Source organism: Kitasatospora sp. NPDC088742 (assembly GCF_055584905.1).
In genome coordinates, this window is the sequence record NZ_JBVJLD010000036.1 from 36,322 (window position 1) to 88,471 (window position 52,150).

The 52,150-nt window shown below is 74.1% G+C and carries 25 protein-coding genes and 1 pseudogene; 18 read left to right on the forward strand and 8 right to left on the reverse strand.

Annotated features, from left to right (window positions below; genetic code table 11):
• Positions 1 to 45: 45 nt before the first annotated feature.
• The 8 genes from ACZ6ZR_RS25595 to ACZ6ZR_RS25630 all read left to right on the forward strand — a co-directional run bounded on the left by ACZ6ZR_RS25595 (position 46) and on the right by ACZ6ZR_RS25630 (position 28,028).
• Complete coding sequence (locus tag ACZ6ZR_RS25595) at positions 46 to 1,035, forward strand: ABC transporter substrate-binding protein (RefSeq protein WP_465646010.1); 990 nt, start codon at positions 46 to 48, stop codon at positions 1,033 to 1,035.
• Between the two features lie 95 nt (positions 1,036 to 1,130).
• Positions 1,131 to 12,416 (forward strand): amino acid adenylation domain-containing protein, encoded by an 11,286-nt coding sequence (locus ACZ6ZR_RS25600; RefSeq protein WP_465646012.1) that lies wholly within the window; start codon positions 1,131 to 1,133, stop codon positions 12,414 to 12,416.
• Positions 12,413 to 22,108 (forward strand): non-ribosomal peptide synthetase, encoded by a 9,696-nt coding sequence (locus ACZ6ZR_RS25605; protein WP_465646014.1) that lies wholly within the window; start codon positions 12,413 to 12,415, stop codon positions 22,106 to 22,108. Before ACZ6ZR_RS25600 ends, ACZ6ZR_RS25605 begins: the two co-directional genes overlap by 4 nt.
• Positions 22,109 to 22,146: 38 nt before the next feature.
• Complete coding sequence (locus ACZ6ZR_RS25610) at positions 22,147 to 22,371, forward strand: MbtH family protein (protein WP_465646016.1); 225 nt, start codon at positions 22,147 to 22,149, stop codon at positions 22,369 to 22,371.
• An 80-nt stretch (positions 22,372 to 22,451) separates the two neighbouring features.
• The gene (locus ACZ6ZR_RS25615; RefSeq protein WP_465646018.1) at positions 22,452 to 24,221 is read left to right on the forward strand and encodes an ABC transporter ATP-binding protein; all 1,770 of its coding nucleotides are present in this window, start codon (positions 22,452 to 22,454) and stop codon (positions 24,219 to 24,221) included.
• Entirely contained in the window at positions 24,214 to 25,929 is a 1,716-nt protein-coding gene (locus tag ACZ6ZR_RS25620; protein WP_465646020.1) for an ABC transporter ATP-binding protein, read from the forward strand. Before ACZ6ZR_RS25615 ends, ACZ6ZR_RS25620 begins: the two co-directional genes overlap by 8 nt.
• A 22-nt stretch (positions 25,930 to 25,951) precedes the next feature.
• Positions 25,952 to 26,839, forward strand: a complete 888-nt coding sequence (locus tag ACZ6ZR_RS25625) for a siderophore-interacting protein (RefSeq protein ID WP_465646022.1) — start codon at positions 25,952 to 25,954, stop codon at positions 26,837 to 26,839.
• A 124-nt stretch (positions 26,840 to 26,963) separates the two neighbouring features.
• Positions 26,964 to 28,028, forward strand: coding sequence for a FecCD family ABC transporter permease (locus tag ACZ6ZR_RS25630; RefSeq protein ID WP_465646024.1), 1,065 nt, complete (start codon positions 26,964 to 26,966; stop codon positions 28,026 to 28,028).
• Here ACZ6ZR_RS25630 and ACZ6ZR_RS25635 read toward each other — a convergent pair.
• Positions 27,988 to 28,749, reverse strand: a complete 762-nt coding sequence (locus ACZ6ZR_RS25635) for a transposase (RefSeq protein ID WP_465646026.1) — start codon at positions 28,747 to 28,749, stop codon at positions 27,988 to 27,990. The genes ACZ6ZR_RS25630 and ACZ6ZR_RS25635 overlap by 41 nt on opposite strands.
• A 149-nt stretch (positions 28,750 to 28,898) precedes the next feature.
• Between ACZ6ZR_RS25635 and ACZ6ZR_RS25640 the strand changes: the two genes are divergently transcribed.
• From ACZ6ZR_RS25640 to ACZ6ZR_RS25650, 3 genes and pseudogenes are all read left to right on the forward strand, one after another.
• On the forward strand, positions 28,899 to 29,954 hold the full coding sequence (locus tag ACZ6ZR_RS25640) for a FecCD family ABC transporter permease (protein WP_465646028.1): 1,056 nt from the start codon (positions 28,899 to 28,901) through the stop codon (positions 29,952 to 29,954).
• Between the two features lie 101 nt (positions 29,955 to 30,055).
• A pseudogene (locus ACZ6ZR_RS25645) lies at positions 30,056 to 30,265 on the forward strand (hypothetical protein); the annotation flags it as partial.
• A gap of 142 nt (positions 30,266 to 30,407) precedes the next feature.
• On the forward strand, positions 30,408 to 30,683 hold the full coding sequence (locus tag ACZ6ZR_RS25650) for a hypothetical protein (protein WP_465646030.1): 276 nt from the start codon (positions 30,408 to 30,410) through the stop codon (positions 30,681 to 30,683).
• 16 nt (positions 30,684 to 30,699) lie between these two features.
• Here ACZ6ZR_RS25650 and ACZ6ZR_RS25655 read toward each other — a convergent pair whose 3' ends face one another.
• On the reverse strand, positions 30,700 to 31,656 hold the full coding sequence (locus tag ACZ6ZR_RS25655; protein ID WP_465646032.1) for a protein kinase family protein: 957 nt from the start codon (positions 31,654 to 31,656) through the stop codon (positions 30,700 to 30,702).
• A 50-nt stretch (positions 31,657 to 31,706) separates the two neighbouring features.
• A complete protein-coding gene (locus ACZ6ZR_RS25660) occupies positions 31,707 to 32,174 on the reverse strand; it encodes a hypothetical protein (protein WP_465646034.1) in 468 nt (155 codons plus the stop codon).
• A 191-nt stretch (positions 32,175 to 32,365) separates the two neighbouring features.
• On the opposite strand from ACZ6ZR_RS25660, the gene ACZ6ZR_RS25665 reads away from it, so the two are divergent.
• The 5 genes from ACZ6ZR_RS25665 (at position 32,366) to ACZ6ZR_RS25685 (ending at position 35,945) form a co-directional block, all read left to right on the forward strand.
• Positions 32,366 to 32,965 carry a hypothetical protein gene (locus ACZ6ZR_RS25665; RefSeq protein WP_465646036.1) on the forward strand — a complete coding sequence of 200 codons (600 nt, stop codon included), beginning with the start codon at positions 32,366 to 32,368 and terminating at the stop codon, positions 32,963 to 32,965.
• 87 nt (positions 32,966 to 33,052) lie between these two features.
• Entirely contained in the window at positions 33,053 to 33,751 is a 699-nt protein-coding gene (locus ACZ6ZR_RS25670; protein ID WP_465646038.1) for a response regulator transcription factor, read from the forward strand.
• Positions 33,748 to 35,202 (forward strand): sensor histidine kinase, encoded by a 1,455-nt coding sequence (locus ACZ6ZR_RS25675; RefSeq protein WP_465646040.1) that lies wholly within the window; start codon positions 33,748 to 33,750, stop codon positions 35,200 to 35,202. The genes ACZ6ZR_RS25670 and ACZ6ZR_RS25675 overlap by 4 nt, the downstream gene beginning before the upstream one ends.
• 120 nt (positions 35,203 to 35,322) lie before the next feature.
• Positions 35,323 to 35,730 carry a hypothetical protein gene (locus ACZ6ZR_RS25680; RefSeq protein WP_465646041.1) on the forward strand — a complete coding sequence of 136 codons (408 nt, stop codon included), beginning with the start codon at positions 35,323 to 35,325 and terminating at the stop codon, positions 35,728 to 35,730.
• Positions 35,727 to 35,945, forward strand: a complete 219-nt coding sequence (locus ACZ6ZR_RS25685; protein WP_465646043.1) for a hypothetical protein — start codon at positions 35,727 to 35,729, stop codon at positions 35,943 to 35,945. The genes ACZ6ZR_RS25680 and ACZ6ZR_RS25685 overlap by 4 nt, the downstream gene beginning before the upstream one ends.
• Before the next feature lie 54 nt (positions 35,946 to 35,999).
• Here the strand turns inward: ACZ6ZR_RS25685 and ACZ6ZR_RS25690 are convergent, their stop codons facing one another.
• The 4 genes from ACZ6ZR_RS25690 to ACZ6ZR_RS25705 form a co-directional block, all read right to left on the reverse strand.
• The gene (locus ACZ6ZR_RS25690; protein ID WP_465646045.1) at positions 36,000 to 45,074 is read right to left on the reverse strand and encodes a WXG100-like domain-containing protein; all 9,075 of its coding nucleotides are present in this window, start codon (positions 45,072 to 45,074) and stop codon (positions 36,000 to 36,002) included.
• Positions 45,075 to 45,078: 4 nt separating this feature from the next.
• Positions 45,079 to 45,603, reverse strand: coding sequence for a hypothetical protein (locus tag ACZ6ZR_RS25695; RefSeq protein ID WP_465646047.1), 525 nt, complete (start codon positions 45,601 to 45,603; stop codon positions 45,079 to 45,081).
• 146 nt (positions 45,604 to 45,749) lie between these two features.
• Positions 45,750 to 46,775, reverse strand: a complete 1,026-nt coding sequence (locus ACZ6ZR_RS25700; protein WP_465646049.1) for a hypothetical protein — start codon at positions 46,773 to 46,775, stop codon at positions 45,750 to 45,752.
• 105 nt (positions 46,776 to 46,880) lie between these two features.
• Complete coding sequence (locus tag ACZ6ZR_RS25705) at positions 46,881 to 47,459, reverse strand: hypothetical protein (protein WP_465646051.1); 579 nt, start codon at positions 47,457 to 47,459, stop codon at positions 46,881 to 46,883.
• On the opposite strand from ACZ6ZR_RS25705, the gene ACZ6ZR_RS25710 reads away from it, so the two are divergent.
• A complete protein-coding gene (locus tag ACZ6ZR_RS25710; protein WP_465646053.1) occupies positions 47,443 to 47,838 on the forward strand; it encodes a hypothetical protein in 396 nt (131 codons plus the stop codon). The genes ACZ6ZR_RS25705 and ACZ6ZR_RS25710 overlap by 17 nt on opposite strands.
• 216 nt (positions 47,839 to 48,054) lie before the next feature.
• Here the strand turns inward: ACZ6ZR_RS25710 and ACZ6ZR_RS25715 are convergent, their stop codons facing one another.
• On the reverse strand, positions 48,055 to 50,409 hold the full coding sequence (locus tag ACZ6ZR_RS25715; RefSeq protein ID WP_465646055.1) for a carbohydrate-binding protein: 2,355 nt from the start codon (positions 50,407 to 50,409) through the stop codon (positions 48,055 to 48,057).
• Between the two features lie 202 nt (positions 50,410 to 50,611).
• On the opposite strand from ACZ6ZR_RS25715, the gene ACZ6ZR_RS25720 reads away from it, so the two are divergent.
• A complete protein-coding gene (locus tag ACZ6ZR_RS25720; RefSeq protein ID WP_465646057.1) occupies positions 50,612 to 51,964 on the forward strand; it encodes an ABC transporter substrate-binding protein in 1,353 nt (450 codons plus the stop codon).
• Positions 51,965 to 52,150 lie beyond the last annotated feature (186 nt).

The following is a 52,150-nucleotide window of genomic DNA, read 5'->3' on the forward strand; positions in this document are numbered from 1 at the left end:
CCTCGCGGCCTGACCCGCCGTCAGCACCACCCCTCTAGGAGAACCATGAACACCCGTGTCCTGACCAGCCGCAGGATCGCCGCCGCCGCCACGGCCGCCGCGGTGCTCTCGCTGGCCGCCTGCGGCTCCGACGCCGCCGAGGACGCGAGCACCTCCGGCGACGGCAAGGCCTCCGCCGCTGCTCCGAAGACGGTCCAGGCCAGCAACGGCACCGTGACCGTCCCGGCGAAGGTCGAACGGATCGTCAGCGTCTCGTACGCCACCGGCGTGCTGCTCGACCTCGGCGTCCAGCCGGTCGGCACCTCCACGCTGGACGAGAACAACCCGGTGGAGCTGCTGCCCGCGCAGAAGGCGGCGGCGGCCAGGATCGAGCCGATCGGCTCCGGCGTCGAGCTCAACATCGAGAAGATCGCCTCGCTCCGCCCCGACCTGATCGTGGTGGAGGGTGCCAGCGCCTTCGACTGGGGCATCAAGAAGCTCGAGGGCCTCGGCGTCCCGGTGCTCCACTTCGCCGTCGACAAGCCGGTCGACCTGCTGAACGCGCAGGAGAAGATCGCCACCGCCGTGGGCAGGGAGGCCGAGTTCAAGAAGCTGAAGTCGGACTACGAGGCCAAGGCCGCCAAGCTCAAGGCCGACTACGCCGGCAAGCTCAACTCGGTGAAGTGGACCATCGCCTCCTCCTACGGCGGCGGCGAGTTCCTGGTGGACACCAGGACCAGCTGGGTCGGCCGGGTGCTGGCCGACGCGGGCGCGCAGTTCTCCGCCGCCTCGGCCGAGGACAAGGAGCACGAGGTCACCTACTCGACCGAGAAGCTCGACGTGCTCGGCGACGCCGACGTCATCCTGGTGCCCAGGACGGTGGCCACCGGCGAGGTGCCGCAGGACACCAAGGACCTGGAGAAGCAGCCCTCCTGGCAGAACCTCAAGGCCGTCAAGGCGGGGAAGGTCGTGCCGGTCGGCTACGCCACCACCGACCGCTACGGCACCTCGATCGACGTGCTGAACCAGATCGAGACCGTCCTCAAGGGCCTCTGAGCCCTGGTCAGACCCCGGGCGGCCGCCGAGCAGCGGCGGCCGCCCGGCCCCTGCACCCCCAGCACTTCCGCACCGCACCCCCGGAGAGACCGACCATGGCAGAGGCGATCGCCCAGCCGACGGAGACCACCGCGCAGCCCGCCCTACCGCTCACCGCCGCCGAGGCGGGAGTGCTGGCCGCCCAGCGGATCGATCCGGAGAACCCCTGCTACAACGTCGGCCAGTACGTGACGCTCGACGGCCCGCTGGACGCCGCCCTGCTGGAGCGGGCGCTGCGGCAGGTGCTCGCCGAGGCCGGGGTGCTGGACTTCCGCCTCGCCGAGCGGGACGGCGCCGCCTTCCGGCTGCCCCCGGTCGCCGATGCGGGCGCCTGGAGGCTGGAGCGCCTCGACACCCGCGGCGCCGACGACCCGGACGCCGCAGCCGTCGCCGTGGTGCGCGAGCTCCTGGCGGTGCCGGTCGAGTTGACCGGAGAGGGCCCGAAGCCGGGCGCGCTGCTGGCCCGGACCGGCGAGCACCGGCACCTGCTCTTCCAGTGGTTCCACCACCTGGTGGTGGACGGCTACGCGGTGGCGATGCTCACCCGCCGGGTGGCCGAGGTGTACACGGAGCTGGCCGCCGGGCGGGAGCCCGGGCCCTCGCCGCTGCGGCCGCCGGCCGTGCTCGCCGAGGCCGAGGCCGAGTACCTCGCCTCCCCGAGGGCCGCCGAGGACCGCGCCTTCTGGACCGCCCGCTTCGCCGACCTGCCCGCCGCCCCCGGCCTGACCGAGCTCACCGCCCCGGCCTCCGCCACCGTGCTGCGCCACCGGCTGGAGCTGACGGCGGCTCAGTCGGCCGCGGTGCTGGCCGCCGCCCGCGCCGCCAAGACCACCTGGGCGGAGGCCGCCGCCGCCGGGTACGCCGCCTACCTGCACCGGATGACCGGCAGCGCGGAGCCGGTGATCGGCACCCACTTCATGGCCCGCACCGCCCCCGGCACCCTGCGGGTGGCCGGCACCGCCGTCAACATCCTCCCGCTGCGGCTGCCGGTGGACGGCACCGAGGACTTCACCGCGCTGCTGCGCCGGGCCGCCGCCGCGCTCAAGGAGGCCCGCCGCCACCAGCACCGCCGGGGCGAGGAGCTGCGCCGCGACCTGGGCCTGATCGGGGCCGAACAGCGGCTGTACGGACCGCTGTTGAACATCAAGCCGTTCGACCTCGCGCTGGACTTCGCCGGGGTGGCCGGGCACACCGTCAACCTCGCGGCCGGCCCGGTGGACGACCTCCAGCTGGCCGTCACCAAGAGCCCGGACGACGTGATCGCCCTGGAGTTCGACGCCAACCCCGCGCTCTACACCGCCGGGGAGCTGACCGCCCACGCCGAGCGCTGCGCCGCCCTGCTGGTGGCGCTGGCCGAGGCCCCGGGCCGGGCGCTGCGCGACCTGCCGCTGCTGACCGCCGCCGAGCAGGAGGCGCTGGCGGCCTGGAACGCGACCGGGGACCCGGCGGACGACCGGTCGGTGGTCGAGCTGTTCGCCGAGCGGGCCGCCGCGCTGCCGGGGGAGAGCGCCGTCAGGGCAGTCGACGGGACCCTGACGTACGGTCAGCTGGACGAGCGGGTGGCCCGCCTGGCCGCGCTGCTCGCCGCGCGCGGCGCGGCGGGGCGGTTCGTGGCGCTGGCACTGCCCCGGACCACCGCGCTGCCGGTGGCCGCCCTGGCCGTGCTCCGGGCCGGCGGCGCCTACCTGCCGATGGACCTGGACTACCCCGCCGACCGCCTCGCCTACATGGCCGAGGACGCCCGCCCGGTCTGCGCCGTCACCACCTCGGCGGTGGCCCACCTGGTGCCGGCCGGCCTCCCGGTCCTCGTCCTGGACGACCCGGCGGTGACCGCCGAACTGGCCGCCGCCACCCCGGCCCCCGTCACCGCCCCGGACCCGGCCGCGCCCGCCTACGTCATCCACACCTCCGGCTCCACCGGCCGGCCCAAGGGCGTGGTGGTGGAGCACGGGGCGCTGGCCGCCTTCCTGGCCGCGATCCGCCCACAGCTCGAACTCGGGCCGGGGGACTCACTGGTGGCCGTCACCACGGTGTCCTTCGACATCGCCGGCCTGGAGCTGCACGGCCCGCTGACCACCGGCGCCACCCTGGTCCTCGCCGACCGCGACACCGTGCTCGACCCGGCCGCCCTCGGCGCCCTGATCGACGAGCACCGCCCGAAGGCCGTCCAGGCGACGCCGACCTTGTGGCACCTGCTGCTGACCGAGGCGGCGGCCGGCGGCACGCTCGAAGGCCCGGGGGCCGCAGGCGAGTCCGCCGCTGGCACCGGGCTCGGCACCGCTGCGCGGGCCGCTGCCGCGAGCACCGGCACCGCTGCGCGGGCCGAGGGCCGTGGCGCGGTCACGTCGCCGGGTGCCGGCGCCGTCGAAGGGGCGCGTGCCGCCGGCCCGTTCGCCGCGCTCGGCGGGGTGCACGCGCTGGTCGGGGGTGAGGCGCTGCCCGCCGAGCTCGCCGAGCGGCTGGCTCGGGCCACCCGGCGGGTGAGCAACGTGTACGGGCCGACCGAGGTGACCGTCTGGGCCACCTCCGCCGAGCTGACGCCCGGTCACACCGGGGTCCCCGGCATCGGCACGCCCTTCGCCGGGACCCGCGCCCACGTCCTGGACGGCGCGCTGCGGCCCGTCCCGCCGGGCGTCCCCGGTGAGCTCTACCTCGCGGGCGGCCAGCTGGCCCGCGGCTACCTCGGCCGCCCCGGTCTGACGGCGGGCCGCTTCGTCGCCGACCCCTTCGACCACGGCGCCCGGATGTACCGCACCGGCGACCTGGTGCGCCGCACCCCGGAGGGGACGCTGCACTTCCTCTCCCGGGTGGACGACCAGGTCAAGCTGCGCGGCTTCCGGATCGAACTCGGCGAGGTGGAGGCCGCCCTGACGGCGCGTCCGACCGTCTCCCGCGCCGTCGCCGCCGTCCGCGAGAGCGCCCCCGGCCGTCCGCAGCTGATCGGCTACGTCACCGGCCCCGACGCCGACCCGGCCGCGCTGCGCGCCGAACTGGCCGCCGCGCTGCCCGAGTACATGGTGCCCGCCGCGATCCTGGTGCTGGACGCCTTCCCGCTCACCGCCAACGGCAAGATCGACCGCCGCGCCCTGCCGGCCCCGGAGCCGACCGCCACCACCGGCCGGGCTCCCCGGACCGAGACCGAGCGGGTGATCGCCGACCTGGTCAAGGAGGTGCTCGGCCTCGCCGAGCTCGGCGTGGAGGAGAACTTCTTCGCCCTCGGCGGCGACTCCATCTCCGCCATCCAGCTCGGCAGCCGGGCCCGCCGCGCCGGGTACGCGATCACACCCCGGGTGGTCTTCGAGCGCCGCACCGTGGCCGGCATCGCCGCCGCCGTCGAGGCCACGACCGCGAGCACGCCCGCCGAGACCGGGCACGGAACCCTCCTGGACCCCGAGCAGCGCGAGCGGCTGCTCGCCGCCCACCCCGGGGCCGAGGACGTGCTGCCGCTCTCGCCGCTCCAGGAGGGCCTGCTGTTCCACGCCGAGCAGCAGCGCGCCGAGGACGCCGACGACCTCTACACCTCGCTCACCTCCCTTCAGCTGCGCGGCCCGCTGGACCGCGAGCGCCTGGCCGCCGCCGTGGACGGCGTGGTCAACCGGCACACCGCGCTGCGCGCCTCCTTCACCACCGACCCGCTCGGCCGCCCCGTCCAGCTGATCGCCCGTCAGGTCACCGTCCCGTGGACCCACCGCGACCTGACCGCCCTGCCCGCCGAGCGGCAGGTCTCCGCGCTGGCCGAGATCGAACAGCAGGAAGCCGCCCGCCGCTTCGACCTGGCCGCTCAGCCCCTGATCCGCTGTGCCCTGGTGGCACTCGGTGCCGGCCACCACCACCTGGTGCTGACCCGTCACCACACCGTCGTGGACGGCTGGTCGATGCCGATCGTGCTGCGCGAGCTGCTGGCCGTCTACGGCGGTACCGAGCTCGCCGCGCTGCCCGCCACCACCCCCTACGCCCGCCACCTGGAGCGTCTGGCCGCCCGGGACGAGGCCGCCGACGCCGCCGCCTGGCGCGAGGCGCTGGCCGGGCTGCCCGGACCGACCCTGCTGGCCGACGCCCTCGGTGCCCCGGCGGGCGGCTCGGCCCGGGGCCGGGAACTGGAGCTGCCGATCGGCCCGGAGCTGGCTGCCGCCCTCACCAGCACCGCCCGTACCCACGGACTGACCCTCAACACCCTGGTCCAGGGCGCCTGGGCGATCCTGCTGACCCGCCTCACCGGCCGCGCCGACGTGGTCTTCGGCGCCACCGTCTCCGGCCGCCCCGCCGACCTGCCGGGCGTGGAGTCGATGGTCGGCCTGTTCTCCAACACCGTGCCGGTCCGCTTCGCGCCGCGCGAGGAGGAGCCCGTCGCCGAGGCGCTGGCCCGGCTCCAGGCCGCGCAGTCCGCCCTGCTCGACCACCAGCTGCTCGGCCTCGCCGAGATCCAGGCCCTCGCCGGGCAGGGTACGCTCTTCGACACCCTGCTGGTGGTGGAGAACTACCCCGTCGACCCGGACGCCCTGACGGCCCGTGACCTCCGCGTCGCCGGTATCACCCACCGGGGCGCCACCCACTACCCGCTGACCGTGCTCACCCTCCCCGGCGAGCACCCGCAGTTGACCGTCGAGTACCACCCCGACGTCTTCACCGACGCCCAGGCCGCCGCCGTCGGTGCCCGTCTGCTGCGCCTGCTCACCGCCGTGGCCGAGGCCCCGCAGACCCCCGTCGGCGCCCTGGAGATCCTCGACGCCGCCGAGCGCGCCCAGCTGCTGGACGGGTGGAACGCCACCGCCCGCCCGCTGCCCGGCGGCACCGTGCTGGACGTCTTCGAGGCCACCGCCGCCGCCACCCCCGAGTCCGTCGCGGTGGTCGACGGCGAGCAGCGCCTCACCTTCGCCGAGCTGGCCGCCCGGGCCGAGCTGACCGCCCGTCACCTGGCCGCCCTGGGCGCCCGCCCCGGCACCGTGGTCGCCCTCGCGCTGCCCCGTTCCGCCGGTCTGGTCGCGGCCCTGCTCGGTGTGCTGAAGTCCGGCGCCGCCTACCTGCCGGTGGACCTGGACCACCCGGCCGAGCGGGTCGCGCTGATGCTGGAGGACGCCGAGCCGCTGCTCACCCTGACCACCGCCGAGGTGGCCGAGCGCCTCCCGGTGCTGGACGCGCACGGCCTCGGGCCGGTGCTGACGGAGCGTCTGGGCGAGCTGTCCGCCGAGCCGGTGGCCCCGCACCCCGACGACCTGGCGTACGTCATCCACACCTCCGGATCCACCGGCCGCCCCAAGGGCGTCCAGGTGCCGCACCGGGGCCTGGCCAACATGCTGGAGCATCACGGGAACACCGTGTTCGCCCGCGCCGTCGAGGCGGCCGGCGGCCGCCGCCTGCGCGCCGCGCACACCGCCTCGTTCTCCTTCGACTCCTCCTGGGAGCAGCTGCTCTGGCTGCTGCTCGGCCACGAGCTGCACGTCTACGGCGAGGAGCTGCGCCGCGACCCGGAGGCGCTGACGGCCCGTCTGCTGGCCGACCGGATCGACACCCTGGACGTGACGCCCTCCTTCGGCCGTCAGCTGGTCGAGTGCGGCCTGCTGGACGACCCGGCGCACCGGCCGCTGCTCTTCCTGGTCGGCGGCGAGGCCGTGGACGAGGCGCTCTGGACCCGGCTGCGGGAGACCGAGGGCGTGATCGGCCACAACTTCTACGGCCCGACCGAGTACACCGTCGACACCCTCGGCGCGGACCTCGCCGACAGCCCGACCCCGTCCGTCGGCCGCCCGATCGGCAACACCCGGGCGTACGTGCTGGATTCGCGCCTGCGGCCCGCCCCCGCCGGGGTCGTCGGCGAGCTCTACATCGCCGGCCCCGGCCTGGCCCGCGGCTACGGCAACCGCCCTGCCCTGACCGCCGCCCGCTTCGTCGCCGATCCCTTCGACCGGGGCGCCCGGATGTACCGCACCGGCGACCTGGTCCGGCACCGCCCCGACGGCTCGCTGGACTACCTCGGGCGCGGCGACGACCAGGTGAAGATCCGCGGCTTCCGGGTCGAGCCCGGCGAGGCCGAGGCCGCGCTGGCCGCGCTGCCCGGTGTCACCCAGGCCGCGGTGCTGGTGCTGCCCGCCCCCGGCGGGGCCAAGCGGCTGGTCGGCTACGCCGCCCCCGCGCACCTGGACACCGCCGTGCTGCGCAAGGCACTTGCCGCCACCCTGCCCGAGTACCTGGTGCCCGCCGCGGTCGTCGCGCTGGACCGGCTGCCGCTGAACGTCAACGGCAAGCTGGACCGCCAGGCGCTGCCCGCGCCGGACGCCGCCGCGTACGCCGTGCCGAGCGGCCGCCCGGCCCGGGACGAGCGCGAGGCGCTGGTCTGCTCGGTCTTCGCCGAGGTGCTCGGCCTGCCCGCCGTCGGCCCGGACGAGGACTTCTTCACCCTCGGCGGCCACTCGCTGCTGGCCACCCGGGTCACCGGGCGGCTGCGCGCCGGGCTCGGCGTGGAGACCGCCGTCCGGGACCTGTTCGAGACCCGTACCCCGGCCGCGCTCGCCGCCCGGCTGGCCGCCGCTGCCGCCGGCCGCCCCGGGCCCACCGCCCGCCCCCGCCCGGACCTCCTGCCGCTCTCCGCCGCGCAGGCCCGGCTCTGGTTCCAGTACCGCCTGGACGGCGCCACCGCCGCGTACACCATCCCGTGCGCGGTGCGGATCGACGGCGCCGTGGACACCGAGGCCCTGCGCGCCGCCTTCGGCGATGTGCTCGCCCGGCACGAGGCGCTGCGCACCGTCTTCCCGGACCGCGACGGCCGCCCGTACCAGCGGATCCTGACGCCCGCTCAGGCCGGGGTGCCGTTCGTGGTCGAGGAGACCACCGTCCACCGGCTCTCCCGCGCCGTGGCCGCCGCCGGGGCGTACGCCTTCGAGCTGGCCACGGAGATCCCGGTCCGGGCCACCCTGCTCACCACCGGGCCCGAGCGGCACGTGCTGAGCATCGCCGTGCACCACATCGCCGGTGACGAGTGGTCGGAGCGCGTGCTGCTGCGCGACCTGGACCAGGCGTACGTGGCCCGGCTGGCCGGCACCGAGCCCGGCTTCGCCCCGCTGCCGCTGCAGTACGCCGACCACGCGCTCTGGCAGGCCGAGCTACTGGCCGCCACCGAGGGCCCGGCCGCCGCGCAGACCGCCTACTGGCACGGACAACTGGCTGATGTTGCCGCCGAGTTGGCCCTGCCTGCCGACCGTCCGCGCCCGGCCGAGCCGAGCGGACGCGGCGGCGCCGTCCGGCTGGCGCTGCCAGAGGCGCTCCACACCGAGCTGCTCGGCTACGCCCGTCGACGGGGCGTGACCCCCTTCGTGGTCACCCAGGCCGCCGCCGCGCTGCTGCTCGGCACGCTGGCCGGGACGCGGGACGTCGCGCTCGGCACACCGGTCGCCGGACGTACCGACGAGGCGGTGGAGTCGGTGGTCGGCTTCTTCGTCAACACCCTGGTGCTCCGTCACGACCTCAGCGGCGCCCCGAGCTTCGACGCCCTGGTGGAGCGCAGCCGCGACGTGGTGTTCGGCGCGCTGGCCCACCAGGACCTGCCGTTCGACCGGCTGGTGGAGATCGTCAACCCGGAGCGATCGCTCGGCCGCCACCCGCTGTTCCAGGTGATGGTCCAGCACCGCAAGGCCACCGACGGCCACACGAGCCTGTTCGGCGCCCGCACCGAACTGCTGCCCGACCCGGTGCACGCGGCCCGCTTCGACCTGGCCTTCACCTTCGCCGAGTCCGCCGATGGCACCCGCACCGAGCTGACCGTCATCCACGCCGAGGACCTCTTCGACCGCTCCACCGCCCGCCTGTTCGGCGAGCGCCTGCTCGCGGTGCTGACCGCCGCACTGGCCGCCCCGGGACGGGAGGCCGGGTTGATCGAGCCGCTCTCCGAGCAGGAGCGCCGGGGCCTGGCGGGGGAGTGGAACGCCACCGGCCGCGAGGTCCGGGACGGCACCCTGCTGACCCGGATCGCCGAGCGGGTGGCCGCCACCCCCGAGGCCGTCGCGGTGGACTTCGAGGGGGAGACGCTGACCTACCGTCAGCTGGACCAGCGGGCCGGGAGGCTGGCCCGGGTGCTGGCCGCCCGGGGCGCCGGACCGGACCGGCTCGTGGCCGTCGCGGTGCCGCGGTCGGCCGAGCTGATGGTGGCCCTGCTGGGCGTGCTCAAGTCGGGTGCGGCGTACCTGCCGCTGGACACCGAGTACCCGGCCGAGCGGCTGGCCGCGATGGTCGAGGACGCCGCGCCCGTCGCCGTGCTCACCGTGCCCGGGGTGGAACTCCCGGCCCTGCCCGGGGCGCCGGTGCTCGCGGTGGACGCCGACGGCCCGCAGGCCGACCCCGTCGCCCCCGGCCCCGGCCACGCCGCCTACGTCATCTTCACCTCCGGCTCCACCGGCCGCCCCAAGGGCGTACTGGTCACCCACCGGGCCATCGTCAACCGCCTGGACTGGATGGCCGAGGTCCACCGGATCACCGCCGAGGACCGGATCCTGCAGAAGACCCCGGCCGGTTTCGACGTCTCGGTCTGGGAGTTCTTCCTCCCGCTGGTCACCGGCGCCCGGGTGGTGCTCGCCCGCCCCGGCGGTCACCGCGACCCCGGCTACCTGGCCGCGCTCGCCGCCTCCGCCGGGGTGACGGCCTGTCACTTCGTGCCCTCGATGCTGACCGCCTTCACCACCGCCGCCGAGCAGGACCCGGCGCAGCGGGAGGGCTTCGCCGGCGTGCGGCGGGTGTTCTGCTCCGGCGAGGCGCTGCCCGCTTCGGCCGTGGACCGGTTCGCCGCGCTCTGGCCGCAGATCGAGCTGCACAACCTCTACGGCCCCACCGAGGCCGCCGTGGACGTCACCTACCACCGTGCCTGGTCCGGGGCGGGGACCGTCCCGATCGGCCGGCCGGTCTGGAACACCCGGCTGCACGTGCTGGACGCCCGCCTGCGGCCCGTCCCGGTCGGCGTGCCCGGCGAGCTCTACCTCGCCGGGGTCCAGCTGGCCCGCGGCTACCTCGGCCGCCCCGGTCCGACCGCAGGGCGCTTCGTCGCCGACCCCTTCGACCACGGGGCCCGGATGTACCGCACCGGCGACCTGGTGCGCCGCCGGATCGACGGCGAGGTGGAGTACCTCGGCCGCACCGACGACCAGGTGAAGATCCGCGGCTTCCGGATCGAACTCGGCGAGGTGGAGGCCGCGTTGGCCGCCGTCCCCGGAGTCGGCCAGGCCGCCGTCACCGCCCGCGCGCTCACCGAGGGCGGGGCGCGGCAGCTGCTCGGCTACGTCACCGGCGCCGTCGACCCGGCCGCCGTCCGCTCCGCGCTGGCCGCCACCCTGCCCGAGCACCTGGTGCCCGCCGTGGTCACCGTGCTGGACGCACTGCCGCTGAGCGTCAACGGCAAGCTGGACCGCAAGGCGCTGCCCGACCCCTCGCGCGGCCCGGCCGCCGCCCCGAGCGGGAAGCCGGCCACCGCGATGGCCCGGGTCTTCGCCGAGGTGCTCGGGCTGGACGCGGTCGGCGAGGAGGAGAACTTCTTCGCGCTCGGCGGCGACTCCATCGTCTCGATCCAGCTGGTGAGCCGGGCCCGCAAGGCGGGGCTGGAGATCACCGCCAAGGACGTCTTCACCCACCCCACCCCGGCGGAGCTGGCGGCGGCCGCCACCGGGGTGCCGCTCGGTGAGGCGCCGCCGGCACCGGTCGCGGCGCAGCGGGACGGCGAGCTGCCCGCCCTCCCGGTGGTGCACTGGCTGCGGGAGCGTGGCGGGCCGGTCGACCGCTTCAACCAGTCCGTGCTGCTCACCGTCCCGGCCGGGCTGGACGAGCGGGCGCTGCGCACCGCGCTGGCCGCCCTGGCCGTGAACCACCCCGCGCTGCGGCTCAGGCTGGACCGCGCCGACGGCCTCTGGACCCAGGAGGTGCTGCCCGCCGACCAGGCCCCCGCCGTTACCGACCCCACCACCCTGCGGGTCGTCACCGGCCTCGGCGCCCTCGCGGCCGAGGCGGACCGGGCCGCCGCCGGGCTCGACCCGGACACCGGCCGGGTGCTGCGCGCGGTCTGGTTCGACGCCGGACCGCAGGACGGCCGGCTGCTCCTGACGGTCCACCACCTCGCCGTGGACGGCGTCTCCTGGCGCACCCTGCTGCCCGAACTGGCCGCCGGGTACGCCCGCGCCGCCGCCGGCCTCGCCCCCGCCGCCGAGCCCGAGGCGTACGGCCCGGCCGACTGGGCCCGCGCCCTGCTGGCCGAGGCGCACCGCCGCCCCCGGATGGCCGAGGCCGCGTACTGGCGCACCGCACTGGGCGGCCCCGCCGGGCCGCTCGGCGCACTCGCCGCCGACCCGGAGCGGGACACCGTCGCCACCCTGCGCACCCTTCGCCGCACCCTGCCCGCCGACCGCACCGCCCCGCTGCTGGCCGAACTTCCGCAGGCCTTCAACGTCGGCGTGGACGAGGTGCTGCTGGCCGGGCTGGTGCTCGGCGCCGCGACCGCCCACCCGCAGGCCGCCCCCGTCCTCCAGGTCGACCTGGAGGGCCACGGCCGGGGCACCGTCCTCGACGGCGCCCCGGCGGCCGATCTCGCCCGCACCGTCGGCTGGCTGACCACCGTTCACCCCGTCCGGCTCGACCTGGCCGCCGCGCTTGGACCGACCGGCGATCGGGGGGCGGCGTCGCGACGCCGGGGCACGCACCTCGACACCTTCTCGTCGGTCGCCGATGCTCCGCATGGACTCCCTCCTCGGCACCGCCGAGCCACGCACCCCAACGCCGCTCCTTCGCCCACCCCCCGATCGCCGGTCGGTCTCAGCAGCGGCGAGCAGGCCGGGCAGGTGCTCAAGCAGGTCAAGGAGCAGCTGCGCGCCGCCCCCGACAAGGGACTCGGCTTCGGCCTGCTGCGCCACCTCAACCCGCAGACCGCCGCCCTGCTGGCCGGGCTCCGCCGCTCCGAGGTGCTCTTCAACTACCGCGGCCGGCTGGACGGTGCGGGCGCCCCGCTCGGCGGCTGGCCGTTCGCCCCGGCCGCCGAGCGGGCCGTGGTGACCGCCGCCGCCGGGCCCGACCCGGCCCAGGCCGCCGGGTACCCGCTGGAGATCGACGCCGTGGTCCAGGGCGGCCCGGACGGGCGCCCCGAGCTGGCCGTCGAACTCAGCTGGCCCGAGGCGCTGCTGACCACCGCTCAGGCCGAAGCCCTGGCCGAGGGCTGGTTCACCGCCCTGGACGCGCTGGCCCGGCACGCGGCCACCGACGGGGCCGGTGGGCTCACCCCCTCCGACCTCGGCCTGGTCAGCCTCAAGCAGGCCCAGATCGACCGCCTGGAGGCCCGCCTGCGCGGCGGCGCCCGCCCGAGCCGCAGGCGCCGCCCGTGAACAGCCCGTCCCAGTCCGCCCGTACCGAGAACACCGAGAGCACCGAGAGCACCGTGACGAACTCCGCCGAACCGACCTCCCAGCAGCCGGCCCCGTCCGACCTGGAGGACGTCTACCCGCTGTCCTCGCTCCAGGAGGGCCTGCTCTTCCACGCCCTCTACGACCAGGCCGCCGAGGACGTCTACGTGGTGCAGTCCCACCTCGACCTGGCCGGGGACGTGGACACCGTCCGGCTGGCCGCCGCCGTGGACGCGCTGCTCGTCCGGCACGCCAACCTGCGGGCCGGGTTCTGGTACGAGGATCCGGAGGCGGTGGTCCAGTTCGTCCCCCGCGCCGTCGCCACCCCGCTGCGCGAGCTGGACCTGACGGCTTTCGCCGGCCCGGCCCGGGAGGCCGCCCTCGACGCGGTGATGACCGAGGACCGGCGGCACCGCTTCGACCTCTCCGCCCCGCCGCTGCTCCGGCTCACCCTGGCCCGGCTCTCCGCCGACGCCGTCCGGCTGGTGATCACCTGTCACCACCTGCTGCTGGACGGCTGGTCGATGCCGATCCTGGTCCGCGAGCTGCTGGCCCTGTACGGCTCGCACGGCGCCGCCGCCGTCCTCCCGCCGGTCCGCCCCTACCGGGACCACCTGGCGCTGCTCGCCACCCGCGACACCGCCGCCGCCGAGGCCGCCTGGGGCGAGGCACTGGCCGGGTTCGACCAGCCGCACCCGGTCGGCCCGGCCGAGTCGCAGGCACCCACCGCCACCGTGGAGTTCTCCGCCGGGCCCGAGTTGACCGCCGCCGTCACCGCCGCCGCCCGGGCCCAGGGCCTGACCCTGGGCAACCTCGCCCACACCCTCTGGGCCGTGCTGCTCGGATCCCTCACCGGCACCGCCGACGTGGTCTTCGGCACCACCGTCTCCGGCCGCCCCGACGACCTGCCGGGCGCGGACTCGATGGTCGGCCTGTTCATCAACACCGTGCCGGTCCGGGTCCGGCTCGCCCCGGCCGACACCCTGGCCTCCGCCACCGCACGGGTGCAGCGTGAGCAGGCCGCCCTGATGGCCCATCAGCACCTGGGCCTGGCCGCGATACAGAAGCAGGCCGCCGCCGAGGGGCCGCTCTTCGACACCCTGCTGGTGGTGGAGAACTACCAGGGCGGCGGCGGCGAGGGCCTGGCCGAGTCCTTCGGCGCCCCCGCCGGGCTGACCGTCACCGGCCTCGGCGCCCGCGACGCCACCCACTACCCGCTCGGCCTCACCGTGCTGCCCGGCAGCGAGCTGCGGATCGAACTCGACCACCGCACCGACCTGTTCACCCCCGCCGAGGCCGAGGCCACCGCCCGGCGGTTCCTCGCCCTGCTGGCCGCCTTCGCCGCCGACCCGGCCACCCCGCTGGCCCGGCTCGACCTGCTGGACCTTCTCACCGACACCGACACCGACACCGACACCGACACCGACGCCGAGCGCGCGGCCCTGCCCGCCGTCACCTCCGGCGGCCCGCTGGAGACCCCGGCCGGCACCGGGACCGTCGCCGACCGCCTCGCCGACCGGGCCGCCCGTACCCCGCACGACCGCGCGCTGGTCGCCCCGGCCCTGGCCGGCGGCACGGCCGAGCTCTCCTTCGTCGAACTCGACGGCGCCGCGAGCCGCCTGGCCCACCTGCTGGCCGTCAATGGGACCGCCCCCGAGTGGACCGCAGCCCTCGCCCTGCCCCGCTCCGCCGAGGCCGTCACCGCGATCCTCGCCACGCTCCGGGCCGGCGGCGCCTACCTGCCGCTCGACCTGGACCACCCCGACCACCGCCTGGCCCAGCTGCTGGACGACGTCCGCCCCGCCGTGCTGCTCACCACCACCGCCGTGGCCGGGCGCCTGCCCGCCCTCCCCGGCACGGCCGTCCTGCTGGTGGACGACCCGGCGGTGACCGCCGCCCTGGCCGCCCTGCCCGTCACCGCCCCGGGCGTGACGGTCGATCAGGACAGCCCCGCCTACGTCATCCACACCTCCGGCTCCACCGGCCGCCCCAAGGGCGTGGTCATCACCCACCGGGGCCTGAACAGCCTCGCCGAGGAGCACCTCACCGGCCCGTTCGCCGCCGTCGCCGACGGCCGCCGCCTGCGGGCGCTCGGCACCGCCTCGTTCGCCTTCGACTCCAGCTGGGACCAGCTGCTCTGGCTGCTCGGCGGCCACGAGCTGCACCTGCTCGGCGAGGCCGACCGCCGCGACGCCGAGGCCGTGGTGGCGTACACCCGGGCCGAGCGGATCGACGTGCTCGACAACACCCCCAGCTACACCCGCCGGCTGCTGGACAGCGGCCTGCTGACGGGCAGTCACCGCCCCTCCGTGCTGCTGCTCGGCGGCGAGGCCCTGCCCGAACCGCTCTGGACCGAGCTGCGCGCCGTGCCCGGCCTGACCGCGCTCAACTACTACGGCCCCACCGAGGCCACCGTCGACGCGCTGCTCGCCGACCTGGCCGACAGCACGGAGCCGGTGGTCGGCCGCCCGCTGCGCGGCACCCGCGCGTACGTGCTGGACGGCCTGCTGCGCACCGCCCCGGCCGGCTCGGTCGGCGAACTGTACCTGGCGGGAGCCCAGTTGGCCCGGGGCTACCTGGACCGGCCCGGCCTGACCGCCGAGCGCTTCGTGGCCGACCCGTTCGACCACGGGGCCCGGATGTACCGCACCGGCGACCTGGTGCGCCGCCGGGCTGACGGCGTGATCGAGTACCTCGGCCGCACCGACGAGCAGGTGAAGATCCGCGGCCACCGGATCGAGCCCGCCGAGATCGAGGCAGCCCTCACCGCCCTGCCGGCTGTCGCGCAGGCCGCCGTGCTGGTGCTCCCCGGCGCCGTCCGCCGGATCGCCGCCTACCTGGTGCCCGCCCCCGGTGCCACCGTGCCGACGCCCGACGAGCTGCACGCCACGCTCTCCGCCCGGCTGCCCGAGTACATGGTGCCGTCCGCCTTCGCCGTACTGGACGCGCTGCCGCTGAACATCAGCGGCAAGCTGGACCGGGCCGCCCTCACCGCGCGCGACCTCGACTTCACCGGCGAGAGCGGCACCCGGGCCGCCGAGACCGAGACCGAACAGCTGCTCTGCGAGCTCTTCGCCGAGGTGCTCGGCCTGCCGGAGAGCGGCGCCGAGGCCGACTTCTTCCGCCTCGGCGGCGACTCGATCTCCTCCATCCGCCTGGTGGGCGCCGCCCGCGCCGAAGGCCTGGCGCTCAGCCCGCGCGACGTCTTCGAGCAGCGCACCCCCGCCGCCCTGGCCGCCCTCGCCGACCTGCGCGAGAGCGCCGAGGCCGGGCCCGAGCTGCCCGGACTCCCCACCGCCACCGAGGCGGAGCTGCTGCTCGCGGCCGCCGCCGTGCCCAAGCTGGAGGTGGCCGAGCTCTGGCCCGTCTCCCCGCTCCAGCAGGGCCTGCTCTTCGAGGCCGGGTACGACGACCAGGGCATCGACGTCTACACCTCACGCGACGTCATCTCGCTCACCACCCGGGTCCCGCTCGCGGTCCTGCACGGGGCGCTGGCCGGACTGCTGGAGAGCCACCCCAACCTGCGGGCCGGGTTCCTGGCCGACGCCCTGGACCGCCCGGTCGCCTTCCTGCCGCGCCTGGTCGAGGTGCCGCTCACCGAGGCCGACCTCTCCCAGCTGGACGAGCCCGCCTTCGAGGCCGAACTCGACCGCCTGGTCGACGCCGAGGCCCGCACCCGCTTCGACCTGGCCACCCCGCCGCTGCTGCGGGTGGTCTCGGTGCTCGCCCCCGGCGGCGGCCAGCGCATCCTGCTCACCAACCACGCCCTGCTCTGGGACGGCTGGTCGGCCGGCCTGGTGCTCCAGGAGCTGCTGACCCGCTGTCACCTGGGCCTGACCGGCGCCCCGGACGGCCCCGCGCTGCCCGAACCCGGCCTGCCCTACCGCGACTTCCTGCGCTGGCTGACCGCCCAGGACCAGGAGCAGGGCCGGGCCGCCTGGCGGACCGCCCTGGCCGGCCTGGAGGAGGCCACCCTGCTCGCCCCGCAGGCCCGCGAGCGCGCCGCCGTGCTGCCCGAGGAGGTCGGCGCCGCGCTCTCCCCGGAGCTCTCCGCCCGCCTCGGCGCGTACGCCCGCACCCACGGCCTCACCCTCAACACCGTGGTCTGCGGCGCGTGGGCCCTGCTGCTGGCCGGACTGACCGGCCGTCAGGACGTGGTGTTCGGCGCCACCGTCTCCGGCCGCCCGGCCGAGCTGCCGGGCATCGACGCCACCATCGGCATGTTCCTCAACACCGTGCCGGTCCGGGCGAAGCTGGACGGCGGCGAGCGCGTCGCCGACTTCCTGGCCCGCCTCCAGCGCGAGCAGACCGCCCTGCTGGCGCACCATCAGACCGGCCTCGGCGAGATCCAGCGCGACGCCGGCCTCGGCCGGCTCTTCGACACCCTCCAGGTGGTCCGCAACACCCCCGCCGACGACGAGCTGCGCGACCGCATCCGGGCCGCGCTCGGCGTCGAGCAGATCGCCGACGTGGACGCCACCCACCTCCCGCTGATCTTCATCACCAACCCGGGCGAGGTGCTGGACCTCGAGTTCAAGTACCGCCCCGACGTCTTCGACCGCGCCACCGTCGAGCAGCACGCCGAGCGGATGGTGGTGCTGCTCACCGCGTTGGTGGGCGACCCCGGGCTGTTGGTCCGCGAGGTGGACGTGCTGACGGTGCGTGAGCGCGGGTTGGTGCTGGGGGAGTGGGCGGCGACGGGTCGTGAGCTGCCGGAGGCGACGGTGGCGGATCTGCTGGCGGAGCGGGCGGCGTTGGTGCCCGGTGAGACGGCGCTGGTGTGCGGCTCGCGGTCGTGGAGCTATGCGGAGTTGGACGCTGCGGTGAACCGGTTGGCGCGGCTGTTGGTCGGTCACGGCGCGGGTCCGGAGCGGGTGGTGGCGTTGGGGCTGCCCCGGTCGCTGGAGATGGTGGCGGCGCTGTTCGCGGTGCTGCGGACGGGGGCGGCGTATCTGCCGCTGGAGTTGGACTACCCGAAGGAGCGTTTGGCCTTCATGGTGGAGGACACCGCGCCGGTGGTCCTGGTGACGGACTCGACCGCGCTGGCGCGGATGCCGGAGTACGCGGCGACGGTGCTGCTGGACGACCCGGCGGTGGCCGCCGAGCTGGCCGGTTCGGAGACCGGGCCGCTGGGCGTGACGGTGGATCAGGACAGCCCGGCGTACGTCATCTTCACCTCCGGCTCGACCGGTCGGCCGAAGGGTGTCGTCACCCCGTACCGGGGTCTGACGAACATGCAGCTCAACCACCGCGAGGCGATCTTCGACCCAACGGTGGTCTCGGCGGGCGGCCGACGGCTGCGGATCGCGCACACCGTGTCGTTCTCCTTCGACATGTCGTGGGAGGAGCTGCTCTGGCTGGTCGAGGGCCACGAGGTGCACATCCTGGACGAGGCGCTGCGCCGCGACGCCCAGGAGCTGGCGGACTACTGCGACGCCCACGCGATCGACGTGGTCAACGTGACGCCCTCCTACGCCCAGGCCCTGGTGGACTGCGGGCTCCTGGACGAGGACCGGCACCGTCCGGTGCTGGTGCTGCTGGGCGGCGAGGCGGTGGCGGAGACGCTCTGGTCGAGGCTGCGCGACACGCCGGGGGTGCTCGGCTACAACCTGTACGGGCCGACCGAGTACACCATCAACACCCTGGGCGGCGGCACGCTCGACTCCGCCACCGCCACCGTGGGCCGCCCGATCTGGAACACCCGCGCCCAGGTGCTCGACTCCTTCCTGCGCCCGGTCCCCGTGGGCGTGCCCGGCGAGCTGTACGTGGCGGGCGTGGGCCTTGCCCGGGGCTACCTCAACCGCCCCGGCCTGACGGCGGACCGCTTCGTCGCCGACCCCTTCGGCGAGCCCGGGAGCCGGATGTACCGCACCGGCGACGTGGTGCGGTGGCGTGCCGACGGCCTGCTGGACTTCCTCGGCCGGGCCGACGACCAGGTGAAGATCCGGGGCTACCGGGTCGAGCCGGGCGAGATCGAGGACGCCCTCGCGCTGCACCCGACGGTGGCTCAGGCCGCCGTCCTGGTGCGGGAGGACGCCCCCGGCGTGAAGCGTCTGGCCGCCTACCTGGTGCCGGCCGCCGGTGCCGTCGTGGACGTGGCCGCCGTCCGGGCCGAGCTCGCCGCCCGGCTGCCCGAGTACATGGTGCCCGCCGCCTTCGTGGTGCTGGCGGCGCTCCCGCTGACCGTCAACGGCAAGCTGGACCGCCGGGCGCTGCCCGCCCCCGAGACCGGCGGGTCGGGCACCGGGCGGGCCCCGCGCGACGCCCGGGAGGCGCTGCTCTGCGGCCTCTTCGCCGAGGTGCTCGGCCTGGCCGAGGCCGGACCGGAGCAGAACTTCTTCGAGCTGGGCGGCCACTCGCTGCTGGCCACCCGCCTGGTCGGCAAGGTCAAGGCCGCCCTCGGCACCCACCTGACGGTCCGTGACCTGTTCGAGGCGCCGACCCCCGCCGGGCTGGCCCTGCGCACCGACGTGACCGACCCGCGCCCGGCCCTGGCCCGCCGCGAGCGTCCGGCCGAGCTGCCGCTCTCGCACGCCCAGCGCCGGATGTGGTTCCTGCAGAACCTGGTGTCCGGCGCCACGTACAACGTGCCGCTGGTGGTCCGGGTGAGCGGCGAGCTGGACCTGGACGCGCTGCGGGCCGCCGTCCGCTCCGTCACCGAGCGGCACGAGAGCCTGCGGACGGTCTTCACCGAGCGCGACGGCGGGGTCTTCCAGACCGTGCTGGCCCCGGCCGGCGAGGTGCACGTCCGCCCGTCCACCGAGGAGACGCTGGACGCCGACATCCGGGCCGAGGTCCGGCACGGCTTCGACCTGGCGGCCGAACTCCCGCTCCGGGTCTCGGTGCTGGAGCTGGGTGAAGCCGAGCACGTGGTGGTGCTGCTGTTCCACCACATCGCCGGTGACGAGTGGTCGATGCTCCCGTTCATCGACGACCTGAACCAGGCCTACGCCGCCCACCGGGCCGGGCAGCTGCCCGGCTGGGCGCCGCTGCCGGTGCAGTACGCCGACTACACCCTCTGGCAGCAGGAGCTGCTGGACGGCGCCGCCGGGGTGGCGGAGCGTCAGGCGGGCTACTGGCGCGAGGCGCTGGCCGGGCTCCCCGAGGAGCTGCCGCTGCCGACCGACCACCCGCGGGTGCCGACCGCCCGCCTGGCGGGGGACACCGTGTACGCCCAGGTGCCCCCGGCCGTCTACCGCGGCCTGCGGGCTGCCGCCCAGGCCACCGGCACCACCACCTTCATGGTGCTCCAGGCCGCCGTGGCCACCCTGCTCCACCGCCTCGGGGCCGGCACCGACATCCCCCTCGGCGCCCCGGTGGCCGGGCGCTCCGACAGCGTCCTGGACGGGCTGGTCGGCTTCTTCGTCAACACCGTCGTGCTCCGCAACGACCTCGCCGGTGACCCGACCTTCACCGACCTCCTGGCCCGCACCCGGGACACCGACCTGGCCGCCTTCGCCCACCAGGACCTCCCCTTCGACCGCCTGGTGGAGGCCGTCAACCCGCCCCGGGTGCCCGGCCGCCACCCGCTCTTCCAGGTGATGCTGGGCTACCAGCACAGCGCCGGGGGAGAGGGCAGCCTGCTCGGGCTGAAGAGCCGCATCCTGCCCTTCGAGCTGGGCGCGGTGAAGTTCGAACTGGACTTCAACTTCGAGGAGATCTCCTCCGAGGAGCAGATCGACATCGCCTTCGAGTACGCGACCGACCTCTACGAGCGCACCACCGCCGAGGCGCTGGCCGAGCGGCTGCTCGCCGTGCTGGAGCAGGTCGCCGGAGACCCGGACCGCCGGATCGGCTCGCTGGACGTGCTGACGGTGCGTGAGCGCGGGCTGGTGTTGGGGGAGTGGGCGGACACCGCCCGCGAGCTGCCCGACGCCACGGTGGCCGACCTGCTGGCCGAGCGCGCCGCGCAGGTGCCGGACGAGACGGCGCTGGTCTCCGGCGACCGCTCCTGGACCTACGCGGAGCTGGACGGTCAGGTCGACCGGCTGGCCCGGCTGTTCACGGTGTACGGCGCGGGCCCGGAGAGGGTGGTGGCGCTGGGGCTGCCGCGTTCGCTGGAGATGGTGGCGGCGCTGTTCGCGGTGCTGCGTACCGGGGCGGCGTACCTGCCGCTGGAGCTGGACTACCCGAAGGAGCGCCTGGCCTTCATGGTGGAGGACACCGCGCCGGTGGTGCTGGTCACGGACTCCACCGCGCTGCCCCGGATGCCCGAGTACGCGGCGACGGTGCTGCTGGACGATCCGGCCGTGGCGGCCGAGTTGACGTCCCTGGACGCGGGCCCGCTGGGCGTGACGGTGGATCAGGACTCCCCGGCGTACGTGATCTTCACCTCCGGCTCGACGGGCCGCCCGAAGGGCGTCGTCACGCCGTACCGGGGTCTGACGAACATGCAGCTGAACCACCGCGAGGCGATCTTCGACCCGACGGTCGCGCTGGCCGGGGGGCGCCGTCTGCGGATCGCCCACACGGTGTCGTTCTCCTTCGACATGTCGTGGGAGGAGCTGCTCTGGCTGGTCGAGGGCCACGAGGTCCACGTGATGGACGAGGCGCTGCGGCGTGACGCCGAGGCGCTCTCCGCCTACTGCGCCGAGCACCGGATCGACGTCGTAAACGTCACCCCGTCCTACGCCCAGGCGCTGGTCGACCAGGGCCTGTTGGACGAGGACCGGCACCGTCCGGTGCTGGTGCTGCTCGGTGGTGAGGCGGTGGCGGAGACGCTCTGGTCGAAGCTCTGTGACACCCCCGGCGTGCTCGGCTACAACCTCTACGGGCCGACCGAGTACACCATCAACACCCTGGGCGGCGGCACGCTCGACTCCGCCACTGCCACCGTCGGCCGCCCGATCTGGAACACCCGCGCCCACGTCCTGGACGGCTCGCTCCGCCCGGTGCCGGTCGGCGTCCCCGGCGAGCTCTACGTCTCCGGTGCGGGCCTGGCCCGGGGCTACCTCAACCGACCAGGCCTGACCGCCGAGCGCTTCGTCGCCGACCCCTTCGGCGAGCCGGGCGCCCGGATGTACCGCACCGGCGACGTGGTCGCCTGGCGGCCGGACGGCCTGCTGGACTTCCTCGGTCGCGTCGACGACCAGGTGAAGATCCGGGGCTACCGGGTCGAGCCCGGTGAGATCGAGGACGCCCTCGCGCTGCACCCGACGGTGGCTCAGGCCGCCGTCCTGGTGCGGGAGGACGCCCCCGGCGTGAAGCGTCTGGCCGCCTACCTGGTGCCGGCCGCCGGTGCGGTGGTGGAGACGGCCGCCGTCCGTCGTACGCTGACGGAGCGTCTGCCGGACTACATGGTCCCCTCGGCGTTCGTGGTGCTGGACGCGCTCCCGCTGACCGTCAACGGCAAGCTGGACCGCAAGGCCCTCCCCGTGCCCACCGGCGCCGACTTCACCGCCACCGGCCCCGTCCGGGCACCGCGCACCCACGCCGAGGTGCTGGTGCACTCCGCCTTCGCCGACGTGCTCGGACTCCCGGACCTCGGCATCGACGAGAACTTCTTCGACCTCGGCGGCCACTCCCTGCTCGCGATGGCGCTGCTTCAGTACCTGCGGGCCGACTTCGAGGGCTCCGGCCTCTGCCTGGCCGACGTGCTAGCCCGGCCGACCGTCGCCGCCCTCGCCGAACTCCTGGCCGGCCCGGCGTCCGACGCCCCCACCTGCCAGGCCTGACCTCCACCCACCCTTTCCACCCACCAGAGGAGAACATCATGAGCTCGACCAACCCCTTCGAGGACGACGCCGCCCAGTACTTCGTGCTGGTCAACGCGGAGAACCAGCACTCGCTCTGGCCCGCCTTCGCCGAGGTCCCGGCCGGCTGGACCGTCGTCCACGGCGAGGACAGCCGCCAGGGCTGCACCGACTACGTGGACGCCCACTGGACCGACATGCGTCCGGCCAGCCTGATCGCCCGGACCGAGGCCACCTCAGCCTGAGCCACGGCGCCCGGGGCGGTGAGCCACGGTTCACCGCCCCCGCCCCGTACCGCTTCCGATCCCGAACAGACGGACACCAGTTGAGCACCGATCAGATCGCCCCGGCCGACCCCGGCGGGCTGACCGCCGAGGACCTCGCCGACGAGGACCTGGACCCCGCCGCGCTCTCGCCCGAGCGCCGCCGCCGGGCCCGCGCCCTGCTGCGCGGCGCGCTGCGCCCGCACCGGGGCCTGGTGGCCGCCGCGATGGTGGCCGCGGCGATCCGCCAACTCGCCCTGCTGGCCGTGCCCTGGTGCGTCCAGCGCGCGCTCGACGACGGCCTCACCAAGGACGACGGCGGCGCCCTGCTGTTCTGGAGCCTGGCCACCCTGGCCACCACGCTGGTGCAGTTCGCCGGTCTGTTCGGCTGGCAGTTCCTCTCCGCCTACGCCGACTGCAAGGTCGGCGCCGACCTACGCTCGCGCCTGCTGCGCCACCTGTCCGCCCTGGACCGCGGCGCGCTCGCCTCCCGCGGCCACGGCGACCTGGCGATGCGGGCCACCCGGGACACCGACCTGGTCCGCGAGTGGGTGCACGGGCTGGCGATCTGGGTGGTGCTGGCCACCACCTTCGTGGTCGTCCTCCCCGCGCTCGCCGCCCTCGACCTGAGCCTGCTGCTGGTCACCCTGGCCACCCTGCCGTTCCTGGTCTGGGTGAACCTCCACTTCCCCCAGCGCTTCGCCGCCGCCAGCGGAGAGCTGGCCAAGGCGCACGGCGACCGCGCCGACGCGGTGGCCGACCTGCTCCAGGTCGGCACCGGCCTGCGCGGCACCGGCGGCCACCGCCCCCTGGTGGACCGTCACCACGCCGCCAGCACCGAGGTGACCGCCCGCACCGTCACCGCCGCCAGGATCGAGGCGAGCTGGGCCGCCGTGGCCCCCTTCGTCCCCCGGGTCGCGGTCGCGGCCGGCGTCGGAATCGGCGGCCTCGCCGTGCTGGACGGCTCGCTGACCGTGGGCGGCCTGGTCGCCTTCTCCTCCTGGATGGCCATCGTCACCCTGGCCACCCGGGTCCTGGTCGACCGGCTGCTGGAGCGCGGCCAGGCCGACGTGGCCGCCGCCCGGATCGACGAGGCGCTCTCCATCCTCCCCACCATGGTCGAGCCCGCCCCCGGCACCGCCCGCCCGCTGCCCGCCACCGGCGCCCTGGTGCTCGACGGCGTCAGCGCCGTCCGGGACGGCCGCACCGTCCTGGCCCCGCTCGAACTCACCGTCCCGCACGGCGAGTTCCTCGCGCTCGACGGCGCCACCGGCTCCGGCAAGACCACCCTGCTGCGCCTGCTGGTCCGCCTGGACGACCCGGCCACCGGCTCCGTCCGGTACGGGGGGACCGACCTGCGCGAGGCCGCCCTGGACGAGGTTCGCACCCGGATCGCGTACGTGGCCCAGCGCCCCGTGCTGCTCTCCGGCACCGTGGCCGACAACCTGCGGCTCGGCCGCGAGCTGCCCGAGGAGGCCCTGGTCGAGGCCTGCCGGACGGCCGGCATCCACGAGCAGCTGGCCGCCATGCCCGACGGCTACGCCACCGAACTCGGCGAGGGCGGCACCGCCCTGTCGGGTGGTCAGGTCCAGCGCCTGGCCATCGCTCGGGCGCTGCTCGGCGACCCGAGGGTGCTGCTGCTCGACGACTCCACCTCCGCCCTGGACACCGCCACCGAGCGGCTGGTCCTGGAGCGGCTGAAGGCCTGGGCGGCCGACCGCACCCTCGTCTTCTGCACCCACCGCTCGGCGGTGCTGGCGGCCGCCGACCGGGTGGTCACCCTCAACTCCGTTGCTGCCTACGACCGTTCCGAGGAGGTGGCCCGTGGCTGAGCAGACCGTTCTCAAGGATGAGGCCGACCAGAAGCAGGTGCTGCGCCGCGCGGCCCCGTACCTGCGTCCGCACCGCACCAAGCTGGGCGTCGCGGTCGGCGTCGGCCTGGCCGACTCGGCCGCGCTGGTGGCCGTCGCCCCGCTGATCGGCCTGGCCACCGACGCCCTGCTGGACGGCGGCCGCCGGGTGCTCGGCACCGCCGTCGCCCTGCTGGTGGTGCTCGCGGTGGCGCAGCTGGCGCTGGCCCGGGCCGGGGAACTGCTGCTCATCAAGTCCGGCGAGCAGGTGGTCCGCACGCTGCGCGAGCGGGCGGTGGAGAACCTGGCGGTGGCCCCGCTGCGCTTCCTGGAGACCCACCGCAGCGGCGAGCTGCTGCGCCGGGCCACCGGCGAGGTGGCCGCGCTGGCCGCGTTCGTCCGGCTGCACCTGCGCAACCTGGTCTCCTCCGGGGCCACCCTGCTCTTCACCCTGGTCCTGCTGCTCGGGTACTCCTGGCTGATGCTGCTGGTGCAGCTGGCCGTCTTCCTGCCGCTCACCCTGCTGGTGACGCGCTGGTTCCAGCGCGACGCGGGCGCCGCCTTCGGCGGAAAGGCGGGGGCGGAGGCGGCCGTCGCGGCCACCTTCAGCGAGACCCTGACGGCCCGTGAGGCGCTGCAGACCTCGCGCGGGCTGGCCGGCTGGACGCGGCGCTTCGACCGGGAGAACGCCCAGGCCGTGACCGCCGCCCGGTGGGCGCTGCTGGTGGAGAACCGGATCGACCTGGTCTCGCTGGTCGAGGGCATGGCGATGGTGGTGCTGCTCGCGGTCGGCGGCTGGATGGTGACCGAGGACGCGCTGAGCATCGGCACGGTGGTGGTCTTCGTGGTCGCCAGCCGCAACCTCTTCGACTCCTTCACCGAGCTCTCCCAGCTGGTCGGCGAGGTGCAGGGCGCGAAGACCGGTCTGGCCCGGCTGCTCGAACTCCTGGACGCCACCGCGCCGTCGGGGCCCTCGGGGCCCTCGGGTGCGGTCTCCCTGCCGGAGCAGGGGGAGCTGCGGTGCGACGCCCTGGACTACCACTACCGCTCCGACCGGCAGACCCTGCACTCGGTGTCGCTGTCCTTCCCGGCCGGCAGCCGGACCGGGGTGGTCGGCGAGACCGGCTCGGGCAAGACCACCCTCGCCAAGCTGCTCTGCGGCCTCTACCGGCCGGACGGCGGCACGGTGAGCTTCGGCGGCACCGGCCTGGGTGAGGTGCCCGAGGCCGAACTCCGGCGCCGGGTGGTGCTGGTGCCGCAGGAGGTCCGGATGGTCACCGGCACCGTGGCGGAGAACCTCGCCCTGGTGCAGGGCGCCCCGACCCGGGCACGGATCGAGGAGACGGTGGCGCGGCTGGGCCTGGCCGGCTGGATCGCGGACCTGCCCGGCGGCCTGGACGCCGAGGTCGGCCAGCGCGGTGGGAACCTCTCGGCGGGGGAGCATCAGATCCTGGGCCTGGTACGGGCGGTGCTGGCCGACCCGGCGGTGCTGGTGCTGGACGAGGCCACGGCCGACATCGACCCGGTGACGGCGGCCCGGCTGGAGCACGCCTTGGACGAACTGCGGGCGGACTGCACGCTGATCGTGATCGCGCACCGGCCGGAGACCATCGCGCGGCTGCCGAGGGTGGTGCGGATGGCGGGCGGCCGCGTGGTGGCCGACGTGGCCTCGGCTGGTCTTCCCGCATGAAGTTAGGCTAGCCTAAGCTCACTTGCTCACTCCTGCGCTGAACGGGCCGACCATGACCACCGACACCACCGTGCCCGCCGCGAACGTCCCGCCCCGGCTGCGGATCGTCCGGCACCCGCTCAAGTACCGCCTCCTGGAGGTGAAGCGGGTGCTCCGGGTCACCCCGGGCACGGTGCGGGTCACCTTCGGCGGCGAGGCCCTGGAGGGCTTCTGCGAGCAGCAGCCGACCGACCACGTGAAGCTCTGCTTCGCGGAGGACGGCGCTGCCCTCCCGGTCGAGCCGGTGGTGGTGGAGGACACCTGGGTGGACGCCCCCGAGGGCCGGTCCGAGCCGCTCACCCGCGACTACACCATCCGTCACTACCGGCGGGAGGAGCGGGAGTTGGACATCGACATGGTGCTGCACGGCTCCGGTGTCGGGTCCTCCTGGGCGGCCTCGGCCGAGCCCGGGATGAAGCTCGGCGTCTTCGGGCCGCGCGGCTCCGAGGTGATCGACTTCGTCCACGACTGGTACCTGCTCGCCGCCGAGGAGACCGCGCTGCCGGCCCTCGCCCGCTGGATCGAGATGCTGCCCGCCGGGGTGAAGGTGCTGGCCTTCGCCGAGGTCCCCGGCCCCGAGGACGAGCAGGTCTTCGAGACCTCCACCGACCTCACCATGACCTGGCTCCACCGCGGCACCGCCCCGGCCGGCACCACCGACCTGCTGGAGCGGGCCGTCCGCGCCGCCGTCCTCCCCGAGGGCATGGGCTACTGCTGGGTGGCCGGCGAGGCCAACACCCTCAAGCCGATCCGCCGTCACCTGCGGGGCGAGCGCGGCCTGCTGAAGCAGCAGGTGGACGTGGACGGCTACTGGAAGCGCGGCACCGCCAACCACGACCACCACGAGGACGACGAACACCCGCACGCCTGAGCCCGACCGGCAATTGGGGGGTGGCGTCGCGACGCCGGGGCACGCGCCCCCACGCCGCTCCTTCACCCACCCCCCAATTGGCGGTCGGTCCGAGCCCGCCGTCCCACCTCCTCCTAGGACCCGCATGAGCACCGACATCCTCACCGCCCCGACCCCGCTCCGGCGGGCCGAGGCCGCCCGGCGGGGGCAGAGCACCAGGCGGAAGGTCGGCTGGCTGCTCGGCGGGCTGGCGCTGCTGGCCGTCCTGGTGCCGGCCGGGATCGCCGTCGGCGCCCGCTGGGTGCCGCCCGCGCGGGTGGTCGACGTGCTGCTGCACCGTCAGCCCACCGACGAGGACTGGATCGTGGTCCACCACGCCCGGATCCCCCGCACCCTGCTCGCCGTCGTGGTCGGTGCCGCGCTGGGCCTGGCCGGCACCCTGATGCAGGCCGTCACCCGCAACCCGCTCGCCGACCCCGGCCTGCTCGGCGTCAACGGCGGCGCGGCGGCGGCCGTCGCGGCCGGGACGGCGCTGTTCGGGCTGCGCGGCTTCCACTCCTTCGTCTGGTTCGCCCTCGCCGGGGCCGGAACCGCCGCCCTGGTGGTCCAGTTGCTCGGCTCCGGCGGCCGGGCCTCCGCCACCCCCGCCCGGCTGGCCCTCGCCGGGACGGCCGTCACGGCGGTGCTCACCGCGTTCGTCAACGGCCTGATCCTGCTCGACCCGCTCACCCTCGACCGCTTCCGCTACTGGCAGGTCGGCACCCTCGGCGGCCTGGACGCCGCCGTGCTCCGCCAGGTCCTCCCCTTCCTGGCCGCCGGCGCCCTGCTCTGCCTGGCGCTGGCCCGCCCGCTCAACGCCCTCGCCCTCGGCGACGAGACCGGCCAGGCCCTCGGCGCCCGCCCCGGCCGCACCCGCCTGCTCAGCCTGCTCGCCGTCACCCTGCTCTGCGGCGCGGCCACCGCCGCCGTCGGCCCGATCGCCTTCGTCGGCCTGGCCGTCCCGCACCTGGCCCGCCACGTCGCCGGGCCCGACCAGCGGTGGACGCTGCTGCTCTCCGCCGTCTTCGCCCCCGTCCTGCTGCTCGGCGCCGACATCCTCGGCCGCCTGGCCCTGCACCCCGCCGAACTCCAGGTGGGCGTCGTCACCGCCTTCCTCGGCGCCCCGCTCTTCATCGCCCTGGTCCGGGGCCGGAGGATCGCCCAGCTTTGACATCCTCCCCGCGCTGAGGCGCGGGGATTCCGGCCGCGCCTGCGGCACAGGGCTTGCGCCCTATCCCGTTGGCGTTCCGGTGGGTTCCTGTTTCGACGGGCTGTGCCTGGCGCGGGATTGCCGCGCCGGGTCCTACCGGCCCTCCGCAGGCGTTCTGCCTGTCCGCCTGTCCGGCGGCCAGGATGTTACGAGCGGCATTGAGGTCCCGATCGTGCAGCACACCGCACGCCCCGCAGGTCCACTCGCGCACCGCGAGGGGCTTGGGTCCGTCCAGGGCGCCGCAGGTGGAACAGACGTCACCGATCTTCGCCAGGTTCAGCTTCCCGTTGCCGCGGATGCGGAACCCGTTGCGGGTGAACCGCAGCGACTGCCGGCTGTCCTTACGGGACTTGAACCGGGGCAACCCCGTTGGGCGCCCCGCACGCTTGCCCGACAGCGAGTCGAGGAAGTTCCGGTACGCGGTGTCCAGATCCCGCAGGGACTGGATCAGCGGATCGACACCGACCGACGCGAGCCACGCCCGCTCCGGGGTCTTCTTCGCCGCGGTGATCACCAACTTCTGAAAATCGGTGCCCTTCGGATATGGCAGTCCGTTCTTCCGGGCGTCCCTCCGCGCCGCGAGGGCGTCGTTGTACACCACCCGAGCGCACCCGAACGTCCGTGCCAACGCAGCGCGCTGACCCACCGTCGGATAGACGCGATAGGAATACCGAAGATGCACAAGACATACCGACCGGAAGCCACTGACAACGGCTCACGCCCAAACCCCCGCCGCTTCACGGCTCCGGGTCAAGGATCCTCCCCCACCCTTTGGGTGGAGGGACTTTCCTCCCCCCGGCTGAAGCAGGGGGCACCCTGGAGGAAAACTCGGTGAAGCCCGTATTCCTTGAGGCTGTTCCTTCTCTCCGTGCGCTCCGCCTCCTCGGTGACCGCTCGCTCCGCCTCCACCCCCGCGCCGTCGCCGTCTGCCTGCTGCTGACCCTCGCCCTGGTGGGCTGCGGGGTCTGGGCCCTGACGGTCGGTGACTTTCCGGTGCCGGTCTCCGGCGTGCTGGACGCGCTGCTCGGCTCCGGTCCGCGCGGCACGCGGTACGTCGTCACCGAGCTGCGCCTGCCCCGTGTCCTGACCGCGCTGCTGGTCGGTGCCGCTCTCGGCCTGGCCGGCTCGCTGTTCCAGACCCTGGCCCGCAACCCGCTCGGCAGCCCCGACGTGATCGGCTTCACGGTCGGCTCGGCCACGGGCGCGCTCGCGGTGATCCTGGTCATCGGCGGCAGCGCGGCGACGGTCGCCGGGGGAGCGGTGACCGGCGGCCTACTCACCTCGGCCGTCGTCTACCTGCTGGCGCGGCGCGGCGGCGCCCAGAGCTACCGGCTGATCCTGGTAGGCATCGGGGTCAGCTCGCTGCTCGCCTCGCTCAACGCCTACCTGATCGCCCGCGCCTCGTTCAGCGACGCCCAGAGCGCGGCCGTCTGGCTCACCGGCAGCCTCAACGCCCGGGGTTGGGAGCACGTCGGCCCGCTCGCCGTGGTCCTGCTCGTGCTGCTCCCGGCCGCCCTGGTGCTGGGCCGCTCGCTTCGCCTGCTGGAGATGGGCGACGACACCGCCACCGCCCTCGGCATCCGCGCCGAACCCGTCCGCGCGGGGGTCATCCTGGTCGGCGTCGCCCTCGCCGCCGCCGCCACGGCCGCCGCCGGCCCGATCCCCTTCGTCGCCCTGATCGCCCCTCAGGCCGTCCGCCGCCTCACCCGCGCCACCGGTCCCAACCTGCTCGCCTCCGCCCTCCTCGGCGCGACCCTGCTGGCCCTCAGCGACCTCGCCGCCCAACGCCTGCTCGCCCCCACCCAACTCCCGGTCGGCGTCTTCACCGGCGTGGTCGGCGGCCTCTATCTGATCTGGCTGATCGCCCGTCAGTGGCGCCGCCGCTGACGCCGCGTCACGCGGATCGGAGGACCTGCGGGCCGGCAAAACACGTGGACGGTCCGCCGCGGAGCTGCGACGATGCCCCCTGCTTTCTTCGCGGAGGACAGTTGTTCGTTTTCGTGTGTGCGGGATGTGGCGCCGAGCTGACCATCCCGCTCTCCCCGGTCGCGCTGCCGGTTCATGCCCATCAGAAGTACGGGAACGGGATCCAGCTCCCGGTGCTCATGGGGTCGGGCACATTCGCGGTGGAACCGGAGCCCTGGGGGCCGCCGTGGCGGAGGCGGGAGGAGGTCGACCCGGACGAGGCGGTGGCCCGTCGCCGCCCTCACCACACTCGCCGCCCCGGTTGTTCCCCGCCGCTGGTGGCAACGGCGTCGGGGACCGGTGGCATGCTGAACCGTGCGGGCTGGGCCTGCGTCTCTCCTCACGACCGACACCACTCTCCCAGGAGCACGGACCATGGCTGACAAGGACGTCGAGCAGACCGACGGGCGGGCTGACGCCCTGGCACCCTGGTGGGCGGAGTTCGGAACGGTGGGGTCCGTCGCGCTGGTCGTCGTCGGGGGAGTCGCGGCGGTGTGGGTCACCTTCCGGCTGCCCGGCACCCCGGAGAACCTGGCGGCCGGCTACTACCAGGCCGCCAGGGTCGTGGCCATCGGCCTGGTGGCCGTGGGATGCACGGTGCTGGGCCGCCGCCGTGCCCGGGCCTCGGTCGACGAGGAGACGGGCGCTTAGCGGCTGTTGGCTGCCCTTATGCGGGGGGCTGTTGCCGGAGCTCTGCGGCCGGGAACGGCGTCCGTTTGGTCTCGGTGGTCAGCCGGCGGAAGAAGGTGTTCAGGACGGCGGTGACGTGCGTGTGGCGGTCGATGATGGCCGTGATCTCGGGTGGGACGTCGTCAGGTCGCCGGTCGGCCGTCCAGTCGTGCAGGTGGTACCGGAGCAGGTGGCTCGCGGTGTAGGCGTGGTCGTACGCGAGGTGGTCCGCGAGGAAGGCGGACTCCTCCGCCGAGAGGTCGAAGCGGGAGCTCAGGGCGAGCCCGAAGTCGGCGAAGTAGAGGCGGTGGCCGTCGGTGAGGACGTTGCCGAAGTGGGCGTCGAAGTGGACGAGTCCGTGCGAGCTCATGAAGGCTGCCCCGCGCGTCAGCGCTTCCTCCACCCAGCGGAAGGCCGAGCCGTCCAGGGCGTCCTGAACGTCGGTCAGCCATTCGGCGAGGGTGTGCGGCACGTGCTCCAGGAAGAGCACCAGGCTGTGCGAGGACCGGCCGAGGGCCTCCAGCCGGTCGCGGACGGCGGATGATCCGTCCCAGTGCGCCACCGCCCCCTCCAGTCCCCCGAACTCGTCGGTGAACCCTTCGGGAGGGGAGTCGGGCAGGACGCGCCAGTGGTACATGAGGGGGAAGTCCGCGTACTCGTCGGTGAGGACCCAGTTCGTGGTCATGGTGTGGACGGCGAGCTCCCGCCAGGCACCGAACCCGGCCGAACCCACTCCGTACTGGTAGTACGTCGGGAGTCCGAAGAGGTTCGCCGTCGACCGCAGGTTCTCGGGGCGGAGTTCGAGGTCCGTCAGCGAGACCCTCTTGACGAACACGCGCGTGCCGTCGACGTCCAGCTGCGCCGACCTGCCGCCGATGCCCGTCCCGAGCGCGGTGGCGGAGGCCACGACCTGCCCGAGGCGGTGGTCGCTCAGGAGGGAGAGTTCCGTGCCCACGGCTCCGTAGGCGGCCAGACGCGCGGACCGCTCCCCGTTCGTCGGCGGCCTCACCGGCGTGGACCGGCGGTGTGGACGACGGCGGGCCGCGGCGGTCGGCCGGATCCGGACCGAAGCTGCGGGAGTTCGTATTCCGGGGCGAGGAAGCTGCTGTACTCGGGCGGCGCGGAGCTCTCCGCCCAGTGCATCGAGCCGGCTATGACGTGGCCGCTGCCACCGGACCCGGGCTCCAGGAGGAAGGCCCGCCGCGAGGCGCGCGAGGGGCGGGGGTCGGTGGCCCTCAGGCGCTGCTCCTCCGCCGGTGAGGCGAGTCGCACGGTCAGCGTCCGGTAGTGGTCGTGGACGGAGAGGGCGCTGACGCCCTTGAAGAGGAGCTCCACCGTCGTTCGGTGCCCGGCCTCGAGGTCCCGCTCGCCACGGAAGAGGAGTTGACCGTGCCCGATGATGTAGGCGAACAGACTCAGGGGACGGTCGAAGGTGACCGGCAGGTCCACCTCCTCGGTCCGTTGCTCCGTCACGCGTGTCCTCGTTCCCCCGGCCGACCGGCTCCTCCGCAGCGGAGCCTCTGACGGGGCATCACCCTATCCGCGCCGGCCGATCGCCCGTCAGCGGCGTCGTCGCCGACCTCCGGCGGGCCGGGGAAACGGCCAGGACAGTGCGGGTGTGCCGTGGCAGGATGCGGCTGGACCCATGGGGAGGAGACGACGGAATGGGGATCGACTACAGCTATGAGGTGTTCGTGCCGACGGAGAACGTCGGCCGCGCGTTGGCCGAGCTGGCTGCCCTGGCACCGAGCGGGGACGGACGGCCGTCGACCACGGTCACGCTGCCCGGCGGTGAGCAGGTCGTGGTTCCGTTCACCTCGGGTTTCAAGAGCGACCCGGTCGACTGCTCCGAGAGCGGCACGGTGGAGCTCGACACCACGATCATGTTCGGAGTCGAGGACGACGCGATGCGCGAGCTGGCGGCGAGCCACGACTGGCGGCGCGATCAGCACGGCAGGTTGGCGATCGGATACATCTACCTCAGGATCTGGTTCGGGTCCGGGTGGCACCCCGACCACGCGCGCCTGGTCTTCACGGCGGCGGCGACGGGCATGAGCCTGGCGTTCGAACGGTCCAGCACGATCCGTGAGGTGTTCACGGGACTCACCGCCGCCAGCGGCGGGGTGTGCTGCCTGCTCGACACCGAGCGCGAGACCCGCCGGATCTGCTGGCTGAACGGCGGGCCGTGCGACCAGCCGGTCCCCGGCCCCCGCTTCGCCGACTACGGCGAGCTGGCGGCGAGTTGGTCCGTCGGCCGACGCTGACGGCGGCGTGCCGCGCACCCCGGGCTGCCGTCGTGAGGGAAGGCGTGAGAGCGTGGGCCGCCTCGCGACGGGAGCGGAGGAGAGCCGATGAGTGCCGGACGGATCCTGGTGGTGGACGACGACGCGGCGATCCGGCGTTCGCTGGAGCGCGGGCTGCGGCTCAGCGGCTTCGCCGTACGGACGGCCGGGAGCGGCCCCGAGGCGTTCGCCCTGCTGGCGGGGGAGCCGGCCGATGCCCTGGTGCTGGACGTCTCGATGCCCGGGCCCTCCGGGACCGAGGTGTGCCGGGAGCTGCGCGGGCGGGGTGACGAGACGCCCGTGCTGATGCTCTCCGCACTGGACGAGACCGCGGACCGGGTGAGCGGGCTGCAGGCCGGTGCGGACGACTACCTGGTGAAGCCGTTCGCCCTGGAGGAGCTGGTGCTGAGGCTGCGGGCCCTGCTGCGGCGGCGGCCCGCGCCGCCGTCGGCCACCCTGCGCTCGGGACCGCTGACGATCGACCAGGAGACCCGACGGGTCCACCACGGCACGGCCGAGATCACCCTCACCCGGCGGGAGTTCGAGCTGCTGGTGCAACTGGTCAGGAACACCGGCATCGTGCTGAGCCGGGACACCCTGCTGGAGCGGGTCTGGGGCTACGACTTCGAGGTGCGCACCGACGCGGTCGACACCTTCGTCAGCTACCTGCGCCGCAAGCTGGAGGAGGGCGGACGCCCGCGCCTGATCCACACCGTGCGGGGCGTCGGGTTCGTCCTGCGGCTGCCCGCCGAGGAGGGCGGGCGGTGAAGCTCTCCACCCGGATCGCCCTCTCGGTGGCGGTGATGGTGCCGCTGCTGGTGCTCGGGGCCGGGGTCCTGCTGCTCGGACTGGTCAACAAGGACCTGCGGGGCCAGCAGGACGCCCGGCTGCGGGACCGGGCCGCCGCCGTGCTGCCCTCGGCCCGGGCGCTGCTCGCCGCCGACCACAACGGACGGCCCAAGGCGGAGCAGAACCAGGGACGCAAGGTGCTCGGCGACGTGCTCGACTCCGGTGTCCGGGTGACCGCCGCCGACGGTGCCGTGGTGCTGGCGGGCGGCCCGTCCCCCGCTGATCCGGCGCGGCTGCCGAGCCGACCCGGCGGCCCGGTCACCGTCCGCGAACACGGGAGCGCCTGGCGGGTGCTGACCGTCCAGGTGGACGGTGCGGCGCCGGGCACCCTGGCCCTGATCGCCCCGGCCGCGGCCGACGGACCTCAGCTCGCCGCGGTCCGGCGCCGGGTGCTGCTGGTGACCCTGCTGGCCGCGCCGGTCTCCGGACTGCTCGCCCTCGGCCTGGCCGGCCGGGCGACCCTGTCGATCCGCCGGCTCAGCCGTCGGGCCGTCGAGCTCGACCCGGCGGCCGGTGCCGCGGCCTTCGCCCCCGGCCGGAGCCGGATCGCCGAGGTCGACGAACTCGCCACCGCCATCGGCACCCTGCTGGCCCGTTACGACGAACAGGCGGCCCGGACCGCCCGAGCGCTGGACACCGCGCGGTCGTTCTCCTCCGCCGCCTCGCACGAACTGCGCACCCCGCTGACCAGCATGCGCACCGACCTCGACGTGCTCGCGGCCCATCCCGACCTGCCGCCCGCCGAGCGCGCGGAGATCGTCCGCGACCTCCGTACGGACCACGGCCGCCTGGAGGAACTCCTCACCGCACTGCGCACCTTGGCCCAGGGCGACCTGGTGGAGGCCTCTGCCTTCGGCCCGCTGGACCTCGCGGAGCTGGCCGAGGACGCGGTCGGGGAGACCCGCCGCCGTCACCCCGAGGTGCGGCTGACCGCCGACGTCCCGTCGCAGGTCCTGGTGTTCGGCTGGGAGGGCGGCCTGCGGATCCTGCTCGCGAACCTGGTGGGGAACGCCGTGGTGCACGGGCACCAGTCCGGTGAGCCGAGCACCGTCACGGTACGGCTGCGGGCCGACGGCGGGTCCGCGGTGCTCACCGTCGACGACCTCGGCCCCGGTGTCGAACCGGCGCTGCGGCAGGCCGTCTTCACCCGCTTCCACCGACGGCCCGACAGCCCAGGGTCCGGCCTCGGCCTGACCCTGGTGGCGCAGCAGACCGCGCTGCACCGGGGGACGGTCACCGCGGGGCCCGGGCCCGGGGAGGCGGGCACCCGCTTCGAGGTGCGGCTGCCACTGCTGCGTGCGGGTGAGTCCGCGGTGCCGGCGCGGCTGCCGTCCCGGCGGGACTGGCTGACGGCCGATCAGGAGCGCTGATCGCGCGAGGGCCCGCGCCCACAAGGAATCCACAAGAATCCGCGCTAGCTTCCTGCCCGTCCGGAACCCGTGACCGGGGACCGGGGCCCAGTCGTCACCGTGACCGAAGGAGATCCAGCCATGCCCAGCAACCGCAAGGCCGTCGCCGCCGCTCTCGCCGGAGCGCTCGCCCTGGCGGGCACCCTGCTCGCCGGCGCGCCCGCGCAGGCGGAGTCCAAGCCCACCAAGGCCCCGACCGGCGACGGGGCGAAGGCGATCTGCAAGCGGCTCCCGAAGACCCAGGAGCACGTGGCCGCCGCACTGAACCGGCTCAACGGCGACGCGACCGTCGCCGGCTCGGTGGCCCGGCTGGAGCAGCGGGTGGCGAACGCCCAGTCCGCCGGCCACACCGAGATCCACACCCTGCTGAACGACCGTCTGACGCACCGCAAGAGCATGGTGCCCACCCTGCAGACCCGGCAGAACGACCTCAAGGCGGTGGCCACCTGGTGCGCCGGCCAGGCCGGTGCTCCGGCGCAGGGCAAGTGACCGGCCGTCACACCGCCGCCGTGCTCACCCTGGTGATCGTGGCGGCGCTGACCCTGGGCGCTTGCGGCCCGACGGCCTCGCACCACGGCGCCGACGACCGGCCGGGACAGTCGGCGGGCGCCGGCGGCGCCCAGGTGCAGGACATGCAGCAGAAGCTCGACGCGGCCGAGAGCGCGGCTGCCGAGGCCGACGCGGACAGCACCCAGGACAACTGAGACCGACCGGCGATTGGGGGGCGGCGTCGCAGCGGGCTCGAACGGGTGGGGTGCTCAGGCGGACTCCGCGGGGGAGGTGGTGCGGGAGCTGACGAAGGTGTCGGCCGCGTTGAGGTGGGCCGTGGTGGCGGTGCGGAGGGGGGTGTCCTGGGGGTGTTCGTCGGGGGTGCGGTGGTGGCGGACGGTCAGTTCGCGGCTGCCCTCGGGGCGGGCGGTGACGCGGTAGTCCCAGGGGTGGTCGGACTCGGGGGCGGCGGCGAGGCGGACGCCGACCTCGGTGGGGCGGTTGCCCGGGCCGAGGTAGGTGGACTCCTCGATGGTGCGCAGCTGCTGGGCGGGATCGCCGGTGAGGTCGTGCTCCTGACGCAGCGGCAGGTTCGGGCCCTCGCCGGAGACGGTGAGGTAGAGCTTGCCGACCGGCGGCAGGCCCTCCTGGAGGAGCGGGGCGGCGGCCGCCGCGGCCTCCGCCATCGCGGCGGTGACCAGTTCGTTGGCCGGGCCGTGGTCGGTCCAGGTCGCGCGGTGGACGTCGTACGGCTCGTGGTCCGGCCAGCCGTCCTTGGCCCCCGCGACCAGGTCGTCCAGGGTGACCGGGCCCTGGGCCGACTTCCGCTCCACGTAGTCGGCCACCTGGCGGAGCTCGTCGCCGGTCAGCGGTGTGCCGGCCGGCTTGCCGAGCAGGTCGCCGAGCAGGGCGGAGGTCGCGGCCGAGGAGCCGCCGGAGAGTGCGACCAGGCGGTCGGTGGCCCGGATGTGGGCGGTGCCGGCCTCGGTGGCGGCGGTGAACTCCCCGCCGTAGGCGGCCTGTCCGACCCGGAGGGTGCCGAGCAGCTGCTCGCGCGCGGCGGGCGGGGCGTTGGTGTGGTCGAACGGTCCGTCAGTTCCCGACACGGTCCGGTGGACGTCGTCGAGCAGGCCGGAGTCCTCGGTGGAGCGGAGTTCGCCGGTGTGGTGGTCGGGGGTGAAGGCGAGGTAGGAGTCGGACGGCAGGTCGACCTTGGTGGTGTCGGCGAGCGGGACGTCGACGGTGAAGGGGATGATGCCCTTCTCCTTGACGGGATTCTGCTTGCCGTCGAAGAGGGTCAACTCGACCTCGGCGTGGCCCTGGTAACGGGCCATCGGGACGGGGTACTTGCCGTTGGCGATGATCTGGCCCGCGTCGCCGTGGGTGCCGCCCTCCCGCCAGAGCCGCTGGGCGCCGCCGGTGAGGGCCGGGTTGTGGGTGACGTCCCCGGTGATCCGGGCGCCGACCTGGCCCTGCGCGCCGGCGTTCTTCGCCGACGGGTCCGAGTGGGCGGTGGAGGAGGAGGTGGAGTTGGAGGGGCTGGACTCCGAGGCCTTGTCGGTGTCCCGGTGCTCGAGGGAGACGATCTTCATGCCGACCTCGACCCCCTTGCCGCCGCCGAGCGTGACCCGTTTGGTGGGGACGGTGGCCGAGACCTCGGTGCCCTGGGTCGCGGTGTTGAACAGCGCGGAGAGCTGGCTGTGCGAGGTGGCCCCGCTGACCAGGGGCGCCATCTGCTCCCAGTCCTTCCGGCCGAAGAACTCCGGGCCGCGCAGCCGCGCGAGGTCCTGCACGCCTCCGACGTCGCCGAGGAAGCGCAGCACGTCGCTGTCGCGTAGCCCGCCCTCCCAGATCCGCTCCGGCGGTATCCGGACCTCGGTGGTCGCGGGCGCCTCGGGCGACAGGGTCCGGGGCGGCTTCGCGGGGGCGGTCGCCGTGTCTTCGGTGGCGGGCTTGGCGACCGGCACGGTCTCGCCGGTCTCGACGATGGTCTCGAAACCGAGCGCCGCCGTCCGCTGCTGGTGCACCGAGGGGCCGATCAACGGCCGCCTGGTCATGGTGAACTGGAGCTCCGCCTCGCCCCGGTAGGCGCTGCCGGGCAGCTTGGCCTTGGTGGCCGAGCCGGCCGAGGTGCTGGTGTTGCTGACCTCGGAGTGCTCCTGGCCGCGCCCGCCGGTGCCGGTCAGTCCGGCCGTCACCGAGACGGGCGTGTTCGGGACGGGCACCGCGGCGGTCACCCCCAGCAGGCCCTGGTGGCCGTGGGCGGTGCCCTTGGCGTCGGCGAAGGAGCGCTGGACGTCGGTGCCGGTGTTGAACTCGGTGGTGCCGGAGTCGCCCAGGTGCTCCATCCGGTCGCGGAGCACCGCGCCGACCCGGACGGTGGTGCGGCCGTGGTGCACCACGATCTCGTCGCCGGCCGTCATGCCCTTCAACCGGGACTGGAGCTTGTCGGGAGTGAGCTCCGCGTCCAGCTTGGTGCGCAGGCCGGGCCAGTCGCTGCCGAACGGGTTGCTCTCCAACTTGGGCTTCCCACCGGGGTTCCCGAAGGAGGGGAGAAGGGAGTTGGGCTTCCAGCCGGACTCGACCTGGGAGAGGAGCGAGTCGCCCAGCGTCTGCCGGGGGCCCGGGCCTGGGCTGGCGCCGGTGCTCGGGTTCGGCAGGGCGTGGACGTCGGTGACGATGGCGGAGGAGTCGAGGCGGCGGCCCTCCACGAAGCCCTTGGGCTGCGTGGTGGTGGGCCGCTCGACCGGGCCGGACACCGGTTCGGCGTCCCGGGTCGGGACGGCCACCCGGGCCACCGTGTCGACCTGTTGGACGTGCGAACCGTCGTTCACCCCGAGCCGGGTGAACTCGACCTTGACGTCGTAGGCGGTGTTCACGTCGAAGAAGATGGCCGGCTCGACGTGCTTGCCCCGGTTGGAGGCCGAGCCGACGGTCTCCGAACCGTGGCCGTAGGTCCGGTCCATCCGGTAGGTGTAGCCGCCGGTGGCGTCGACGATCGGTGCCCGCATCCGGAGCAGGCCGCCGCCGTCGAACCGCTCGCGGCCGTCCCGCAGATTGCCCTGGCCGCGCGAGGAGCGGCTGCCCGACTCGAACTCGTACTTGTCCGCCTTCGAGTGGTAGGCCGAGTCCTGCAGCCGTGCGGTGACGGTGACTTCGGCCTTCCAGGTGGTGCCGGAGACGGTCTCGGTGATCTGCCCGCCCCGGGTGAGCTGGGAGAGCTTGGTCTTCAGCGCGACCCGGTCGAGGGAGGCGTCGAGCTTCTGCTTCACCTCGTCCGAGGGTTCGCCGTACTTGTTCCGGACCGCGTCCTCGACCGAACTGCGCACCTTGTCGGCGCCGTTGAGGCTGTGCACCACGTAGGAGGCGTTCAGCTCGTGCTGCTCGCGCATCCGTTGCGGCGCGAGGTGGGTGGCCTCGGGCTTGGCCGGCTCCTCCTTCGGCCTGGGCTCGGAGGGCCGCTTGAAGTCGACCGAGCCGTCCTCGGTGCGCGGCGCCTGGACCTTGACGGTGTCCCGGGCGTCCAGGCCGACCTCGACCTTGAGCGGGGCCGAGGTGTCGGACTTGCCGGCACCACCCTTCTCGCCGGGCGGGCCGAAGTGCACGTCCACCGTCAGCCCGGCACCGTAGATGACCTGCGGCGCCGAGTACTTGCCGTTGGCGTACACCCGGTCGGCCTGCCGCCCCTGCGCACCGGCCCGGTCGCGCTGCTGGCCGTTGACGCCGCCGACCAGGTCGGCGCCCGGCGCACCCGGGGTGGGCTTGGCGACGGTGCCGCCGACCTGGCCGTTCACCAGGGCGGTGCGGGAGAGCAGTTGGCGGTCGAGGTGGAAACTGCCGGTCTCGTTCACGGTGTTGAGCTCGGCCTTGCCGTCCTCGCGCCGGTAGGTCATCTGCTCGACCCGGGCGGTCGCCGTGACGACCAGGTCCTCCTTGCCCGGGATCTTGATCTCCAGGGGCTCGCCTCGGGTCATCCCGGTCAGCTTGGCGGCCAGGTTCGGCTGGCTGAACCCTTGCAGGACCTGCTCCCTGACGGAGTCCCAGTCCTTGCCGAAGCGCTCCCGGCCCTGGGCGTCCACCGCCTGGCGCAGCGCGGCGGTGCTCTCCAGGTCGCGGACCACGACCGTCTCGCCGAGGCCGCCCCGGTCGTTGCCGCCGTGCCAGACGGAGTCGGGCGGGCTGGTGACCTCGTGGGTGGGCGGCGGAGTGGTCTCGTCGGGCTTCGGCGCGGGGGTGGTCTCGTCGGGCTTCGGCGAGGGGGTGGTCTCGTCGGTCTTGGGGGCCGGGGTGGTGGTGTCGGCGCGGTCGACCAGGAGTTTGACGTCCGCCGTGCCCGCCGCGTGCGTCTCGGGCTTGCCGTTGAAGGTCATCTCGAACTGCACTGGGCCCTCGTACCGCACGCCCGGCACCTTCGACTTGCTGGTCAGCTGGGACGTCCGGCTGTCACCGGAGATCTCGACGTGGTCCCGCCCGAGCCGCCCCGCGCCGCCGCCGCTGAACACCGCGGGCGCCGGACGGAGCGCACCGGCCAGTCCGAACTGCCCTGCGTTCCCACGGGTGTTCGCGGTGCTGCGGACCTGCTGGACGGAGGTGCCGATGTTGAACTCGGTCTCCTTGGTGGTCCCGGTCTGGCGCAGGTCGCCGACCTTGGCGCTGATTTCGACCGTGCCGAGGGTGTTGCCACGGCGGTCCTTGAGGGTGACCGTGCTCGGTTCGCCGGCCGTCATGCTCTTGAGGTCCCGCTGGAGCCGGGGGAGGTCGACCTCGGCGAGGACCTTCTCGCGCATCGCCGGCCAGTCCTTGCCGAACTCCTGCTTCGCCGCCGCCTCGACCTGGTCGAGCAGTGCCTCGACGGGCTGCTTGCCGGTGGGGCCGCCGCCGTGCGGGGAGAGGTCGAGCACGATCTCCTGGCCGCCGACCCGGCCGTCCAGCAGGCGCTGCGGGGGCGTGCGCAGTTCGCCGACCGAGTCACCGTCAGGACGCTGCGGCACCGCGACGTTCAGGCTGAGATCGACCGCCTCGGTGTGGCGGCCGGAGGGGTCGGTGGTGACGGGCTGGTGGTCGTGGCGCAGCGAGCCGAAGTCGAGCTCCAGCTTCATCTTGGTCTCGAACACGTCGGCGGGCTCGGAGGTCTTGGACCGGGCCACCATGCCGCCGAGGTCGAGGTTGACCTCGCCCTGGCCGCGGTCGTGGAAGTACGAGGCCAGCTCGGCCCCTTCGGCGCCGGCGCCCGCCTGGCGGGTCTGGAGCCCGATGTTGTACTGCCACTGCGAGTCCCGGCCGCCGCCGAGCGCGACGGTGCGGTCGGCGCCGTTCTCGAACTCGATCTTCTCGGTGCGCAGGTGGGTCGACTCGGTGACCTCGCCTCGGAGCTTGATGTTGCCACTCCAGCCGTTGCCTTCGAGCGGGACCGTCCAGGTCTCCCCGCGCGATAGCGCGCTGAGCATCGGCCGCAGGGTGGCCGGGCCGAAGTGGGCGTCGGCGAAGGCCCGCGCGGCCGCCCGGTCACCCGGGACGACCCCGGCGAGCACGTCGATGACCTTCTGACGGACCGCCGCCTCGTTCCCGGTGAGGCCGACGACGAGGTCGTTGCCCGCGATCGGGCGGGGAGCGGTGCTCTCCGCGGCGGGCGCCTTCGGCTCGGCCTCGGGGGGCGTGGCGGGCTTCTCGCCGGGCTCCTCGGGCCTGACCTCGGGGTTCTTGGTCTCGGGCTCCTTGGTCTCGGGCTCCTTGGTCTCGGGCTCCTTGGTCTCCGGCTCCTTGGTCTCGGGCTCCTTGGTCTCGGGCTCCTTCACCTCAGGGGTGGGGTCCTTCGGGGGAGCGGGCTCGTCCTTCTTCTGCCCGTTGCTGGGGTCCTCGGCCTTGACCTCCGGTGCCTTGACCGCCGGGGTGGGGTTGGGGGTCGGCGTGACGGCCGGCGGGTGGACGGGCGCCGGTTCGCTGCCGTCGTAGTGGTTGCCCCGGTGATAGACCGTCACCTGCTGCCCGTCCGGCGGACCGAAGACCGCCAGCGGGGTGCCGTCGTGGTCGAGCACCCGCATGCGCAGGTCGAGTGCGTGGGCGGCGGCGGCCGGGAGCATCTCGCCCTCGGTGGTCAGCCAGCGGTTGCGCCAGTCGCGGACGGTCCGCAGCAGCGCGTCCCGCTCCTCGGGCGTGGGCGGCGGGGTGTTGTCGGCGAGGTGGTCGCCGACGATCTGCCGCAGGTCGTCGAGCGGCATCCCGACGTATCCCTCCCGGACGTCGCGCGGGAGGTACTCGAGGAGGTCGTTCGCGGTCAGGTCCGGGCGGCCGAGCTGGTGGTTGCGGTAGTTGGCGACCACCTCCGGGGGCCACTGCTGCCGGGGCAGGTCGGTGAAGTGCCGGTCCACCGCCGTCTGCAGCCGCCGCGCCGGGCTGACCGCGCCCGTGCCGTGCGTGCCCGGCAGCCCGGGGGCGCTCACGGCGAGGGAGTTGAGCAGGCAGAGGCCGTCGCCGGCCACCGGCACCCGGGGGCCGGGCGGCGGGAAGGTGGCGTCCGACGGGGTGGGGTGGGCGGGTGCCGGGACGTGGGTGGTGCCGGGGGTGGTGGTCGAGTCGGTGGAAGTCGGGGTCTCTTCGGCGGTCTTCGGAGGCTGGTGCTCCTGGGGCGGGGCGTGGGTCGGTGCCGGTGTGGGGGGAGCCGCGGCGTCGATCCGGCCCATGAACTCCCGGAAGCCGTCGTACACCTGATCGTCCGTCGGCGCGGGGTCTCGCGGCGCGCGCTCGGGGCCGGGCTTGAGGGAGCCGGAACCGGCGGAGGGCCTGGTGGTCGGGGTGGCCGTGGGAGTGGTCGGCCGGGAGGGGGTCGGGGCCGGTTCTGCGGGGCGGCTGGTGCCGCCTCCGCGGTTGCCGGTCGTCGTCCCGGTGCCGTGGCCGCCGACCGGTCCGGTGACGAAGCCGCCGGGGGCCGGGGGAGTGGCGGCCGGGTTCTGGGCGGGGGCGGAGGGCTCGGGCGAGACCCGGCCGGTCACCACCGGCTCCGGTTCGTTCCGGGTGGGCGACTGGCCGCCGGAGATCCGGGTGCCGCCGTCGAGGTTGGTGTGACCGCCGCCGCCGAGCGTCCCGGCGAGGTTGGGGACCGAGGTGGAGCCGACGCGCTGCTGCGAGGACAGGTCCGAGGACTCGGTCACGGACTCGCGTACGGGGGTGGCCGCGTGCGCGACGGGAGCGGGGGCCGGGGCGGACTGCTCGTGCACGGGCGTGGCGGGCCGGGAGGCGGGCGGCTCGGCCGGCTGCTCCTGCCGCTGCACGGGTGTCTCGGAGGCACCGCGCTCCGTGGCGGGTTGGTGGGCCGGTTGGGGCGTGCTCTCCGCCACGGACGGGCGAGGGGCCGGGTCGTGAGTGACCGTCGGCTCGACGGGGCTGCGCTGGAGGGTGGAGTCGTGGGGCGTGACGGGGGTGCTGTCGGTGCGGGTGAGCAGCGGCTCGTGGGCGGTGGCGGGCTGGTCCTGGCGGAGGGTCGGCTCGGAGTGGCTGCGCTGGAGGACCGGCTCCTGGGGCGTTACCGGGGTGCTGTCGGTTCGCGTGAGCAGGGGCTCCTGACGGACGGTCGGCTCGTGCGGGGTCGCCGGGGTGACCGGGGTGCTGTCGGTGCGGGTGAGCAGCGGCTCGTGGGCGGTGGCGGGCTGGTCCTGGCGGAGGGTCGGCTCCGAGTGGCTGCGCTGGAGGACCGGCTCCTGGGGCGCTACCGGGGTGCTGTCGGTTCGCGTGAGCAGGGGCTCCTGACGGACGGTCGGTTCGTGCGGGGTCGCCGGGGTGACCGGGGTGCTGTCGGTGCGGGTGAGCTGTGGTTCCTGGCGGACGGTCGGTTCGACGGGGCTGCGCTGGAGGGTGGAGTCGTGGGGCGTGACGGGGGCGCTGTCGGTGCGGGTGAGCAGCGGCTCGTGGGCGGTTGCGGGCTGGTCCTGGCGGAGGGTCGGCTCCGAGTGGCTGCGCTGGAGGGTCGGTTCGTGCGCCTGGACCTGTTCGCGTGGGGTCGTGACGGGCGAGTCCTGGCGCGGCACCGCCGTGTGCACCTGGGTCGGCTCAGTGGGCACCGAGCGCTGGGACGTGGGGTCGAGGGAACGCGTCGTCCCGGTCACCGTGTGCTCGGCGGGCGTGTGCTGGCCGACCTCCGTGCGGGAGAAGGTCGGTGACGAGGGTTCACTCAGGGAGCGGCTGGAGCCGAACGGGGTCAGACCGTTCACCCGCTGCTCTCCCGCGCTGCTGCTGGGGCGGCCCTCGGCCGTGCCGTGCGTACCCGTGCCGGAGGTGGAGCCCTGGTCGCCGTCCAGGGAACGGCTGGTCGAACCGCCACCGCCTTCGCCGGCCGGGCCGTGGTAACTGCCTTCCGTCGCACGGGGCGTGGACTTGGTGAAGGTCGGCTGGCCGTCGCCGCCGTCGAGCGAGCGGGTGCCCGCCGTGTCGACGTGCGGCAGGTCTCCGGCCTTGGGGGCGTTGAGGTGGCCCTTGATCGCGGAGGAGCCGGCGTGCAGGCCCGCGCCCGCGCCGCCGGAGAGGCCGGAGCCGAGCAGGGACTCGCCGTCCACCTTGCCGGTGGTGATCAGCTGGGTGGAGACGTCCGCGCCGACGCCGACGGCCGCGCCCGTGGCCATCTTCCCGACCGTGGAGTTGAGCGCCCGTTCGGCGCCGAGCTTGGCGCCCGCCCCGCCGATCCCCTTGCCGATCAGGTGGGCGGAGGCCCCGCCGACCGCGCCGCCCAGCGCGTTCTGGCCCAGCTCCTTCATGTCGATGCTCTTGCGGTGGCCCTCGGCGACCTGGATGCCCTGGGCAAGCAGGTTGATGGCGGCCATCTGGGCGGCCTGCTTGGCCGCCATCTCGATCATTTCCTTGAGCAGGGTCTTGAGGATGGTGGTGACCACGGTCCGGCTGACCCCGACCATCACGGGCACCTGGAGCAGCGAGGCACCCGCCGTGAACGGGGCCTCCGCCTCGGCGGTGGCGATCTCGAAGGCGAGGATGCCGAGTTGGGCGATGATCTGGATCTTCGCGGTCTCGGCGGCGTTGGCCGTCTGCTCCAGCATGTCGCCCATGCCGTTGAGCGAGTTGACCGCGCCGGGCAGGTAGCCGGGCTCCTCCGGGGTGCCCTTTCCGGTGGCGTAGTTCGCCCAGTAGGCGGCCAAGGCCTCGGCGGCGCGGCCCTGTTGGCCGTCGAGCGCGCGTTTGATCGCGGCGTCGGAACTCTCCGTGGCGTCCGTCAGGTCCGAGGCGGCCTGACGGCAGCGTTCGGCCATGTCGCGGAGCAGGTCCTCGTCCGCTTCGGGCCAGCGGCAGCCGGCCAGCAGCAGGAGCACCCACTGGAGGGGTTCGGGGAGTTCGACGGCCATGGGGTCAGTGCCTTCCGCTCTGCGAGATCCGCGGGGTCACCGGGATGTGCACGGGGTTGTTCAACGGCGCGTCCTGAAGGACCGGCGCCGCGGGGATCGCGATCTCGGTGGCGTCGAGGGTCTCCAGCGCGGAGACGATCGTCTGCTCCGCGTCGTCGTAGCCCTCGGCCATCGCCTTCATGCCCTCGGCGATGCCCTTCAGCGCCTCGGGCAGGCCCTTGACGACCTCCAGGGTGTCCTTGCTGAACTTCAGGTAGCCCTTGTCGCCCTCGGCGAACTTCTTGCCGGAGTCGTCGTTGCCCCAGGGGTTCGTCGCCTCCGCCGACGGCAGGAAGGCCTCCAAGGAGGCGTACAGCGCCCGGACTTGCTCAGCGGCGGCGAGCAGCGGCGACACCGCCGCCTGGTACTGCTCCGGCTTGACCTGGAACCCCTGCCCGGCGCCGTCCCCGCCCTGGGCGGGGACGGAGGTCCCGCTGACGCGTCTCGCCGCCTGCAGCGCATCGGTCCGGGCCGGCTCGTCGTTGCTCATGGTGCTCCTCCGTCAGCGGCACGGGCGCCGGACGCGCCTCCAGCGCGGGAGGCTAGCCAGCCCACATGGCCGTGACATGACCGGCCGGGGGCCTCAAGGAGTCCTGCAGGCTGCTGATCTGAGGGAGCGTCACATCGGGCACGGCACTAGAGATCGACCCGTGCGGTGGGTTCCTGGCCGTTCTGGGCCTGGCGGGCCCGGTCGGCCAGCAGTTTGGCGAACGCGACCAGGGACTTGGTGTCGAGCTTCTTGGTGCCGCTGGAGTACTCCACCTGACCGAGGACGGTACCGGCGCGGAGGATGACCACGCCCGAGTACGCGTGCTGGGCTCCGTCGTACTCGCTCGACGAGTAGGCGGTGCTGGCGTCTCCGATCTGCTCCAGCGAGATCGGGGAGGTGTCGCCCGTCCCGCCGGGGTGACTGCTCGCGGACCGGTAGGCGGCGGTGGCGTTCTCGGCGCTGTCGAAGGTGGCGTAGCCGAACTTGACCCCGGTGGAGTGGGAAGAGTCGTCGAACTGTGTGCCCTGTACGGAGAGGCGCCCCGTGCAGCCGCGGTCGCAGCCCGGGGCGAACTCCAGCTCACTACCCGCCCGCCAGCCGGCCGGCATGGACTGCAGGTCCGGCGCGATGGCCTTCGCCAGCCGGGTGTCCCGGACTGCCGTGGCCTTGTCGGGCGCGGAGGCGAAGAATGGGGTGTCGTCGGCGTCGAACACCTTCAGCGCGCCGTTGACGGCGAAGGCCAGGACGATCACCACCGCGAGGACGACGGCGGCGATCGGGCCCGGGCTCTTGCGGATGCTGAGCGGGCCGACGGCGATGACGTTGTTCGACATGTCGCGTCCGACGTTGAAGTGCTGGCTCATGCCGCCGGACGGCTGCTGCGCCGGCGCGGCCGTGAGGCTGCGGAGGTGGGCGGCGAAGAGCGGCTCCTGCTCCAGGAGTGTCAACAGCCGTGCCCGCAGCTCCTCCTGGGTCGCCGTCCCCGCGGGATCGCCGTCGAAGCGTTCGAGCACCCGCCTGCTCTCCTCGTCCATCCCGAGGCGTTCGCGCGTTGTCCGGTTGACCCGTTCCCCCACCGCGTTCCCCAGGCCGGTGCCGACTCCCGTGCCGATGCCGGTCGCGATCCCCGAGATCACCGACACCACCAGCGCCGCCAGTGCCGCCACGTCCATGAGCCCCCCAGCTGTCGTGTGTTCGACCGGCCGGAGAGGCTTCCCCGTGCGGGGTGCCGGTATGCACGGTTCCGGCTCCGTCCACGGGTTGGGGCGGAGGGTGCCTCAGCCGTGCGGGGTGTCCGGTGGGCCGTGTTGGAGGTGGTCGGCGAGGGCTCGGGCGATGGCCTCGGTGGTGGCGGTGGGCTGCCAGGCCCACTGGCCGTTGGGGTTGCACTCCAGGAAGAACCACTCGCCGGCCGCCGTGACGGCGAAGTCGAAGGCGCCGAAGACGAGGTGGAAGGAGGCGAGGTAGGCGGCGACCGCCCGGGTGACCCGGTCGGGGACGGTGACCGGGGAGCAGTGCATCAGGCTCTGACGGCGGCGCCAGTCGAGGTCCGGGCTGTCGATCCGGACGTCAGTGACCCGGCACGGCCGGTGGCGGACGGTTCGTCGCCGGTGGCCTGGGACCGGGCGCCGTTCGTCACCCGCGGTGCGGGAGGCGCGGCGGTGCTGGCCGTGGTGGCGACGGAGAAGCCGCTCTGCCACTGTGTCGAGCTGCATCTGTTCCGCTTCACCCGGGCCGGCCGCCCGACGGGAGAGCGCGCTGCCGAAGGCCGTGGGCACCGCGGTGGCGCTGAGTTCGGACCTCGGCAGGATCGCGGTCTCGGGCGCCGAGGACAGCACGGTGGCACTGTGGGACATCTCCGACTTCCAGCAGCCGCGCCGGCAGGCGGTGGTGTCCACCGTCCGGACCGTCTCGGACCTGGCGTTCGACCGGACGGCCGGGCTGCTGGCGGTCCGGGACATGGTTTCGACGCTACAGCTGTGGGATGTTCGTCGGTCGGCCGATCCGAGGCGGGTGGCCGATCTCGAGGGACTGCTGAGGTTCGATCAGGTGGTTTTCCCGGCTGCCGGATCCTCCTTGGTGATCGAGGGAGGTGGCGGGGTCCAGGTGTTGCCGACGGACACCGGTGTGCTGGCTGCGCGGCTCTGCTCGTACGGCGGGGTCCCGATCACCCGCGACCAGTGGCAGCTGTACGCCCCGGGCATCCCGTACCGGGAGCCCTGCCCCAGCGGTTGATGTTTGATTCTGGTGGTTTGAGTTTGATAGCGTTCGAACGTCGTCGGCGGCCCCGCCGCACCCGGTCGCCACATGGGAGTGTCGGCTGGTCGGGGTAACGCTGATGGCGCGCTGGTGGCGGCCGTTGAGGGTCGGTCCGTCGCCAGAGAGGCCGGTGGCGCCCCTCCGTTCGTCGGGGTGTCACCGGCCTCTCACCGTTTGGGGTCTGACGTGGGTTCAGGAGGCCTGGGCCGTCACCGTGGTTCCGGGGGTGACGGCGACGGTGGTGTAGCTGTAGGTGGTGCCGTCGACGGTCTTGGTGGCGGCGGGCCTGGCGAGGCCGTTCACCGTGATGGTGGAGGCGGTGCCGGGGAAGCGGGCCTCCCAGGTGTAGGTGTCGGGGCCGGTGGTGTTGGTGAGGGTGGACTTGGTGGCGCCGTCGTGGCGCAGGGTCAGGGAGTTGGCGCCCAGGCGCAGGTCGGAGACCTGCAGCCAGCCCATGCCGGTGGGCAGGTGGGAGGCGGTGGCCAGGGTGCGGGCCGGGGCGTTGGGCTCCACGCCCATCAGGCCCTCGACGGTCTGGCTGACCAGGGTGAAGGAGACCTCGGGGTAGTCGCCATTGTTGCCCTGGGCCGCGACGGGGTGCTTGTCGTCGCGGCGGTCGTAGACGTACTGCATCCACTTCCACGCGGTGTCGTTGCGGTTGTAGGTGAAGTACGTGTCGGGCAGGTAGGTGATGGCTTCGATGTTGTCGGGCTTGCCGCTCCCGCTCGCCTGCAGGTCGACGTAGTCGAGGTAGGCGTCGTTGCGGGTGCCCGGCGCGGTGATCCTCTTCATCGGCATGAACCAGCTGTTCTCCTTGCCCCAGCCGGTCGAGGCGGCGCCGGAGGTGGAGTAGCCGCGGACCATCGCCGCGCCCGAACCCGTGCCGCTCCAGGTCGAGTTGAAGTAGCTCTTCAGGTCGGCGGCCTTCTGGGTGTACTGGGCGGAGAGGGCGGCGTCGCCCTTGCCGCCGGCCAGCGCGGCCATTGCGAGGAAGGCCTGGTACTGGGAGCCGATGGAGTCGCCGGCCTCCGCGAAGTGGTCGTCGCCGAGCTCCTCGTAGCTGGCGGAACCGGAGAAGATGCCGTTGCCCGTGCCCTCGGCAACGCCGTTCGGCCTGGCGGAGTCGTGCAGCTCGACGAACTCCTTGGTGGCGTGCCGGTAGAAGTCCCACAGGGCGGTGTCGTCGACGTAGGAGCGGTCGCCGCTCCAGCGGTACGCCTCGTCGGCCTTCTCGACCAGCTCGAAGGCGGCCGGGACCTCGCGGACGAAGGAGTCCGGGCCGTTGTAGTCGATGGAGAGGTAGGTCCGGTTGTCGAAGTTGAGCGCCCAGACCGGGTAGTACTTGTGCTCCGGGGTCGCCGAGGCGGCGAAGGCGCGGAGCATGGTGAGGTTCTCGGCGTTGAGGCCGAGGACGGAGGCGCTGGCCACCTGGTGGGACATGTCGCGGGAATAGTAGGCGCTGCGGTGGGCGTAGCCGGCCCAGTAGGAGGCCTCGTAGGTGGCGCTGCCCGAGCCGGAGGGGTGGCCCTCGTCCACGTTGAGCGGGCCGTTGGTGCCGGGGACCTGGACCCAGCTGTTGGCCTTGCGCTTGGCCCAGTCGAAGAGGGCGGCCGCCTTGGGGTCGGAGGAGGTGACCACCGGGTCGGCGGGGGAGGCGGGGGAGAGCATCAGGTCGTCGACGTTGATCCAGGCGGTGCCGGACTCGAAGGCGATCTCGACGCTGTCGCCGGCCTTCACCGGCACCCGGCTGACGGTGTAGCGGGCGTAGGTGGAGCGACTGGGCAGGGCCACGGTGCCGGCGGTGGTGCCGTTGACCCGGACGGTGAAGCTGCCGCCGGTGCCGCCGGTGGCGATCCAGGCGGAGAAGTCGAAGCTGCCGTCGGTGATCGGGGTGACGGTCTGCCAGATCTTCTTGCCGGCGCCCGCGTCCAGGTAGGCGAGCCGGCCGCCGAAGTGCGGGTTGTTGGTGGCGGTACCGGTGCCGGTGGTGAAGTTCCAGGCGGTGGTGCCGAGTTCGAAGCCGGGGTTGGTCACGGCTATCGGGGCGCTGCGGTACACGGCGACGTCGTCGACGTTGATCCAGGCGGTGCCGGACTCGAAGGCGATCTCGACGCTGTCGCCGGCCTTCACCGCGACCCGGGGCACGGTGAAGCGGGTGTAGGCGGAGTTCCCGGGCAGGGCCACGGTGCCCGCCGTGGTGCCGTTGACCCGGACGGTGAAGCTGCCGCCCGCGCCGCCGGTGGCGATCCAGGCGGTGAGGTCGTAGGTGCCGGTGGTGGTGGGGGTGACGGTCTGCCAGATCTTCTTGCCGGCGCCCGCGTCCAGGTAGGCGAGTCGGCCGCCGGTGCGGGGGTTGTTGGTGGCGGTGCCGGTGCCGGTGGTGAAGTTCCAGGCAGTGGCGCCCTGTTCGAAGCCGGGGTTGGCCAGGGCGGGCGGCGGCGTGGTGGCCGCGGCCGCGGTGGGGGCGGCCGTGGTGAGCGGCGCGAGGCCGGTGAGCAGGGAGAGTGCGGTGAGGACGGTCAGGCGTGCGGGACGGATGGGGCGCATGGGGGAGCTCCGGTGAGGGGTCGGAAGGCGATGGGCGGACGCTAGCAGTCCGGATCGGGCTTCCCCTAGTTTTGCAACATTGCGATGCCATATACGTCAGAAAGCTTCCATGAATACCTTGCAAGCAACTTTGCAAGGTTGCTAGCCTCCTGCCCCGTCGGCAATGGAGCCGGCTCCGAGCAAGTGGTCAAGGGGTTCTGACATGGACATAAGCCGTCGCGGAGTGCTGAAGGCCGGGGGAACGCTCGCGGTGGGCCTGGGTCTGTCAGGAGTTGCGGCCTGTGCCGGCACCGGTACCCCGAAGGCCGGGGCGAGCGCGGGGGACCCCGGCTCGGCCACCAAGGGCGACATATCGGTCTGGAGCTGGCAGGGCCCCGCCGCCCAACTCAAGGCGCTGGTGCCGGCGTTCAACGCGGTCTATCCGGACATCAAGGTCAACGTCCAGGACATCGGTAACCCGGCGATCTGGGACAAGATCAACACCGGGATGGCGGCCGGCGGCGCCGGCCTCGCCGACGTGCTGCACATCGGCGTGGACTACCTGCCCAGCTACGTCGAGAAGTTCCCGATCGGCCTGGCCGACCTCGGACCGCTCGGCGCCTCCCGCTACAAGGAGGCCTTCGCCCAGGGCCTGTGGGCCACCGTCGCACCCCAGGGTCGCGTCAACGCCCTTCCCTGGGAGGCGAATTCGGGTGGCTTCTGGTACCGCGCCGACGTCTTCGAGCAGGCCGGGGTGGACCCGAACGCGCTGGACACCTGGGACGACGCGATCGAGGCCGGCAAGAAGATCAAGGCGAAGACCGGCAAGTACCTGCTGGGCATCGACAAGCCCGCCTCACAGGCCGACGCCGCCAACTTCTTCCAGCTGCTGCTCCAGCTCCAGGGCTCCTTCTACTTCAACCTCGAAGGCGCCATCACGCTGGACTCGCCCGAGGCCGTCAAGGCGATGACCGTCATCAAGAAGATGAACGACGCCGGGCTGGTCTCCGACCTGGCCGGCGGCTGGACCGCCCTGATCAGCTCCATCAAGCAGGGCACCGCCGCCGTGCTGCCCTGGCCCACCTGGTTCGGCGGCGTGATCGAGGAGACCGTCCCGGAGGAGGCCGGCAAGTGGGCGGTCCGGCTGCCCCCGGCCATGCGGCGCGGCGGCTCCACCGCCGCGACCGTCAACTCCACCCACCTGGGGATCAACGGCAGCAGCACCCAGCAGGCCGCCGCCTGGACCTTCATCGAGTTCGTGCTCACCCGGCCCGACTCCCAGGTCGCCATCTACCGCGGCAAGGGCATCGCCCCCGCCCTGCTCAAGGCGTACGAGGACCCGGTCTTCCACACCACCTCCCCCTTCTTCCGCGAGCAGCGCAAGGGCGAGGTCTTCCTGGAGGCGCTCAAGGCGCCCTCCCCGGCCTTCAACTACACCTCCGACTACGCCCGCGCCCTCAAGGTGGTGACGGACGCCCAGACCAAGGTCCTGCTCAAGGGCGCCGACCCCGCCGACGTGCTGCGCAAGGCGGCCGACCAGCTCGCCCAGCAGTCGGGCCGCAAGCTGGTCAGGTGAGCCGGAGACGACGCGGAGGCGGGGGGGGGGGGGCGGCGGGGCGGGGGGGGGGGGGGGGGGGGGGGGGGGGGGGGGGGGGGGGGGCCGCGGGCGGCGGCCGGGCGCGGCCCGAAGGTGGGGCCGTCGCTGTCGGGCCGGCGCTGCGAGGGAACCGGACCGGTCGGCGCCTGCGGGGCCTGCGGCGCG

Excerpts from the sequence above, each read along its gene's own strand:
- ACZ6ZR_RS25595 (WP_465646010.1), top strand. The coding sequence starts at position 46 with ATGAACACCCGTGTCCTGACCAGCCGCAGGATCGCCGCCGCCGCCACG.
- ACZ6ZR_RS25705 (WP_465646051.1), bottom strand. The coding sequence starts at position 47,459 with ATGTCCCACAGTGCCACCGTGCTGTCCTCGGCGCCCGAGACCGCGATC.
- ACZ6ZR_RS25670 (WP_465646038.1), top strand. The coding sequence starts at position 33,053 with ATGAGTGCCGGACGGATCCTGGTGGTGGACGACGACGCGGCGATCCGG.
- ACZ6ZR_RS25690 (WP_465646045.1), bottom strand. The coding sequence starts at position 45,074 with ATGGCCGTCGAACTCCCCGAACCCCTCCAGTGGGTGCTCCTGCTGCTG.
- ACZ6ZR_RS25680 (WP_465646041.1), top strand. The coding sequence starts at position 35,323 with ATGCCCAGCAACCGCAAGGCCGTCGCCGCCGCTCTCGCCGGAGCGCTC.
- ACZ6ZR_RS25610 (WP_465646016.1), top strand. The coding sequence starts at position 22,147 with ATGAGCTCGACCAACCCCTTCGAGGACGACGCCGCCCAGTACTTCGTG.
- ACZ6ZR_RS25695 (WP_465646047.1), bottom strand. The coding sequence starts at position 45,603 with ATGAGCAACGACGAGCCGGCCCGGACCGATGCGCTGCAGGCGGCGAGA.
- ACZ6ZR_RS25650 (WP_465646030.1), top strand. The coding sequence starts at position 30,408 with ATGGCTGACAAGGACGTCGAGCAGACCGACGGGCGGGCTGACGCCCTG.
- ACZ6ZR_RS25600 (WP_465646012.1), top strand. The coding sequence starts at position 1,131 with ATGGCAGAGGCGATCGCCCAGCCGACGGAGACCACCGCGCAGCCCGCC.
- ACZ6ZR_RS25700 (WP_465646049.1), bottom strand. The coding sequence starts at position 46,775 with ATGGACGTGGCGGCACTGGCGGCGCTGGTGGTGTCGGTGATCTCGGGG.
- ACZ6ZR_RS25715 (WP_465646055.1), bottom strand. The coding sequence starts at position 50,409 with ATGCGCCCCATCCGTCCCGCACGCCTGACCGTCCTCACCGCACTCTCC.
- ACZ6ZR_RS25665 (WP_465646036.1), top strand. The coding sequence starts at position 32,366 with ATGGGGATCGACTACAGCTATGAGGTGTTCGTGCCGACGGAGAACGTC.
- ACZ6ZR_RS25720 (WP_465646057.1), top strand. The coding sequence starts at position 50,612 with ATGGACATAAGCCGTCGCGGAGTGCTGAAGGCCGGGGGAACGCTCGCG.
- ACZ6ZR_RS25630 (WP_465646024.1), top strand. The coding sequence starts at position 26,964 with ATGAGCACCGACATCCTCACCGCCCCGACCCCGCTCCGGCGGGCCGAG.